The organism is Variovorax paradoxus (assembly GCF_902712855.1).
Lineage (GTDB): Bacteria > Pseudomonadota > Gammaproteobacteria > Burkholderiales > Burkholderiaceae_C > Variovorax > Variovorax paradoxus_Q.
In genome coordinates this window covers 4660903-4710950 of sequence record NZ_LR743507.1, presented here as the reverse complement: position 1 = coordinate 4710950, position 50048 = coordinate 4660903, and the positions used below count along the sequence as shown (strand labels likewise).

General features: G+C 63.9%; 79 protein-coding genes and 4 tRNA genes (2 of these 83 only partly in view). 47 read left to right on the top strand and 36 right to left on the bottom strand.

Annotated elements, in window-relative coordinates:
• The 3 genes in view from AACL56_RS22160 to AACL56_RS22150 are tightly spaced (at most 53 nt apart) and all read left to right on the top strand, a layout consistent with a single transcriptional unit that may run on beyond the window.
• Positions 1-634: the 3' portion of a methionine ABC transporter permease gene (locus AACL56_RS22160; protein ID WP_339091958.1), read on the top strand. Its footprint begins 29 nt before the window's first position; the window shows 634 of its 663 coding nt (coding positions 30-663); its start codon lies off the left edge, out of view; the stop codon is at positions 632-634.
• Positions 635-665: 31 nt separating this feature from the next.
• Positions 666-1493, top strand: coding sequence for a MetQ/NlpA family ABC transporter substrate-binding protein (locus AACL56_RS22155; RefSeq protein ID WP_339091957.1), 828 nt, complete (start codon positions 666-668; stop codon positions 1491-1493).
• 53 nt (positions 1494-1546) lie between these two features.
• Positions 1547-1897 carry a hypothetical protein gene (locus tag AACL56_RS22150; RefSeq protein ID WP_339091956.1) on the top strand — a complete coding sequence of 117 codons (351 nt, stop codon included), beginning with the start codon at positions 1547-1549 and terminating at the stop codon, positions 1895-1897.
• 129 nt (positions 1898-2026) lie between these two features.
• Here AACL56_RS22150 and AACL56_RS22145 read toward each other — a convergent pair whose 3' ends face one another.
• From AACL56_RS22145 to AACL56_RS22135, 3 genes are all read right to left on the bottom strand, one after another.
• Positions 2027-3382, bottom strand: a complete 1356-nt coding sequence (locus AACL56_RS22145) for an LLM class flavin-dependent oxidoreductase (RefSeq protein WP_339091955.1) — start codon at positions 3380-3382, stop codon at positions 2027-2029.
• Complete coding sequence (locus AACL56_RS22140; RefSeq protein WP_339091954.1) at positions 3379-4212, bottom strand: MetQ/NlpA family ABC transporter substrate-binding protein; 834 nt, start codon at positions 4210-4212, stop codon at positions 3379-3381. Before AACL56_RS22140 ends, AACL56_RS22145 begins: the two co-directional genes overlap by 4 nt.
• A gap of 108 nt (positions 4213-4320) precedes the next feature.
• Positions 4321-5214: a LysR family transcriptional regulator gene (locus AACL56_RS22135; protein ID WP_339091953.1), complete on the bottom strand. Its 894-nt coding sequence runs from the start codon at positions 5212-5214 to the stop codon at positions 4321-4323.
• 162 nt (positions 5215-5376) lie between these two features.
• Between AACL56_RS22135 and AACL56_RS22130 the strand changes: the two genes are divergently transcribed.
• Complete coding sequence (locus AACL56_RS22130; RefSeq protein WP_339091952.1) at positions 5377-6396, top strand: aldo/keto reductase; 1020 nt, start codon at positions 5377-5379, stop codon at positions 6394-6396.
• A gap of 10 nt (positions 6397-6406) precedes the next feature.
• Here AACL56_RS22130 and AACL56_RS22125 read toward each other — a convergent pair whose 3' ends face one another.
• A complete protein-coding gene (locus tag AACL56_RS22125) occupies positions 6407-7336 on the bottom strand; it encodes an alpha/beta fold hydrolase (RefSeq protein ID WP_339091951.1) in 930 nt (309 codons plus the stop codon).
• Between the two features lie 124 nt (positions 7337-7460).
• On the opposite strand from AACL56_RS22125, the gene AACL56_RS22120 reads away from it, so the two are divergent.
• Genes AACL56_RS22120 through AACL56_RS22100 form a run of 5 tightly spaced genes read left to right on the top strand, consistent with a single transcriptional unit; the run spans position 7461 to position 10870 of the window.
• Positions 7461-8522: an aldo/keto reductase gene (locus tag AACL56_RS22120; protein WP_339091950.1), complete on the top strand. Its 1062-nt coding sequence runs from the start codon at positions 7461-7463 to the stop codon at positions 8520-8522.
• Positions 8519-9013, top strand: coding sequence for an aminoacyl-tRNA deacylase (locus AACL56_RS22115; protein ID WP_339091949.1), 495 nt, complete (start codon positions 8519-8521; stop codon positions 9011-9013). The genes AACL56_RS22120 and AACL56_RS22115 overlap by 4 nt, the downstream gene beginning before the upstream one ends.
• Before the next feature lie 8 nt (positions 9014-9021).
• Positions 9022-9870: a DUF6348 family protein gene (locus tag AACL56_RS22110; RefSeq protein WP_339091948.1), complete on the top strand. Its 849-nt coding sequence runs from the start codon at positions 9022-9024 to the stop codon at positions 9868-9870.
• Positions 9867-10505, top strand: a complete 639-nt coding sequence (gene plsY / locus AACL56_RS22105) for a glycerol-3-phosphate 1-O-acyltransferase PlsY (protein ID WP_339091947.1) — start codon at positions 9867-9869, stop codon at positions 10503-10505. Before AACL56_RS22110 ends, plsY begins: the two co-directional genes overlap by 4 nt.
• A gap of 11 nt (positions 10506-10516) precedes the next feature.
• Complete coding sequence (locus AACL56_RS22100; RefSeq protein WP_339091946.1) at positions 10517-10870, top strand: RidA family protein; 354 nt, start codon at positions 10517-10519, stop codon at positions 10868-10870.
• Positions 10871-10880: 10 nt separating this feature from the next.
• Here the strand turns inward: AACL56_RS22100 and AACL56_RS22095 are convergent, their stop codons facing one another.
• Positions 10881-11528, bottom strand: coding sequence for a retropepsin-like aspartic protease family protein (locus AACL56_RS22095; protein WP_339091945.1), 648 nt, complete (start codon positions 11526-11528; stop codon positions 10881-10883).
• Between the two features lie 10 nt (positions 11529-11538).
• Positions 11539-12024 (bottom strand): YajQ family cyclic di-GMP-binding protein, encoded by a 486-nt coding sequence (locus AACL56_RS22090; RefSeq protein ID WP_237675446.1) that lies wholly within the window; start codon positions 12022-12024, stop codon positions 11539-11541.
• Between the two features lie 45 nt (positions 12025-12069).
• On the opposite strand from AACL56_RS22090, the gene murB reads away from it, so the two are divergent.
• On the top strand, positions 12070-13122 hold the full coding sequence (gene murB / locus AACL56_RS22085) for a UDP-N-acetylmuramate dehydrogenase (RefSeq protein WP_339091944.1): 1053 nt from the start codon (positions 12070-12072) through the stop codon (positions 13120-13122).
• Positions 13123-13126: 4 nt separating this feature from the next.
• Complete coding sequence (locus AACL56_RS22080) at positions 13127-13972, top strand: glycine-rich domain-containing protein (RefSeq protein ID WP_339091943.1); 846 nt, start codon at positions 13127-13129, stop codon at positions 13970-13972.
• 102 nt (positions 13973-14074) lie between these two features.
• Here AACL56_RS22080 and argG read toward each other — a convergent pair whose 3' ends face one another.
• From argG to AACL56_RS22060, 4 genes are all read right to left on the bottom strand, one after another.
• A complete protein-coding gene (gene argG / locus AACL56_RS22075; protein ID WP_339091942.1) occupies positions 14075-15415 on the bottom strand; it encodes an argininosuccinate synthase in 1341 nt (446 codons plus the stop codon).
• Positions 15416-15574: 159 nt separating this feature from the next.
• Complete coding sequence (locus tag AACL56_RS22070; RefSeq protein ID WP_339091941.1) at positions 15575-15901, bottom strand: pyrimidine/purine nucleoside phosphorylase; 327 nt, start codon at positions 15899-15901, stop codon at positions 15575-15577.
• Between the two features lie 124 nt (positions 15902-16025).
• Positions 16026-16628 carry a hypothetical protein gene (locus tag AACL56_RS22065; protein WP_339091940.1) on the bottom strand — a complete coding sequence of 201 codons (603 nt, stop codon included), beginning with the start codon at positions 16626-16628 and terminating at the stop codon, positions 16026-16028.
• A 58-nt stretch (positions 16629-16686) separates the two neighbouring features.
• Positions 16687-17040, bottom strand: coding sequence for an ArsC family reductase (locus AACL56_RS22060; RefSeq protein ID WP_339091939.1), 354 nt, complete (start codon positions 17038-17040; stop codon positions 16687-16689).
• A gap of 36 nt (positions 17041-17076) precedes the next feature.
• Between AACL56_RS22060 and folC the strand changes: the two genes are divergently transcribed.
• The 9 genes from folC to AACL56_RS22015 all read left to right on the top strand — a co-directional run bounded on the left by folC (position 17077) and on the right by AACL56_RS22015 (position 24390).
• Positions 17077-18384 carry a bifunctional tetrahydrofolate synthase/dihydrofolate synthase gene (folC, locus tag AACL56_RS22055; RefSeq protein WP_339091938.1) on the top strand — a complete coding sequence of 436 codons (1308 nt, stop codon included), beginning with the start codon at positions 17077-17079 and terminating at the stop codon, positions 18382-18384.
• A 74-nt stretch (positions 18385-18458) separates the two neighbouring features.
• Positions 18459-19352: an SPOR domain-containing protein gene (locus tag AACL56_RS22050; RefSeq protein ID WP_339091937.1), complete on the top strand. Its 894-nt coding sequence runs from the start codon at positions 18459-18461 to the stop codon at positions 19350-19352.
• Positions 19353-19370: 18 nt separating this feature from the next.
• Positions 19371-19856 carry a CvpA family protein gene (locus AACL56_RS22045; RefSeq protein ID WP_339091936.1) on the top strand — a complete coding sequence of 162 codons (486 nt, stop codon included), beginning with the start codon at positions 19371-19373 and terminating at the stop codon, positions 19854-19856.
• Positions 19857-19868: 12 nt separating this feature from the next.
• Positions 19869-21374 carry an amidophosphoribosyltransferase gene (gene purF, locus AACL56_RS22040; RefSeq protein ID WP_339091935.1) on the top strand — a complete coding sequence of 502 codons (1506 nt, stop codon included), beginning with the start codon at positions 19869-19871 and terminating at the stop codon, positions 21372-21374.
• Between the two features lie 19 nt (positions 21375-21393).
• Positions 21394-22617, top strand: a complete 1224-nt coding sequence (locus tag AACL56_RS22035) for an O-succinylhomoserine sulfhydrylase (RefSeq protein WP_339091934.1) — start codon at positions 21394-21396, stop codon at positions 22615-22617.
• Positions 22618-22620: 3 nt separating this feature from the next.
• Positions 22621-24009, top strand: a complete 1389-nt coding sequence (gene gltX / locus AACL56_RS22030; protein ID WP_339091933.1) for a glutamate--tRNA ligase — start codon at positions 22621-22623, stop codon at positions 24007-24009.
• Between the two features lie 35 nt (positions 24010-24044).
• Positions 24045-24120 (top strand) — tRNA-Ala (locus AACL56_RS22025).
• 48 nt (positions 24121-24168) lie between these two features.
• Positions 24169-24244: transfer RNA gene (locus tag AACL56_RS22020), tRNA-Glu, on the top strand.
• 69 nt (positions 24245-24313) lie between these two features.
• Positions 24314-24390 (top strand) — tRNA-Asp (locus AACL56_RS22015).
• Between the two features lie 79 nt (positions 24391-24469).
• Here AACL56_RS22015 and AACL56_RS22010 read toward each other — a convergent pair.
• The 26 genes from AACL56_RS22010 to AACL56_RS21885 form a co-directional block, all read right to left on the bottom strand.
• Entirely contained in the window at positions 24470-25528 is a 1059-nt protein-coding gene (locus AACL56_RS22010) for a hypothetical protein (protein WP_339091932.1), read from the bottom strand.
• Between the two features lie 59 nt (positions 25529-25587).
• Positions 25588-25824 carry a hypothetical protein gene (locus AACL56_RS22005; RefSeq protein ID WP_339091931.1) on the bottom strand — a complete coding sequence of 79 codons (237 nt, stop codon included), beginning with the start codon at positions 25822-25824 and terminating at the stop codon, positions 25588-25590.
• Entirely contained in the window at positions 25821-26165 is a 345-nt protein-coding gene (locus tag AACL56_RS22000; RefSeq protein ID WP_339091930.1) for a hypothetical protein, read from the bottom strand. Before AACL56_RS22000 ends, AACL56_RS22005 begins: the two co-directional genes overlap by 4 nt.
• Positions 26165-26446: a hypothetical protein gene (locus AACL56_RS21995; protein WP_339091929.1), complete on the bottom strand. Its 282-nt coding sequence runs from the start codon at positions 26444-26446 to the stop codon at positions 26165-26167. The genes AACL56_RS22000 and AACL56_RS21995 overlap by 1 nt, the downstream gene beginning before the upstream one ends.
• Complete coding sequence (locus AACL56_RS21990; RefSeq protein WP_339091928.1) at positions 26443-26661, bottom strand: hypothetical protein; 219 nt, start codon at positions 26659-26661, stop codon at positions 26443-26445. Before AACL56_RS21990 ends, AACL56_RS21995 begins: the two co-directional genes overlap by 4 nt.
• Entirely contained in the window at positions 26658-27101 is a 444-nt protein-coding gene (locus AACL56_RS21985; protein ID WP_339091927.1) for a hypothetical protein, read from the bottom strand. The genes AACL56_RS21990 and AACL56_RS21985 overlap by 4 nt, the downstream gene beginning before the upstream one ends.
• Positions 27098-27817 carry a hypothetical protein gene (locus AACL56_RS21980; RefSeq protein ID WP_339091926.1) on the bottom strand — a complete coding sequence of 240 codons (720 nt, stop codon included), beginning with the start codon at positions 27815-27817 and terminating at the stop codon, positions 27098-27100. The genes AACL56_RS21985 and AACL56_RS21980 overlap by 4 nt, the downstream gene beginning before the upstream one ends.
• Positions 27814-28311, bottom strand: a complete 498-nt coding sequence (locus AACL56_RS21975; protein ID WP_339091925.1) for a DUF1643 domain-containing protein — start codon at positions 28309-28311, stop codon at positions 27814-27816. Before AACL56_RS21975 ends, AACL56_RS21980 begins: the two co-directional genes overlap by 4 nt.
• The gene (locus tag AACL56_RS21970; RefSeq protein WP_339091924.1) at positions 28308-28817 is read right to left on the bottom strand and encodes a hypothetical protein; all 510 of its coding nucleotides are present in this window, start codon (positions 28815-28817) and stop codon (positions 28308-28310) included. Before AACL56_RS21970 ends, AACL56_RS21975 begins: the two co-directional genes overlap by 4 nt.
• Positions 28814-29197 carry a hypothetical protein gene (locus AACL56_RS21965; protein ID WP_339091923.1) on the bottom strand — a complete coding sequence of 128 codons (384 nt, stop codon included), beginning with the start codon at positions 29195-29197 and terminating at the stop codon, positions 28814-28816. The genes AACL56_RS21970 and AACL56_RS21965 overlap by 4 nt, the downstream gene beginning before the upstream one ends.
• Positions 29197-29706 carry a siphovirus Gp157 family protein gene (locus AACL56_RS21960; protein WP_339091922.1) on the bottom strand — a complete coding sequence of 170 codons (510 nt, stop codon included), beginning with the start codon at positions 29704-29706 and terminating at the stop codon, positions 29197-29199. Before AACL56_RS21960 ends, AACL56_RS21965 begins: the two co-directional genes overlap by 1 nt.
• Positions 29707-29809: 103 nt before the next feature.
• Positions 29810-30463 (bottom strand): phage replication initiation protein, NGO0469 family, encoded by a 654-nt coding sequence (locus tag AACL56_RS21955; RefSeq protein ID WP_339091921.1) that lies wholly within the window; start codon positions 30461-30463, stop codon positions 29810-29812.
• The gene (locus tag AACL56_RS21950) at positions 30451-30627 is read right to left on the bottom strand and encodes a hypothetical protein (RefSeq protein ID WP_339091920.1); all 177 of its coding nucleotides are present in this window, start codon (positions 30625-30627) and stop codon (positions 30451-30453) included. The genes AACL56_RS21955 and AACL56_RS21950 overlap by 13 nt, the downstream gene beginning before the upstream one ends.
• Positions 30624-30806, bottom strand: a complete 183-nt coding sequence (locus AACL56_RS21945) for a hypothetical protein (RefSeq protein WP_339091919.1) — start codon at positions 30804-30806, stop codon at positions 30624-30626. The genes AACL56_RS21950 and AACL56_RS21945 overlap by 4 nt, the downstream gene beginning before the upstream one ends.
• The gene (locus tag AACL56_RS21940) at positions 30803-31060 is read right to left on the bottom strand and encodes a hypothetical protein (protein ID WP_339091918.1); all 258 of its coding nucleotides are present in this window, start codon (positions 31058-31060) and stop codon (positions 30803-30805) included. The genes AACL56_RS21945 and AACL56_RS21940 overlap by 4 nt, the downstream gene beginning before the upstream one ends.
• Positions 31061-31063: 3 nt before the next feature.
• Positions 31064-31243, bottom strand: coding sequence for a hypothetical protein (locus AACL56_RS21935; protein WP_339091917.1), 180 nt, complete (start codon positions 31241-31243; stop codon positions 31064-31066).
• Complete coding sequence (locus tag AACL56_RS21930) at positions 31240-31407, bottom strand: hypothetical protein (RefSeq protein WP_339091916.1); 168 nt, start codon at positions 31405-31407, stop codon at positions 31240-31242. Before AACL56_RS21930 ends, AACL56_RS21935 begins: the two co-directional genes overlap by 4 nt.
• 33 nt (positions 31408-31440) lie before the next feature.
• A complete protein-coding gene (locus tag AACL56_RS21925) occupies positions 31441-32010 on the bottom strand; it encodes a hypothetical protein (protein ID WP_339091915.1) in 570 nt (189 codons plus the stop codon).
• Positions 32007-32327 (bottom strand): hypothetical protein, encoded by a 321-nt coding sequence (locus AACL56_RS21920; protein ID WP_339091914.1) that lies wholly within the window; start codon positions 32325-32327, stop codon positions 32007-32009. Before AACL56_RS21920 ends, AACL56_RS21925 begins: the two co-directional genes overlap by 4 nt.
• Entirely contained in the window at positions 32324-32524 is a 201-nt protein-coding gene (locus AACL56_RS21915) for a hypothetical protein (RefSeq protein WP_339091913.1), read from the bottom strand. The genes AACL56_RS21920 and AACL56_RS21915 overlap by 4 nt, the downstream gene beginning before the upstream one ends.
• The gene (locus AACL56_RS21910) at positions 32521-32790 is read right to left on the bottom strand and encodes a hypothetical protein (RefSeq protein WP_339091912.1); all 270 of its coding nucleotides are present in this window, start codon (positions 32788-32790) and stop codon (positions 32521-32523) included. The genes AACL56_RS21915 and AACL56_RS21910 overlap by 4 nt, the downstream gene beginning before the upstream one ends.
• A 414-nt stretch (positions 32791-33204) precedes the next feature.
• The gene (locus tag AACL56_RS21905) at positions 33205-33978 is read right to left on the bottom strand and encodes a DUF1828 domain-containing protein (protein WP_339091910.1); all 774 of its coding nucleotides are present in this window, start codon (positions 33976-33978) and stop codon (positions 33205-33207) included.
• On the bottom strand, positions 33975-34451 hold the full coding sequence (locus AACL56_RS21900) for a DUF6978 family protein (protein WP_339091909.1): 477 nt from the start codon (positions 34449-34451) through the stop codon (positions 33975-33977). Before AACL56_RS21900 ends, AACL56_RS21905 begins: the two co-directional genes overlap by 4 nt.
• Positions 34452-34508: 57 nt before the next feature.
• On the bottom strand, positions 34509-34949 hold the full coding sequence (locus tag AACL56_RS21895) for a hypothetical protein (RefSeq protein WP_339091908.1): 441 nt from the start codon (positions 34947-34949) through the stop codon (positions 34509-34511).
• Positions 34950-35000: 51 nt separating this feature from the next.
• Positions 35001-35441, bottom strand: a complete 441-nt coding sequence (locus AACL56_RS21890) for a hypothetical protein (protein ID WP_339091907.1) — start codon at positions 35439-35441, stop codon at positions 35001-35003.
• Positions 35442-35451: 10 nt separating this feature from the next.
• Positions 35452-36129 (bottom strand): LexA family transcriptional regulator, encoded by a 678-nt coding sequence (locus AACL56_RS21885; protein WP_339091906.1) that lies wholly within the window; start codon positions 36127-36129, stop codon positions 35452-35454.
• A gap of 73 nt (positions 36130-36202) precedes the next feature.
• Here AACL56_RS21885 and AACL56_RS21880 point away from each other — a divergent pair, with 73 nt between their 5' ends.
• The 27 genes from AACL56_RS21880 to AACL56_RS21750 form a co-directional block, all read left to right on the top strand.
• A complete protein-coding gene (locus AACL56_RS21880; protein ID WP_339091905.1) occupies positions 36203-36436 on the top strand; it encodes a carph-isopro domain-containing protein in 234 nt (77 codons plus the stop codon).
• A 3-nt stretch (positions 36437-36439) separates the two neighbouring features.
• Positions 36440-36595: a hypothetical protein gene (locus AACL56_RS21875; protein WP_339091904.1), complete on the top strand. Its 156-nt coding sequence runs from the start codon at positions 36440-36442 to the stop codon at positions 36593-36595.
• A gap of 98 nt (positions 36596-36693) precedes the next feature.
• Positions 36694-37185, top strand: coding sequence for a phage regulatory CII family protein (locus tag AACL56_RS21870; protein WP_339091903.1), 492 nt, complete (start codon positions 36694-36696; stop codon positions 37183-37185).
• Positions 37185-37427: a hypothetical protein gene (locus tag AACL56_RS21865; protein ID WP_339091902.1), complete on the top strand. Its 243-nt coding sequence runs from the start codon at positions 37185-37187 to the stop codon at positions 37425-37427. Before AACL56_RS21870 ends, AACL56_RS21865 begins: the two co-directional genes overlap by 1 nt.
• A gap of 137 nt (positions 37428-37564) precedes the next feature.
• The gene (locus AACL56_RS21860) at positions 37565-38254 is read left to right on the top strand and encodes a hypothetical protein (RefSeq protein WP_339091901.1); all 690 of its coding nucleotides are present in this window, start codon (positions 37565-37567) and stop codon (positions 38252-38254) included.
• On the top strand, positions 38238-39077 hold the full coding sequence (locus tag AACL56_RS21855; RefSeq protein ID WP_339091900.1) for an ATP-binding protein: 840 nt from the start codon (positions 38238-38240) through the stop codon (positions 39075-39077). Before AACL56_RS21860 ends, AACL56_RS21855 begins: the two co-directional genes overlap by 17 nt.
• Positions 39074-39289, top strand: coding sequence for a hypothetical protein (locus AACL56_RS21850; protein WP_339091899.1), 216 nt, complete (start codon positions 39074-39076; stop codon positions 39287-39289). Before AACL56_RS21855 ends, AACL56_RS21850 begins: the two co-directional genes overlap by 4 nt.
• A gap of 14 nt (positions 39290-39303) precedes the next feature.
• On the top strand, positions 39304-39777 hold the full coding sequence (locus tag AACL56_RS21845) for a hypothetical protein (protein ID WP_339091898.1): 474 nt from the start codon (positions 39304-39306) through the stop codon (positions 39775-39777).
• Positions 39778-39866: 89 nt separating this feature from the next.
• A complete protein-coding gene (locus tag AACL56_RS21840; protein ID WP_339091897.1) occupies positions 39867-40013 on the top strand; it encodes a hypothetical protein in 147 nt (48 codons plus the stop codon).
• The gene (locus tag AACL56_RS21835; protein WP_339091896.1) at positions 40010-40480 is read left to right on the top strand and encodes a recombination protein NinB; all 471 of its coding nucleotides are present in this window, start codon (positions 40010-40012) and stop codon (positions 40478-40480) included. Before AACL56_RS21840 ends, AACL56_RS21835 begins: the two co-directional genes overlap by 4 nt.
• Positions 40477-40827: an HNH endonuclease signature motif containing protein gene (locus tag AACL56_RS21830; RefSeq protein WP_339091895.1), complete on the top strand. Its 351-nt coding sequence runs from the start codon at positions 40477-40479 to the stop codon at positions 40825-40827. The genes AACL56_RS21835 and AACL56_RS21830 overlap by 4 nt, the downstream gene beginning before the upstream one ends.
• Positions 40824-41114, top strand: coding sequence for a hypothetical protein (locus AACL56_RS21825; protein ID WP_339091894.1), 291 nt, complete (start codon positions 40824-40826; stop codon positions 41112-41114). The genes AACL56_RS21830 and AACL56_RS21825 overlap by 4 nt, the downstream gene beginning before the upstream one ends.
• Positions 41111-41548: a Ref family recombination enhancement nuclease gene (locus AACL56_RS21820; protein ID WP_339091893.1), complete on the top strand. Its 438-nt coding sequence runs from the start codon at positions 41111-41113 to the stop codon at positions 41546-41548. Before AACL56_RS21825 ends, AACL56_RS21820 begins: the two co-directional genes overlap by 4 nt.
• The gene (locus tag AACL56_RS21815) at positions 41545-41961 is read left to right on the top strand and encodes a hypothetical protein (protein ID WP_339091892.1); all 417 of its coding nucleotides are present in this window, start codon (positions 41545-41547) and stop codon (positions 41959-41961) included. Before AACL56_RS21820 ends, AACL56_RS21815 begins: the two co-directional genes overlap by 4 nt.
• Positions 41962-41976: 15 nt before the next feature.
• Positions 41977-42228, top strand: coding sequence for a hypothetical protein (locus tag AACL56_RS21810; RefSeq protein WP_339091891.1), 252 nt, complete (start codon positions 41977-41979; stop codon positions 42226-42228).
• Positions 42225-42437, top strand: coding sequence for a hypothetical protein (locus tag AACL56_RS21805; protein ID WP_339091890.1), 213 nt, complete (start codon positions 42225-42227; stop codon positions 42435-42437). Before AACL56_RS21810 ends, AACL56_RS21805 begins: the two co-directional genes overlap by 4 nt.
• Positions 42406-42810 carry a hypothetical protein gene (locus tag AACL56_RS21800; protein WP_339091889.1) on the top strand — a complete coding sequence of 135 codons (405 nt, stop codon included), beginning with the start codon at positions 42406-42408 and terminating at the stop codon, positions 42808-42810. Before AACL56_RS21805 ends, AACL56_RS21800 begins: the two co-directional genes overlap by 32 nt.
• Before the next feature lie 113 nt (positions 42811-42923).
• Positions 42924-43013: transfer RNA gene (locus tag AACL56_RS21795), tRNA-Ser, on the top strand.
• Positions 42978-43439 carry a hypothetical protein gene (locus AACL56_RS21790; RefSeq protein ID WP_339091888.1) on the top strand — a complete coding sequence of 154 codons (462 nt, stop codon included), beginning with the start codon at positions 42978-42980 and terminating at the stop codon, positions 43437-43439. The genes AACL56_RS21795 and AACL56_RS21790 overlap by 36 nt, the downstream gene beginning before the upstream one ends.
• Positions 43439-43630 carry a hypothetical protein gene (locus AACL56_RS21785; protein WP_339091887.1) on the top strand — a complete coding sequence of 64 codons (192 nt, stop codon included), beginning with the start codon at positions 43439-43441 and terminating at the stop codon, positions 43628-43630. Before AACL56_RS21790 ends, AACL56_RS21785 begins: the two co-directional genes overlap by 1 nt.
• On the top strand, positions 43627-43977 hold the full coding sequence (locus AACL56_RS21780; protein ID WP_339091886.1) for an HNH endonuclease: 351 nt from the start codon (positions 43627-43629) through the stop codon (positions 43975-43977). The genes AACL56_RS21785 and AACL56_RS21780 overlap by 4 nt, the downstream gene beginning before the upstream one ends.
• Before the next feature lie 174 nt (positions 43978-44151).
• A complete protein-coding gene (locus tag AACL56_RS21775; protein WP_339091885.1) occupies positions 44152-44541 on the top strand; it encodes a hypothetical protein in 390 nt (129 codons plus the stop codon).
• Complete coding sequence (locus tag AACL56_RS21770) at positions 44483-46324, top strand: terminase large subunit (RefSeq protein ID WP_339091884.1); 1842 nt, start codon at positions 44483-44485, stop codon at positions 46322-46324. Before AACL56_RS21775 ends, AACL56_RS21770 begins: the two co-directional genes overlap by 59 nt.
• Positions 46325-46446: 122 nt before the next feature.
• The gene (locus AACL56_RS21765; RefSeq protein ID WP_339091883.1) at positions 46447-47007 is read left to right on the top strand and encodes an HK97 family phage prohead protease; all 561 of its coding nucleotides are present in this window, start codon (positions 46447-46449) and stop codon (positions 47005-47007) included.
• A gap of 92 nt (positions 47008-47099) precedes the next feature.
• Complete coding sequence (locus tag AACL56_RS21760) at positions 47100-48548, top strand: phage major capsid protein (RefSeq protein WP_339091882.1); 1449 nt, start codon at positions 47100-47102, stop codon at positions 48546-48548.
• A 60-nt stretch (positions 48549-48608) separates the two neighbouring features.
• Complete coding sequence (locus tag AACL56_RS21755; RefSeq protein WP_339091881.1) at positions 48609-48920, top strand: hypothetical protein; 312 nt, start codon at positions 48609-48611, stop codon at positions 48918-48920.
• A protein-coding gene (locus tag AACL56_RS21750; RefSeq protein WP_339091880.1) for a phage portal protein crosses the window boundary here: on the top strand, positions 48917-50048 show its 5' portion. It continues 305 nt past the right edge of the window; the window shows 1132 of its 1437 coding nt (coding positions 1-1132); it begins with the start codon at positions 48917-48919; the stop codon falls past the right edge of the window. Before AACL56_RS21755 ends, AACL56_RS21750 begins: the two co-directional genes overlap by 4 nt.

Genomic DNA, 50048 nt, shown 5'->3' with positions numbered 1-50048 from the left:
CGAGCTGTGGATTGCCACGGGCCAGACCTTCATGATGCTGGCCATCGGCCTCACCGCGGCGGTGCTCGTCGGCGGGCCGCTGGGCATCCTGCTGTTCCTGCTGGGCCCCGGCCAGTCGCTGGAAAACAAGCCGGCATTCCTGGTGCTGAACTGGATCGTGAACACCGTGCGGTCCTTCCCTTTCATCATCCTGCTGGTGGCGCTGGTGCCGTTCACGCGGGTGATCGCGGGCACGTCGATCGGCCCGCTGGCCGCGGCGGTGCCGCTGTCGTTCGCTGCCATTCCGTACCTGGCGCGCCTGGTCGACCAGTGCCTGCGCGAAGTGCCGCGCGGCGTGATCGAGGCGGCGCATGCCATGGGCGCCTCGGAGCTGCAGATCGTCTGGCGCGTGCTGCTGGTCGAGGCCCGCTCCGGCCTGGTGCTGGCGCTGACCGTGCTGGCCGTGAGCTTCCTCTCGTACTCGGCCGTGGCCGGCGTGGTGGGCGGCGGCGGCATCGGCGACCTGGCCATCCGCTACGGCTACTACCGTTTCCAGACCGACGTGATGGTGCTCACCGTGGCGCTGCTCGTGGTGCTGGTACAGATCCTGCAGTTCGTGGGCAACACCACGGCAAGCAGGCTCGACAAGCGTTGATCCTTTCTTTCTCCCTAGCTTTCTCAATCTCATGAAGACCGTTTTCCTGCGCCGTTCCGTTCTTGCCCTCTCGCTCGCCGCGCTGTCGCTCGGCGGCCTCTCGCTGCAGGCCCACGCGCAAGACCCCGCCAAGAAGAACCTCGTGATCGGCGGCACCGCCGGCTCCAACGCCGACCAGCTCAAGCTGGGCATCGTGCCCTTGCTGGAAAAGAAGGGCTACAAGGTCAAGTTGGTCGAATTCAACGACTACGTGCAGCCCAACCTCGCGCTGGCCCAGGGTTCGCTCGACGCCAACTTCTTCCAGCACCAGGTCTATCTGAAGAAGTTCGCCGCCGACCAGAAGCTGGACATCACCGAGCTGGTGCAAGGCCCGATCGCGCCGATGGGCGTGTACTCGACCAAGCGCAAGACCCTGGCCGAAGCCAAGGAAGGTGACCGCGTGACGCTGCCGAACGACCCGAGCAACCTGGCGCGCGCGCTGGTGCTGTTGGAGCAGAACAAGCTGATCACGCTGAAGCCCGGCATCGACGCCCTGCGCTCGACCGAGAAGGACGTGGCCGAGAACCCGAAGAAGCTGAAGTTCATCCCGCTGGAAGCCGCGCAGCTGCCGCGCTCGCTGGGCGACACCGAATACGCGATCGTCAACGGCAACTTCGCGATCTCGTCGGGCCTGAAGCTCACCGAGGCCGTGGTGCTCGAGAAGACGCCCGACTACTACCTGAATGTGGTCGCCGTGAAGACGGCCGACAAGAACACGCAGTGGGCCAAGGACCTGGCCGACGTCTACCGTTCGAAGGAATTCAAGGCGGTGGTCGACAGCAAGTTCCAGGGCTACGCCAAGCCCAGCTTCCTGCAGTAAGCGGGCAACTTCCTCTTCTTCTATTTTTCGACACTTCGACAAGGACGCTCCCCATGCCCGTTCTGGCCGTATTCGATGCACAAGGCAGCTGGCGCGACACGCACGTGTGCGACGGCTGGATCACCGAACACCTGGCCGGCCAGGGCGTGAGCTGGGGGCGCGGCAAGAAGAAGGGGCAGCAGGTGCTCGACAGCGCAGGGCTCTTCTATGTGCCGACCGCCGACGGCTACCTCGGCCTGCTGCTGGAAGCGGGCGAGTGGGCCGCCATGCCGGCCGGCAAGCCGCATTTCTTCGATGCAGGCGAGGCCGAGTCCCTCGAAGGACTGCCGGCCGCGCTGCCGCTGTTCGAAGCCTTCGTCGAAGAAGTGCTCTCGCTGACGGGCAACGACGCGGACGACGAGTAGTTGCCGTGTTGCTCCTTCCCCCGCTGGGGGAAGGCCGGGATGGGGGCACGCGGCGTTTGCAAAAGCCGTGCGTGCGTGAAGGCTGCCATGCCCCCACCCCAACCCTCCCCCAGCGGCGGAGGGAGCCGTTCAGGCAGCCAGCCGGTCGGCCGTGCGGCCCGCAGGCCGCGCCAACCCGAGGTGATCGCGCAATGTGCGCCCCTCGTACTCCGTGCGGAAGATCCCCCGCTTCTGCAGGATCGGCACCACCCCATCGACAAAATCCTGCAGCCCATGCGGCAGCGCGTCGGGCATCAGGTTGAAGCCGTCCGCCGCACCGGCCTTGAACCAGCGTTCGATGTCGTCCGCGATCTGCTCCGGCGTGCCGACGATCACGCGATGGCCGCCGCCGCCCGCGAGTTCGCGGATCAGCTGGCGCACCGTGTAGCCGTGCGTGCGGCCCGCCGCCACCACCGCGTTGAAGAAGGTGTGGTTGCCGTTGCCATTGCCGGGCAGCGGCAGGTCGTCGGGCAGGCGCTCGTCGAGCCTGAGCCGGTCGGGCGCTATGCCCAGCGTGCCGGCGATGCGCGTCAGGCTGTAGTCCCACGGAATCAGGTCGACCAGCTCGTCGCGCCGGCGCAGCGCCTGCGCTTCCGTGCCGCCGACGATGGTGGTCAGGCCCGCGAGCACCTTCACCGCGTCCGGGCCGCGGCCCAGTTCGGCGGCGCGGGTCTTCAGCGCGCGCGCATAGGCGAGCGATTCCTCGAACGACTGCGAGGCCGAGAACACCGCTTCCGCATGGCGCGACGCCAGCTCGCGCCCGTCGGCCGACGCGCCGGCCTGCACCAGCACCGGATGCCCTTGCGGTGGGCGCGGCAGGTTGAGCGGCCCCTGCACCGCGAAGTGCTCGCCGCGGTGCGCGATCGCATGCACCCTGGCCGGGTCGATGAAGCGACCGCCGGCCTTGTCGCCGATGAAGGCCTCGTCTTCCCAGCTGTCCCACAGCGCCTTCACGATGTCGGTGAACTCCGAGGCGCGCGCGTAGCGCTTCGCATGGTCGGGCGTGGCGTCGAGGCCGAAGTTGCGCGCCGAGGGCAGGTCGGCGGTGGTCACCACGTTCCAGCCCGCGCGGCCGTTGCTGACGTGGTCGAGCGTGGCGAAGCGCCGCGCGATGTTGTACGGCTCGTTGTAGCTGGTCGACGCCGTCGCGATCAGGCCGATGTGCGTGGTGGCCGCGGCCACGCAGGCCAGCAGGATGGTGGGCTCCAGCGCCGTGATCGGGCGGAAGTGGATCTGGTCGACGATGGCCGCGTTGTCCGCGAGGAACACTGCGTCGAGCTTGCCCGCTTCCGCAATCTGCGCGGTGCGGATGTAGTGCTGGATGTCGGCGAAGGCCCGGGGGTCGCTCTCGGGCAGGCGCCAGGCCGAGGGGACGAAGCCCGAATGCAGGATGTTGACGTTCAGGTGCAGCTGGCGGGGCCTGGAGGTCGTGGTCGGCTGGCTCATTGCGAGAAGTAGTCGGGCAGGCGGTAGCCGGCCCAGGTCGGGTTGGCCTTGAAGAAGCGCTGGAACTCGGGCGACTGGTAGGCCGCGGCGATGTCCTTCGCGAACTTCGCGTTCTCGTTGCTGTGCTTGACCGCCACCACGTTCACGTAGGGCAGCGTCATGTCCTCGAGCTTCAGCGCCTGCGTGAGCTTCAGGCCCGAGGCCACCGCGAAGTTGCCCTGCACCGCGGCGATGTCGGCGTCGGCCAGCGAGCGCGGCGCCTGCGCGGCTTCGAGCGGCACCAGCTTCAGGCGCTTGGGGTTGCTCGCGATGTCGCGCTCCGACACGCTCAGCGGGCTCACGCCCGGTTTCAGCGCGACCCAGCCGATCGCCGCGAGGATGTTCAGTGCGCGCGCCGCGTTCACCGGGTCGGCCGGCAGCGTCACGGTCGCGCCGTCGGGCACGCTCTCGAGCGACCTGTGGCGCTGCGAGTAGAGGCCCATCGGCGGCGTCGGCACGTGCACCACCGGCACCAGGTCGAAACCCTGCTGCTTGTTGGTCGCGTTGAGGTACAGCGAATGCTGGAAGATGTTCGCGTCGATCTGCCCGCGCTCCACCGCGTCGTTGGGCTGCACCCCCTGGCTGAACTCGACGTACTTCACCGTGTAGCCGAGCTTCTTCAGCTGGGGCTCGATGCCGCCCGTGAATGCATCGCGGTACGGACCGGGCATGAAACCCACGCGCAGGTCGGCGGCGTGGGCGGACACCTGCAGCATCAGGCCGAGGGCAAGGCCGCCGAGCAGCGGGGCGGACCAGCGCGCCAGCGAGGGCGCGCGCAAGGGGAAACGCATGACGGACAACTCCGGGAGGCAAGGGAGCTGCGCACTCTAGGACGCGGTGCCTGCGGCGCGAACGAAGATTCGTGCGCTTGGTTATCCGCTGGGCGAATATCGCGGCGCTCAGCCTTCGCGCTTGAGGAAGTCGACGAACGCCCGCAGCGGCGCCGGCATGTGCGTGCGGCTCGGGTAGTACAGGAACGGCCCCGAGAAGCTCTGCCACCAGTCTTCGAGCACCGGCACCAGCGCGCCGCTGTCGAGGGAGGGGCGCACGTACTCGTCGAAGGTGTAGATCAGGCCCAAGCCGGATTCCGCGGCATGCAGTTCGAGGTTGATCATCGACGCGACCAACGGTCCGGTGGGCGTGATCTTCACCACCTTGCCCTTGCGCACGAAGCCCCACGCCGCCAGCACGCCGCTGGGAAAGCGGTGGCCGATGCAGGCGTGCCGCAGCAGGTCGGTCGGGTGCCTGGGCGTGCCGTGCTTCGCGAGGTAGGCGGGCGATGCCGCGGCCACGAAGCGCTGCGTGCGAGGGCCGAGCGGCACGGCGATCATGTCGCGCGCGATGCTTTCGTCGTAGCGGATGCCGGCATCGAAGCCCGCCGCGAGCACGTCGATGAAGGTGTCGTTGTTGGTGATCTCCAGCGTGATGCCCGGGTGCTCGGCCAGGAAGCCGCTGGCCAGCGGCGGCAGCACGCGCTGGGCGACGATGGTCGGCACGTTCAGCCGTAGCGTGCCGGTCGGGCTGTCGCGGAAGCTGTTGAGCGTGTCGAGCGCGCCGGCGATGTCGTCCATGGCGGGCGCGATGCGTTCGAGCAGCCGCTGGCCGGCCTCGGTGGGCGTCACGCTGCGGGTGGTGCGGTTGAGCAGCCGCACGCCGAGCTGCGATTCGAGCCGGCGCATGGCCTCGCTCAGCGACGAGGGCGACACGCCGCGCAGCGCCGCCGCACCGCGGAAGCCGCGCGCGCGTGTGACGTCGACGAATGCGCCGAGGTCGGAAAGGTCGGGATCGGTCATGGAGGTTGCGCGTTCGTTGCGTACTTCGCGTATTGTGCGATTTGCCGCACAACCTGTGCAGGCCTGGACGGATTATCGAACGGTCCGCTTCCTTGCAGACTGGCGCCATGCCGCTTGCAGACCGCAGGCGGCGACCACCGAACTTCGTGAAGGACTCCAGTGATGAACACACTCCAACTCGGCACCAAGGGCATGAACGGCCCGAAGGTTTCCGCCATCGGCCTCGGCTGCATGGGCATGTCGGGCATGTACGGCCCCTCGGACCGTGTGGAAAGCATCGCCACCATCCACGCCGCGATGGACGCCGGGATCACGCTGCTCGACACGGGCGATTTCTACGGCAACGGGCACAACGAGATGCTGATCGGAGAGGCGCTCAAGGGCCTGAAGGGCTCGCGGCGCGACGCGGCGCTGCTGAGCGTGAAGTTCGGCGCCATGCGCGACCCGGCCGGCGGCTGGGTCGGCTACGACGCGCGGCCTGCGGCGGTGAAGAACTTCGCCACCTACTCGCTGCAGCGGCTGGGCGTGGACCACATCGACATCTACCGGCCGGCGCGGCTCGACCCTGACGTGCCGATCGAGGACACCGTGGGGGCCATTGCCGACCTGGTGAAGGCGGGCTACGTGCGCCACATCGGGTTGTCGGAAGTGGGCTCGCAGACCATTCGCAAGGCCGCTGCCGTGCACCCGATCAGCGACCTGCAGATCGAGTATTCGCTGATCTCGCGCGGCATCGAGGACGACATCCTCGCGACCTGCCGCGAGCTGGGCGTCGGCATCACCGCGTACGGTGTGCTGTCGCGGGGGCTGATCAGCGGGCACTGGAAGAAGGACGGCGCGCACGCGAGCGATTTCCGCTCGCACAGCCCGCGCTTCCAGGGCGAGAACGTGGATCGCAACCTCGCGCTGGTCGACGCGCTGCGCCGCATCGCCGATGCCAAGGGCGTGACGGTGGCGCAGATTGCCATCGCATGGGTCGCGGCGCAGGGCGACGACATCGTGCCGCTGGTGGGCGCGCGCCAGCGTTCGCGGCTCGACGAGGCACTGGGCGCACTCGGCGTGAAGCTCGGCGCCGAAGACTTCGCGGCCATCGAGCGCGCGGTGCCGAAGGGCGCTGCCGCCGGCGAGCGCTATGCGGCGGCGCAGATGGCGAGCCTGGACAGCGAGCCGGGCCGCGCCTGAGCAGGCCGGCTCAGCCGGCGATGAAGTCCTCGATCATCCGCGCCACGCGCTGCGGCTGGTCGTGGTGCAGCATGTGGCCCGCGTCGTCGAGACGCTCGATGCGCGCGCGCGGCACCGATTTCAGCCGCTCGTGGAATTCGTCGAGCGTGTAGCGGTTCTTCCACCAGCCATGCAGGCTGTCGTCGGAGGCCTCGACCATCAGCAGCGGCGCGGTGATGCGGGCGTAGAGCGCGAGCGTTTCGTCGACCCGGAAGATGTGCGCGTTGACGATTTTGTGCGCCGCATCGCCGAGGATCTGCCAGCGCTCGGCGCCGTCGGGCTGGGCGTGGTTCACCGACCAGTGGCTGGCGAGCCAGTTGGCCTTGTCCGGCGTGAGGCGCGGGTTGGTCTTCATGAGGCGGCGCGCCACGCCGTCCACGGCCGAGTAGCCGGCCAGTGCCATCTCGCCGCGGTGCAGGCGCTTGAGTTCGTCGATCCACTGGCCGTAGCGTGCAGGCGCTTCCTCGGGCTTGCGCGCAGGCATGCCGAAGCCTTCGAGGTTGACGAGGCGGCGGATGCGTTCGGGACGCACACCGGCGTAGTGCATGGCGACGTTGCCGCCCATGCTGTGGCCGACGAGGTCGACCTGCCGTGCGGCATCGCCTTCACCTGCGTAATGGTCGAGCAGCCATTCGAGGTCGGCCAGGTAGTCGGCGAGCCAGTAGTTGTCGACGCCACCGCCGTCGGTGAGGCCGAAGCCGCGCCAGTCGGGGGCGATGATGAAACGGTCTTCCTCCATGGCGTCGACCACGAACTGCCAGGAGGCCGCCACGTCCATCCAGCCGTGCACCAGCACCAGGGGAGGGCGCGCAGCGCAGGGCTGCCCCCACAGGCGCACGTGATAGCTGAGGTTGCGCACGGGCACGAATTGGCTGCGGGAAGGGCGGAGGGCTTGGTACATGCGTCCGATGATAAGGAGGCCTTTGTTCTGACGCAGTCCGGCACACGACAGCCGGCGCGCGCGCCCGCTCGGGTTTTGCACCTGCCGCCAGCAGCCTGCCGGGGAGGGCTGTAGCATCCCGCGCATGAAAAAAGTCCAACTCGGTCAAAGCGACCTGCACGTCACCCCGATCTGCCTCGGCACGATGACCTTCGGCGAACAGGTCGACGAGCCCACCTCCCATGCCATCCTGAGCCGCTCGCTCGAGCGCGGTGTCGATTTCATCGACACCGCCGAGATGTACTCGGTGCCCACGCGCAAGGAAACCTACAGCGTCACCGAGACCATCATCGGCAACTGGTTCGCCGCCAACCCCGGCGCGCGCGAGAAGCTCGTGGTGGCCACCAAGGTGGCCGGCCCCTCGCGCAACATGCCGTGGGTGCGCGAAGGCTCGGGCATGACGCCCGCGGACATCGAGGCCTCGTGCAATGCCAGCCTGAAGCGCCTGAAGACCGACGTGATCGACCTCTACCAGATCCACTGGCCCGAGCGCCACGTGCCGGTGTTCGGCAACCTGTACTACGACCCGGCCAAGGAAAGCTCGAAGACTCCGATCCGCGACCAGCTCGAGGCGCTGGGCAAGCTGGTGAAGGCGGGCAAGGTGCGCGCCATCGGCCTGTCCAACGAAACGCCCTACGGCGTGCACGAGTTCGTGCGCCTGGCCGAACAGCACGGCCTGCCGCGCGTCGCCACGGTGCAGAACGTGTACAGCCTGATCAGCCGCGCGCATGAAAACGGCCTCGACGAGACCATGCATCGGTTGAACGTGTCCCTGCTGGCGTATTCGCCCCTGGCCTTCGGCCTGCTGACCGGCAAGTACGACCAGAGCGGCATCGACGGCCCCGACGCACCGAAGGGCGCGCGCATTTCAAGCTACGAGTCGGTGCGCAAGCAGCGCTGGGGCAAGCCTGATTCGCTGCGCGCCGCCAAGCGCTACAACCAGCTCGCGCGCGACAACGGCCTGACGCCCACGCAGCTCGCGCTGGCCTTCTGCTACACCAAGTGGCAGGTGGCGAGCACGATCATCGGCGTGACCTCGGTGGCGCAGCTCGACGAAGACCTGGACGTGTACGGCACCACGCTGTCGCCGGAAGTGCTGGCGGAAATCGACAGGATCCGCCTGGAAATCCGCGACCCGGCCGCGTGAGCAAGAAGACGCAGCACGTCTCGGAAACGCCCGCAACGCAGCTGTTGCGGGCGAACAAGGTCGCGTTCACCGAGCATCCCTACGAGTACATGGAGCACGGCGGCGCGCAGCGCGGCGCCGAGATGCTGGGGCTCGACCCGTTCACCGTCATCAAGACACTGGTGATGCAGGACCAGGACGCCAAACCGCTGATCGTGCTGATGCACGGCAACCGCACGGTGTCGACCAAGAACCTGGCGCGGCAGATCGGCGCCAAGTCGGTCGAGCCGTGCAAGCCGGAGGTGGCGCAGCGCCACAGCGGCTACATGGTGGGCGGCACCTCGCCGTTCGGCACGCGGCGCGAGATGCCGGTGTACGTGGAGTCGACCATCCTCGAGCTGCCGCGGATCGTGCTCAATGGCGGGCGCCGCGGCTACCTGATCGGCATCGACCCGCAGGTGTGCGTGGCGGTGCTGGGCGCCAAGCCCGTTCAATGTGCGCTGGCAGAATAGCCGGCGCCATGACATCCAAGCCCTCCGACTTCTTTCCTTCGCGGCTGGCCGGCAACCCGGGCCAGGGCGCGTCGTTCGAGATGTCGTACCGCAACAGCGAGCGCAGCTGGAGCGAGACGGTCGACCTGTCGGCCCTGCTGCGCGAGACGCTCGCGGCGCGCGGCCACCAGGGCCGGCTGGCGCGTGACGGCTGGATCGTGCTGTCCGATGGGCTCTGGCTGCTGCCGCAGATACTGAGTCTCTCGGTCGAGTCCGCCGACAGGGCGAACAGCTCGACCACCATCGAGGTGGCGCACGCCCGGTTGCTGCCGGGCGGCACTTTCGAGTTCCAGCATTCCGCAGGCGACGATGCGACCGACACCCTGGCGCGCGGTTTCGACCTGTGGGCGCAGGTCGACCTCGTCGTGTACCAGGACGCGCTGCATAAGGAGCCCGCCCACTGCACGTCGATGGAAATGAACTGGCAGGAAGGTCGCGCGCGACGCGTGCTGTTCGGCCCTGTGGCGCACCGGGTGGCCCGCCCCGATGCCGAGGTGGGCGAGGCTGAGGAAGCGCATGCCTTCTGTCCCTGCTGCTTGTTCACCAACACCTGGGACGCCTTCAAGCCGCAGATCGAGTCGGACGCGGTGCACGGCGTGCGCCTGTATGCCGCACGCGATGCGCAGGGCGTGGTGCAGGCCGATTGCCGGGTCGACGGCGAGGACTGGCCGGCCGGTGCCGAGGCGCTGCGCGCCTATGCGGCGCGCTGGCCCGATCGCGGCCTCGAGTTTCGCAAGCAGTATGTTGTGATCCAATCGCCGCCCCAGGCGGTCCTCGCCCAACAAGAACAGATTTTCCCCCGCGGAGTGCCGTCTTGAGTTTCACCTTGCCTTCCCTCATCGCCATCGTGGTGTCGTACCTGATCGGCTCGCTGTCCTTCGCGGTCATCGTGAGCAAGACACTCGGCATGGCCGACCCGCGCAGCTACGGCAGCAAGAACCCCGGTGCCACCAACGTGCTGCGCTCCGGCAACAAGGGCGCGGCGCTGGCCACGCTGCTGCTCGACGCGCTCAAGGGCTGGGTGCCGGTGTTCGTGATCCGGCATTTCGGCGCGCAGTGGGGACTCGGGGAGGGCGTGGCCGCGCTGGCCGGCCTGGCGGCGTTTCTGGGCCACCTGTACCCGGTGTTCTTCGGCTTCCAGGGCGGCAAGGGCGTGGCCACGGCGGCCGGCGTGCTGGTGGGCATCGCGCCCTGGCTCGGGTTGGCGACTGGCGCCACCTGGCTGATCATCGCGGTCTTCTTCCGCTATTCGTCGCTGTCGTCGCTGGTGGCGGCGTTCTTCGCGCCGGCCTACTATCTGATCGGCGGCGGCATTGCCTGGCCGCTCGACCGCACGGTGCTCATCGCGATCATCGTCATGAGCCTGCTGCTGATCTGGCGGCACCGCGAAAACATCCGCCGGCTCGCGGCCGGCACCGAGTCGAAGCTCGGCTCGAAGAAGAAAACGAACTGAAGGACATCACCATGGGCAACATCACCCGCTTCCACGTCGGCGCGCGCCTTTCCGAGACCGCGGTGCACAACGGCACCGTCTACCTCGCCGGGCAGGTGCCCGACGACACCACGCAGGACATCCGCGGCCAGACGCAGCAGGTGCTGGGCATGGTCGATCGCCTGCTGGCCGAGGCCGGCAGCGACAAGTCGCGCATCCTCATGACGCAGATCTTCCTGGCCGACATCGGCGACATCACCGCCATGAACGAGGTGTGGGACGCGTGGATCCCGGCCGGCAACACGCCGCCGCGCGCGACGGTGCAGGCCAAGATGGCCAACGCAGCCTACAAGATCGAGATCGTGGTGACGGCCGCGCAGGCTTGACACCGGGGCTTCAGAAGCGCTTTTCCAGGATCATCTGGTCCGCGTCGCGGCGCATCGAGAAGCGGTTGATGAAGCTGTTGCCCAGCAGCACGAAGGGCATGGACTGCGACGAGACGACGGCGTCGATGTCGTAGACCTCGACGTCGCCCACGCGCACCGATTGCAGGCGCAGCCGGTAGCCCTGCGTCACACCGTTGGCAGTGTTCATCATGACGCGCTGGCCCTTGCTGTAGTCGAGCCCGATGCGCTGGGCGTCGTCGGCCGACAGCGCGATGGACGTCGCGCCCGTGTCGAGCATGAAGGTGACCGGGCGGCCGTTGATGGCGCCTTGCGTCATGAAATGGCCGCGGCTGTCGGCCGAAAGCACCACGCGGTTGCCTCCGCCGCCCAGGCCGACGCCTGCGCCGCCGATGCTCACCGGCGTGTCCATGCGCAGGTTGACGCGCTTGCCCTCGAGTTCGACCACCGCCTGCTCGGCCTGCAGCGACACCAGCTTCACGCCCTGGTAGCTCTCGCCGATGGCCACCGTCTTGGGCGCGCTGCCGTCGACGATCAGGATCGCGCGGCTGCCGATGCTGCCGGTCAGGGTGACGGAGCTTGCGGCGTGCGCCAGGGCAGCGGCAGCCAGCAGCATTGCCGCGGCGACGGGCGCTTTCATGCGGCCGGGCTCAGTCGCGGAAGTTGTTGAACGTGAGCGGCATGTCCGGCACGTCCTTCTTGATGAGGGCCATCGCGGCCTGCAGGTCGTCGCGCTTGGCACCGGTGATGCGCACCGCATCGCCCTGGATCGCTGCCTGCACCTTGAGCTTGCTGTCCTTGACGATGCGGGTGATCTTCTTGGCCTGTTCGCTCTCGATGCCGCTCTTGACCTTGATGACCTGCTTGACCTTGTCGCCGCCCATCTTCTGGACGTCGCCCTTGTCGAGGAAGCGCACGTCGACGCTGCGCTTGGTGAGCTTGCTGCGCAGGATGTCTTCGACCTGCACGAGCTGGAACTCGGCATCACCGATCATGGTGATTTCCTTGTCCTTGAGCTCGACGGCGGCGGCGGTGCCCTTGAAATCGAAGCGCGTCGCGATTTCCTTGGCAGTGTTCTCGACCGCGTTCTTCACTTCGGGCAGGTTGGGCTCGCAGACGGTATCGAAGGACGGCATGGACTCTCTCCTGAATTCACTGGTGCTGGATGCGACAATTCTCCCATGATCGTGGAGTCCAACGTCCCGCTGCAGCCCTACAACAGCTTCGGCATCGTCGCGCGTGCGCAGCATCTGGCGCGCATTGCCAGCGAGGCCGACCTGGTCGCGCTGCACGCCGATGCGGCGTGGCGCGATGCACCGCGTTTCGTGCTGGGCGGCGGCAGCAATATCGTGATCACGGGCGACGTCAAGCAACTGGTGCTGAAGGTCGAGATCAAGGGCCTGCGGCTGGTGGAAGAAACACCGCGCGCATGGATCGTCGAGGCCGGCGCCGGCGAGGTCTGGCATGACGCCGTCGAATGGATGGTGCGCAACGGCTATCCCGGCCTCGAGAACCTGGCCCTGATCCCGGGCACCGTGGGCGGCTCGCCAGTGCAGAACATCGGCGCCTACGGCGTCGAACTCCAGGACCGCTTCGAATCGCTCGACGCCTACGACCTCGAGACCGGCCGCAGCTTCACGCTCGATGCGGCGCAGTGCGCCTTCGGCTACCGGGACTCGGTCTTCAAGCACGTGCGCAGCGGCCCGAACGACTTCGGTCTGGCCGGCCGGGCGGTGATCACCCGGGTGCGTTTCCGCCTGCCCAAGCCGTGGAAGGCCGTGGTCGGCTACCTCGACCTCGAGCGGAAGATGGAGGAAACAGGCAACTTCACGCCCGATGCGCAGGACATCTTCGACTGGATCTGCGCAATCCGCCGCGCCAAGCTGCCCGACTGGCGCGTGCTCGGCAACGCCGGCAGCTTCTTCAAGAACCCGACGGTCACGCCGGAGCAATGCGCCGACATCATCGCGCGAGACCCCAAGATCGTTCACTACCCGATGGACGACGGCAGCATCAAGCTGGCCGCCGGCTGGCTCATCGATGCCTGCGGCTGGAAGGGCAAGTCGGTCGGCAACGCCGGCGTCTACGAGCGGCAGGCGCTGGTGCTGGTGAACCGCGGCGGCCATGAGAACCCGGTGACGGGCGGCGAGGTGATGACGCTGGCCAAGGCGATCCAGACGAGCGTGTACGAGCGCTTCGGCATCCGGCTGGAGCCGGAACCGGTGGTCGTCTGAGCGCATGGACCTCGACTTCCTGCACCTGAACTTTCGCGGTCGCATCGGCGCCCTGGTGTGGGCCCGGCGCGCGGTGCCGCTCGTTGCGCTGCTGGCGCTGTTCCTGGGCTCGCGCCGCTGGGGCTCGGTGGTGGCGGTGGTCGTCGTGGCGCTGCTGTTCTCGGCCGTTCTCAAGTTTCTCGAAACCAGCCTGCGGCGCCAGTTCATCCGTGAGGCGCGGCTGCCGCCCTTCCTCATCGGCAAGCTGCGCGAGGCGCACCCGCAACTGAGCCGGCGCGACGCCGAGCTGGTGCTGCGCGGCCTGCGGCAGTTCTTCATGGCCCACCTGCGCAGCGACCGCAAGTTCGTGGCCATGCCCTCGAAGGTGGTCGATACGGCTTGGCATGAGTTCATCCTGCATACGCAGGGCTATCAGAACTGGTGCAAGGCGGCCTTCGGCGGCACGCTGCACCACAGCCCCGCAGAGGTGCTGGGCCGCGATGCCAGGCGCAACGACGGCCTGCGCCGCAGCTGGTACTGGGCGTGCAAGGAAGAGAGCATCGATCCACGCAAGCCGGCGCGCTTGCCGCTGCTGTTTGCGCTGGACATCAAGTTCGCCATTGCAGGCGGCTTTCAGTATGTGCCCGACTGCAACGCCGTCGAGCGGCACATCGGCTCCGATACCCACTGCGGCACGAGCTTCGGCGATTCGTCATCGTCCGATGGCGGCGGTGCCGGCGATGCAAGCGGATTCGGTGGCAGCGAATCGAGCAGTTCCAGCGGCGACGGGGGCTCCAGCGACGGGGGCGGGGCGTCGGACGGCGGCGGGGGCTGCGGTGGCGGTTGCGGCGGAGGTGGAGGCGGAGACTGATCCGGCGCGTGATCCGCCCGCCGTGCAGCGACGCCAAATGACAACGGGCCCCGAGGGCCCGTTGTCATTGGCGCCTGCCCTTGAAGGGCGGGCCGGGAGCGATCAATTTGCCTTGTCGTCGTTCGCGAGCTTGGGCAGCGAGGCGCCTTCGTTGGGCGACAGCAGGCCGACCTGCGTGTAGATGCCCAGCTTTTCGCGCGTGTCGACGATGTCGAGGTTGCGCATGGTGAGCTGGCCGATGCGGTCCAGTGGCGTGAACGCGCCTTCGACCTTTTCCATGCTCAGGCGCTCGGGCTTGTACGTGAGGTTGGCCGACTCGGTGTTCATGATCGAGTAGTCGTTGCCGCGGCGCAGCTCGATGGTCACCTCGCCGGTGATGGCGCGTGCCACCCAGCGTTGCGCCGTCTCGCGCAGCATGATGGCCTGCGGGTCGAACCAGCGGCCCTGGTACAGCAGGCGGCCGAGCTTGCGGCCGTTGTCGCGGTACTGCTCGATGGTGTCTTCGTTGTGGATACCGGTGACCAGGCGCTCGTAGGCGATGAACAGCAGCGCGAGGCCGGGGGCTTCGTAGATGCCGCGGCTCTTGGCCTCGATGATGCGGTTCTCGATCTGGTCGCTCATGCCGAGGCCGTGGCGGCCGCCGATGCGGTTGGCCTCGAGGATCAGGTCGACCAGGTTCGAATGGCGGACGCCGTTCAGCGCCACGGGCACGCCCTGCTCGAAGCGAACCGACACGGTCTCGCGCTTGACCTCGACCTCGTCCTTCCAGAACGCGACGCCCATGATGGGCTGCACGATGGTGATGCCGCTGTTCAGGTGCTCGAGGTCCTTGGCCTCGTGCGTGGCGCCGAGCATGTTGGAGTCGGTCGAGTAGGCCTTCTCGGCCGACATCTTGTAGGCGAAGCCGGCCTTCTGCATGAATGCCGACATCTCGGCGCGGCCGCCCAGCTCGTCGATGAAGACCTGGTCGAGCCAGGGCTTGTAGATCTTGAGGTTGGGGTTGGTCAGCAGGCCGTAGCGGTAGAAGCGCTCGATGTCGTTGCCCTTGTAGGTGCTGCCGTCGCCCCAGATGTGGACGTCGTCTTCCTTCATGGCCGACACCAGCATGGTGCCGGTGACCGCGCGGCCCAGCGGCGTGGTGTTGAAGTAGGTGACGCCGGCGGTGGTCACGTGGAAGGCGCCGGCCTGCAGGGCGGCGATGCCTTCGTTGGCGAGCTGCACGCGGCAGTCGATCAGGCGGGCGTTCTCGGCGCCGTAGAGCATCGCCTTGCGCGGGATCTCGTCGTAGTCGGGCTCGTCGGGCTGGCCGAGGTTGGCCGTGTATGCATAGGGAATCGCGCCCTTGTTGCGCATCCAGTGCAGCGCCGCGCTGGTGTCCAGGCCGCCCGAGAAGGCGATGCCGACCTTCTGGCCGGCGGGAACGTTTTGGAGGATGGTCGACATGATGGGAGTTCCGTTGGTGGTGGCGCGGTTCAATGGTTCATGACATTCGCGGCACGACTCTGCGCCGTGGACACCGTGAACCGGCTTTGCCGGGTCACTGGTGTCGCCCCCTGCAAGGGGGTTGGAGAAGCGACACGAAGTGCGCGAAGCCTGGGGGGTTTACCCAAAATGGCAGATGTAGCTGTAGGGCTCGCCAGTCACCCGGATCTGGAAGCTCGAGTTGCCGGGAATGCTGAACTTCTGGCCCGGGCCCGAAGCAATCCACTCGGTGGTGCCCGCGAGCTGGTATTCGCAGCTGCCGCCGGCGCCTTCCATGATCTCGGGCGCGCCGGTGTTGAAGGTGAGGGTGGAGGGCAGGATCACGCCGACCGACTTCTTGGTGCCGTCCGCGAGCGTGAGGTTGTGGCTCACGCACTTGCCGTCGAAATACACATTGGCCTTGGTGGCCACTGCGGCGCTGTTGATTGTGTCGGTAGTCGTCGTCATTGGGTGGCGCCGGCGCGCTGGCGGTCGGCAAATCGAGGACGCACCGCACCAGCGGCGCACCCGTCAGGGGTTGGAAAAGTCCTCGATTTTAGGGGCTTGGCCGACGCATGCCGCCAGCCGGTGCTCAGCGGTGCCAGCCGCGGTAGCCGCCGCCCCATCCGCGATAGCCGCCGTGGTAGCCGCCCCATCCCCGCGAATAGCCGAGGTTCAGCGAAACGCCGACCGGCGGGTAGACGTACGGGTAGGCATAAGGGTAGCTGTAGGCCGGCTGCACGTAGACCGGTGCCGGATAGACAGGCGCCGTCTGGTAGACGGGGGCCGGCGCGCTGGAAACCACCACGCCCGGTTCGGGCACCACGTTGTCCCAGGGGTTGCCGGCCGATTGCTGCGGATACGCGCCGTTGTTGGCCTCCACCGGATAGGCCTGCATCTGCGGCTGGGGCGCCACGGGCGAGGTGGTTGCGCCGGCGGTCACGCCATAGGCGCTCGCCTGGATCGGGATCGTCGCGCCGGGCCGGCTGTTCATCCGGGTGGTGTACTGGCGTCCGTTGTATTCGTAGGTGACGTTCCAGTTGACGTCGCTGCCGGTCGTCTCGCGGATCGGGGTGGCGGACACCACGCGGGCCTGGACCACCTGGTTCTGCTGGGCATGGACGAGTCCGGTGCCGGACGCCAGCGCGCCGACCACGGAAAGGCCGGCCAGGGTGCGAAAAACGTGTTTGTTCATGGTGTGTCTCTCCTGCGGATGGCGGTTTGACGCGGGGCGGCGAGGCGGGTTCCGGGGTTTACACGGCGTTGACAGCCCACGCAGCCGCATCGAATCCCGTGGTCACGGGCTTTTTCGGACCCCAGTCCACCACCGGGCGCTTGATCAGGCTGGGGTTGGCCAGCAGCACCGGGCGGGCGGAGTCGGCATCGACCACCGCTTCGCGGGTGGCGTCGTCGAGCTTGCGCCAGGTCGTGCCCTTGCGGTTGAGCAGGGCCTCCCAGCCGGGCTTCGTCAGCCATTGGTCGAGTTCGGCCTCGGGCACGCCCTGTTTCTTGAAATCGTGGAAGGTGTAAGCGACGCCGTGCTCGTCGAGCCAGGTGCGCGCGCGCTTGACGGTGTCGCAGTTCGGAATGCCGTATAGGGTTGTCATGGCCGCGATGATGCCCCGTCCGGCATGTCGGCGACAATGCCCGCCTCCATGGAAACCCTTAACGACTGGCTCGCACGCGCCGAGCAACTCCATCCCAAGAACATCGAGCTGGGACTCGAGCGTGCCAGGGAAATGGCGCAGCGCCTCGGCCTGCGCTTCGGCTGTCCCGTGATCACGGTGGCGGGCACCAACGGCAAGGGCTCGACCTGCGCCATGCTCGAGTCGATCCTGACGCATGCGGGCTATCGCACAGCGGTGTTCACCTCGCCTCACCTGGTGCGCTTCGAGGAGCGGCTCAGGTTGCAGGGAGAGGCCGTCGATGCTTCCAAACTGATAGCAAGCTTCGAAGTGGTGGAGAAGGCGCGCGGCGACATGAGCCTGACGTACTTCGAATTCACGACGCTCGGCATCCTGCACTGCATGATCGAGCAGAAGCCGGACGTGGCGATCCTCGAGGTGGGCCTCGGCGGCCGGCTCGACGCGGTCAACATCATCGACACCGATTGCGCGGTCATCACCAGCATCGACCTCGACCACATGGAATACCTCGGGCCCGACCGCGAAAGCATCGGCTTCGAGAAGGCCGGCATCATGCGCGCCGGCAAGCCAGCCATCGTGAGCGACCCGATGCCGCCGCAGAGCGTCATCGACCATGCCAGCGCCATCGGCGCCGACCTCTGGCGCTTCGGCACCGACTTCAACGTATCGGGGGACAAGCAGCAGTGGGGCTGGTCGGGCCGCGGTCGGCGCTACAGCGGTCTGGCGTACCCGGCATTGCGCGGCGCCAACCAGCTCATCAACGCGGCAGGCGTGCTTGCGGCGCTCGAGGCCGTGCGACCGCAGTTGCCGATCACCGCGCAGGCCGTGCGCAACGGCCTGGCGATGGTCGAATTGCCCGGCCGGTTCCAGATCGTGCCGGGCGAGCCCGCGCTGGTGCTCGACGTGGCGCACAACGCGCATGCCATCGCCGCGCTGGCCGAGAACCTCGACGCTATGGGCTTCTACCCCACGACGCATGGCGTGTTCGGCGTCATGGCCGACAAGGACCTCGCGCCCATCCTGGCGCGCATCGGCCCGCTGATCGACCGCTGGTATTTCACCGACCTGCCCACGCCGCGGGCCGCCAAGGGGGCCGATCTGCTGGCCGCCTGGCAAGCGCAGAACACGCGCACGGATGCCTCTGGCAGCGTGCACGCGAACCCCATGGAGGCGTTGCGCGCAGCCATCGATCGCGCAGACCCCACTGATAGAATCGTCGTCTTCGGATCGTTCTTCACCGTGGGTGGCGTGCTCGAAAACGGCACTCCCCGGCTGCAAGCCAAACACCTGCTGCCAGGCGGCTGATCGTCGGGCTGTACACACACCCATCCGGCACCATCGGGCATCACCTCGCTGCACTCCTTCAGGGATCGAACTTCATGGCGTTTTTCAAGTTCCGCACGCGCGGCCCACAAGGCAACGAAGGACGCAGCGCACCGGCTGCCGTGCCGGCGGAAAGTGTCGAAACCATGCGTCGCCGGGCGCGTCATCGGCTGCTCGGCGCGGCCGTGCTGGTGCTGCTCGGCGTGATCGGATTTCCGTTGCTGTTCGATACACAACCGCGGCCGGTGTCGGTCGACATCCCGATCGAGATTCCCGACCGCAACAAGGTCAAGCCACTGCCGGTGCCTGCCACGCCGGCACCCGCGGTCAGCACTGCCCCTGCCGCTCCCGACAGCGGTTCGCGCGTGGCCTCGGCATCGTCCGGCAACGGCGGCATGATCACCGAGACCGCAGACGGCACCGAGATCGATTCCGGCAAGCCGGCCACGCCGCCGCCCGCCGAGCGCAAGCCTGAGCCCAAGCCCGAAGCCAAACCCGACCCCAAGCCGCAGGCCAAGCCCGAGCCGAAGCCGGAAGCCAAGGTCGAACAGAAGCCGGAAGCCAAGCCCGAGGCCAAGCCGAAGCCCGAGCCCAAGGAAGCCAAGCCCGAGCCGAAACCCAGGACGGCTTCCGCGGACGACGGCGCGCGTGCCCGCGCACTGCTCGAAGGCAAGCCCGTCAACGCAGCGGCTGCGGCCCCCAAGGCTTCGGACGAAGCAGCCGGCCGTTTCGTGGTGCAGGTCGGCGCGTTCGCCGATGCGGACAAGGCGCGCGAAGTGCGCCAGAAGCTCGAACGCGCCGGTCTCAAGACCTATGTGCACGTCGCCAAGACGGCCGACGGCGAACGCACGCGTGTGCGTGTCGGCCCGTTCGGCTCGCGTGCCGAGGCCGACCGCGCGGCGGAAAAGGTCAAGGGCTTGTCTTTGTCGGCGGCGATCCTCACGTTGTAAGCACCGCAGCCTGTCGCCGTGGCCTTGCTCGACTGGATTGCCGTCGCGCTCATCGGGGTGTCGATGCTGTTCGGCCTGATGCGCGGGCTCGTGTTCGAAGTGATTTCGCTGATCGGCTGGGTGGCCGCCTTCATCGCGGCTCAGTGGCTGGCTTCCGGCGTGGCGGCATGGCTGCCGTTCGGCGACCCGCAGGCAGCATGGCGCTATCCGCTGGCCTTCGTGCTGGTGTTCGTGGCGGTGGTGTTCGGCGTGGGACTGCTGGCTGCGCTGACGCGCAAATTGATCACGGTCGTGGGACTGCGGCCGGTGGACCGGATTTTGGGAGCAGCGTTCGGAGCGGCGCGGGGTGCGGTGGCCCTGCTCGTGCTGGCCGTCGTTGTTCATTTGCTGGCGTTGAGCGACAGTGCCTGGTGGCATGAATCGCACAGCGCCGTTGTTCTCGATGCGGCATTGCAGGGCCTCAAGCCCGCGTTGCCTGAAAAGTTGGCAAGCTACCTGCCCTGAGAGGAATCGTTCATGTGTGGAATCGTCGGCGTTGTCAGCAACGCACCCGTCAACCAGTTGCTCTATGACGCGCTGCTGCTCCTGCAGCATCGCGGCCAGGATGCGGCCGGCATCGTGACCTTGCAAGAACGCAAGTTCTTCATGCACAAGGCCAAGGGCATGGTGCGCGACGTGTTCCGCACGCGCAACATGCGCGCGTTGCCGGGCAGCGTGGGCCTGGGCCAGGTCCGTTACCCGACCGCAGGCAACGCGTACAGCGAAGAAGAGGCGCAGCCCTTCTACGTGAACGCACCGTTCGGCATCGTGCTCGTGCACAACGGCAACCTCACCAACGCGCACGCGCTGCGCAATGAACTGTCATCCACCGACCACCGCCACACCAACACCGAGAGCGACTCCGAAGTGCTGCTCAACGTGCTGGCGCACGAACTCGAGCGCTCGTCACGTGGCGTGCCGTTGCATCCGGCGGAGATCTTCGAGTCGGTGAAGAGCGTGCACAAGCGCCTGCGCGGCTCTTACGCGGTGGTGTCGCTCATCGCGGGCCACGGCCTGCTGGCATTTCGCGATCCCTACGGCATCCGTCCGCTGTGCATGGGCCGCAACCCGGCCGATGGCACCGTGATGATCGCGAGCGAATCTGTCGCGCTCGAAGGCTCGGGCCATGTGTTCGAGCGCAACATCGAGCCGGGCGAAGCCGTGTTCGTCGACCTGCAAGGCAAGGTGCATTCGATGCAGTGTGCCGAGTCGCCGAGCCTCAACCCCTGCATCTTCGAGTTCGTGTACCTCGCCCGTCCGGACTCGGTGCTCGACGGCATCTCGGTCTACCAGGCGCGCCTGAACCTCGGCGAAACGCTGGCCAAGCGCGTGGTCTCGACCGTGCCGCCGAACCAGATCGACGTGATCATCCCGATCCCCGAGTCCAGCCGCCCGAGCGCCACGCAACTCGCGCACCTGCTGGGCGTGCCTTACCGCGAGGGCTTCGTGAAGAACCGCTACGTGGGCCGCACCTTCATCATGCCGGGGCAGGGCGTGCGCAAGAAGTCGGTGCGCCAGAAGCTCAACGCCATCGCGAGCGAATTCAAGGGCCGCAATGTGCTCCTGGTCGACGACTCGATCGTGCGTGGCACCACGAGCCAGGAAATCGTGCAGATGGCACGCGACGCCGGAGCCCGCAAGGTGTACCTGGCCAGTGCCGCGCCGCCGGTGCGCTACCCCAACGTCTACGGCATCGACATGCCGACCAAGGGCGAACTGGTGGCACACGACCGTACCGTGGAAGAGATTCGCGAGCTCATCGGCTGTGATGCGCTGATCTACCAGGACGTCGACGCCATGAAGCGCGCCATCGGCTCGCTGAACCCCAAGCTCGCCGGCTTCGACGCTTCGTGCTTCGACGGCGTCTACGTGACGGGCGACATCGACACCGAAGCCATTTCGCGCATGAACGGCAACCGTCCGCGCATCGAAGAGACCGAGGAAGATTCCTCGCGGCTCGCGCTTCCCAACCTGAGCGAATAAGCAAGAGAAGAGAGCCCACGTGAGCGACGAACGCCCCCTGCCGCCCGGCCTCCATCCCGACACGCTCGCGCTGCGCACCGGTCTCGCGCCGAGCCAGTACGGCGAGCACTCCGACGCGCTGTTCCTGACCAGCGGCTTCGTGCAGCCCGATGCAGAAACCTCGATGCGCCGTTTCGCGGGCACCGAGCCGGGGTTCACGTATTCGCGCACCTCGAACCCGACGGTGACCAGCTTCGAGCAACGCATCGCGGCGCTCGAGGGCACCGAGGCGGCGATCGGCGCGTCGACCGGCATGGGCGCGATCCTCATGATGTGCATGGGCTTGCTGAAGGCCGGCGACCACGTCATCTGTTCGCGTTCGGTGTTCGGCTCCACGCTGAACCTGTTCGGCAAGGAGTTCGCCAAGTTTGGCGTCGAGACCACCTTCGTGTCGCAGACCGACGTCGCCGAATGGCGCGCGGCCGTCAAGCCCAACACGAAGCTGCTCTTTGCCGAGACGCCGACCAATCCGCTGACCGAGGTTTGCGACATCCGCGCGCTGGCCGACTTGGCGCATGCCGCCGGGGCATTGCTGGCCGTTGACAACTGCTTCTGCACGCCGATCCTGCAGCGACCGGCTTCGCTGGGCGCCGACCTCGTCATCCATTCGGGCACCAAGCACCTCGACGGCCAGGGCCGCGTGATGGCGGGTGCGATCTGCGGGCCGTCGAAGCTCATCGTCGACGTGTTCGGCCCCATCGTGCGCACCGCTGGCATGGCGCTGGCGCCGTTCAATGCGTGGGTCGTGCTCAAGGGCATCGAGACGCTCGGCGTGCGCATGAAGGCCCATGGCGCCAATGCGCTCGACGTGGCGCAGTGGCTCGAGAAGCAACCCGGCATCGCACGCGTGTACTACCCAGGGCTGCCGTCGCATGCGCAGCATGAACTGGCCATGCAGCAGCAGTCGGGGCAGGGCGGCGCGGTGGTGTCGTTCGACGTGGTCGGCGACACGCCCGAGACCGCGCGCGCCAATGCCTTCCATGTCATGAACAGCACGCGCGTGGTGAGCCTTGCCACCAACCTGGGCGATGTGAAGACGATCATCACGCATCCCGGCACCACTTCGCACGGGCGCCTGACCGAAGCGCAGCGGCAGGCGGCCGGCATCGGTCAGGGGCTGATCCGCCTCGCGGTCGGTCTCGAGCACGTTGAAGACATCAAGGCCGACCTTGCGCGCGGCCTGAGCACCCTGAACTCAATATAAGAAATGACCGGCAAAGTACGTACCCGCATCGCACCGTCCCCCACGGGTTTTCTTCATCTCGGCACTGCGCGCACGGCGTTGTATTCGTGGGCCTATGCACGCCACTATGGCGGCGAATTCGTGCTGCGCATCGAGGACACAGACGTGGCCCGTTCCACGCAGGACTCCACCGACCAGATCCTTGCGTCGATGCACTGGCTCGGCCTCGAGTACGACGAAGGTCCGATCTATCAGATGCAGCGCCTGGAGCGCTATCGCGAAGTCATCGCGCAGATGCTGAAGGCCGGCACGGCCTATCACTGCTATTGCACGCCGGCCGAGCTCGACGAGATGCGCGAGGCGCAGCGCGCGCGCGGCGAAAAGACGCTGTACGACCGCCGCTGGCGTCCCGAGCCGGGCAAGGTACTGCCGCCCGTTCCCGAGGGCGTGCCGCCTGTGGTGCGCTTCTGCAATCCGCCCGAGGGCGACGTGACATGGAACGACCTCGTGAAGGGCGAGATCACCATCAACAACCGCGAGATCGATGACCTGATCATCCTGCGGCCCGACGGCGTGCCGACGTACAACTTCGCGGTGGTGGTCGACGACTGGGACATGAACATCACGCACGTGTTCCGCGGTGACGAGCACATCAACAACACGCCGTGGCAGATCAACATCTTCCGCGCGCTTGGAGCGTCGCTGCCCGAGTACGGCCATGTGCCCGTGATTCTTGGCGACGACGGACAGAAGCTGTCGAAGCGCCGCGGCGCAGTGAGCGTCACTGCTTACGAGGACAACGGCTATCTGCCTGAAGCCATGCTGAACTATCTCGCACGCCTGGGCTGGAGTCACGGCGACGACGAGCTTTTCACCCGCGAGCAGATGGTGAACTGGTTCGACGGCTCGCACTTGTCGAAGAGCCCTGCACAGTGGGATGCAGCCAAGCTCGCGTGGGTCAATGCGCAGTACATCAAGGCGAAGAGCGGCGAAGAGCTTGCGCCGCTTGTTGCAGCACGGTTGCAAAAGCGGGGCATCGTGGCCGATGGCCGTCTGCCCGCGATCTGTGCGTTGTTCAAGGATCGTTGCGATACCACGGTCGCGCTCGCCGACTGGGCTGCTGCGTTCTACGCGGACATCAACGTGAGCGATGCGGATCGTGCTCAGCACATCACCGATGCAGTGAAGCCCGCGATCGCAACACTCGTTGAAAAATTGATGACGGTGACATGGGATAGGCCCTCAATCGCAGTTATCATCAAGGAAGTCCTCGCGACACACGCATTGAAAATGCCAGTGTTAGCGATGCCAGTACGAGTGCTTGTGATGGGAACGTCGCAGACACCGTCCCTCGATTCGGTCCTCGAGATTTTTTCCCGCGAAAAAGTTATCGAACGATTGAAAAAGGCCTGAAATTCGGGCTATAATTTGAGGCTCGACGCCCACACGGGGGTATAGCTCAGCTGGGAGAGCGCTTGCATGGCATGCAAGAGGTCAGCGGTTCGATCCCGCTTACCTCCACCAAAGTGTCGAGAAGGTATGAGATGCTGATCGCAGCACGTCCAAGGTTTTGACCCTATCGTCTAGAGGCCTAGGACACCACCCTTTCACGGTGGCTACCGGGGTTCGAATCCCCGTAGGGTCGCCAGTTTCACGCAAGTGAAGCAGGCACGAGTTGTCAACACTCGGTTCCGCAAGGAGCGAACGTTGTCTACCAGGAGTGGTAGTTCAGTTGGTTAGAATACCGGCCTGTCACGCCGGGGGTCGCGGGTTCGAGTCCCGTCCACTCCGCCATATAAGTCAACGGGTTACGTGAGAAATCACGTAGCCCGTTTTCCTTTTTGGAATCTGAATCAGAGACTTTGGAATATGGCTACGCCGCCGGCGTCGCTTTCTTCGTTTGCCTCCGGTCATACACGCGCGAAATCATTGCGCCATCTGTGTGCAGCGTGGCGTCTTGGGTGTCGGTGTGGCCGGCCTCCAATTTGTCGCTAACACCCTTCGGCCGACAATCCTGCAGGCTGAACTTCTGGAACGCGATCTTGCGCTCCGCCGCGGCCTTCACGCACTCGCGCATCAGGTCGTCGAGCATCGCCTTCCATCCGCCCTTTGTGTAGCGCTGGCCGCGCATGTTGCCGAACACGAACATCGTGCCGGCCACCGAGTCGCGCTTGATGGCCAGGGCCTCATCGATCGTCGCGCGCAGCTCGGGGCTCCACTCGATCAACACCGGCGGCTTCTTAGTCTTGGCCTTGCCGTCCTGCCACAGGATGCCGGTCTCCTTGATCGCATCGCGCGTCAGGCCACGCACCTCCACGGACCGGCGCACGCACAGCCAGGCAGTGCGCAGCGCGAGCGCCACGATGAGGCGGGCACCGCCGAACTTCCGACCCATCTCCACGGCCAGCGCCATCTCTTCGTCGGTGACGTAGCGGCGCTCCTTGTGCGTCTGTAGCTTCTCAAGTTCGGCCAGGGGGTTGGAATCGAGCAAGCCCTTCCGGATACCGAACTCTAGGATCAGACGCGCGAGCGCCATCTCCTTGTTCCCCTTCTCGGGGCGCGGCCGGGGCTTGCCGTCTTTGTCGACAGAGGTCAAGCACGTCTCGAGGTAGTCGTACCCCATCGTGCGAGTGATCTCCTGCACGCCGAAGTGGCCCCAGACACTCTTCAGCATCTCGGCCTCGCGCTTGTTCTCGGCGATGGTCGACGATGCACGCTTGCGCTTGTCGTTCGCGGGTAGCGCCTCCTGCCAGGTGAACCATGCTTCGACCAACGCTTTGAAGCCGCCTGCTGGACGATCTTCGATGCCTCGTGCCGACTCCTCGATCGCGCGCCGGCGCAGCGCCTTGATCTCGTGCGCATCGGTGACTGGGCAGGCGAACTTGAACGCCCAGACTCCGGACTTCATCTTGTAGCCGATGCTGTAGATCATCTTCCCGTATCGCTCGTACACGCGGAAGGGCAGACCGTCAGGCTTGTTGCGCGCTCGGATCATGCGACTCCAGTCCGGAGGAACGACAGGTTGGCTGTCTTGGCCTTCGACGGGGCTTGGACCTCGCCGCGGGATACGGCCTCGTAGTGAGTGCGTTCCAGCACCACCAGGCCCTTGCGGTTGATGAAGGCGCGATGGAAGCCGCGGCGCCGCAGTACGTCGAGCTGCTTGGTGCTGACCTGGTAGCCGGTCAGCGCCTCGATCTCATCCTTGTCGAGAACAACGCTGTCGCTCATCTTCCTCCCTCCCCCTGCTCCCTAGAGATCTCGGCAGCAGCGCGGACAATGGCGCGGCGGGTAGCGACGTAACGGTCATGACCGCAGTCCTCGACGTTGACCTGATGCTCCTTGCCGAGGATTTCCCAGACCAGTGCTTGGCCGAGCACAGCGTGGTACTTCACCTTGAGCTCCAGCCTCACCGCCAGCCGGAACGCCTGTGCATCGTCGGTCAAAGGAGTCCATGGATCGATCTGAAGACCTTGGCCAGGCTCAATCCAGAAGCACCCATGAACCGGCTCCCACTTCACGCGGATACCGGCTGCCCTTGCGGCAGCCTCTTGAAGTTCACGATCCGTCATCACGCTTCCCCCTTCCCGCTGCTCGCCCTAATGGCAGCAGCACATTGCTCAGCAGCGAGTGACGCGCCCATGTTGTTGACGAAGGATGCGCAGCCCGCCTCTTCTTCGCACAGCACAGCCGCTCGCTCAGTGGCTGCGCGGTAGTAGCGCCACAGGTCAGCAGTCATCGGGCTGAGGTAGATGTGCCGGCTGCGCTCGGTGTCGTAGGTGTAGGCAACGTCGTGGCCCTCGCTCTTAGCCAGCGCCTCAAACGCTTCGGTGATGGGGGTTGCGGAGGTCATGAATATGCTCCTACATGACGTTGCGGGCCGATGATGTCGGGTTCGTGGTACTTGACCTTGACGACGACCGCATCCAGCCCGTGCACACGGCAATCGCGCGCATGCTTCAGGGCCTGAGAATGCAAGAACCAAACAGGGGTTGCGAAGCCTTCTATTGCAGAGGCGAAGAACAGCGAGCCGTCATCGCGGCGAATGGCGACTGCGAATCCGATCATGTCGAGTCCTTTCCATGGGCGGCGATTGCCGCGTCGATCTGGCTTTCGATGGCGTCTGCTGCACTGGTCCAATGCGCCGTTTTGATCGTCAGCACGATGGACTTGAGGCTATTGGTCGCGTCGTTGTTCCAGCGCATCTGAGCGTGCGACCAGTGATGACGCACGAAGTCCCAGCGCCGAGCATCAGCCTCCGCCTCGCGCAGCCTTGCCTCGAGCTGGGCGATGGTTGCGGCTTGGGCGGTAAGGGCGGATTGAGCTTCGGACTTCAGGACAAGCTCATCGACTGCTCGGCCCATTTCGATAGCGAGTTTGGCGCGGTCTTCCTTGTCGGTGAGAACAACGTCACTCCAGATGCGGGACGGGATATAGCGCCAAGCAACCACCTTCAACTGCTCAGGCGCTGCTTCCAGGGTGAGGGGGGCGGTGGGGGTTGTGGTCACTTTGCATCCTCCCCGCCCATCGTCAAGCCCTTGGCGCTCTGCTCGGGGGCGGCGATGATGACCTGTTCGCCCCACTGGTCCGCTCTGTTGTCGTAGACATGCACTTCTGAGCCGCAGCACGCGCTCACGATCTGGGGTTGATACTTGCTGCCGAGGTGTTCGCCCTCAAGCGTCTCGGTGCGCTCGTACTCGAAGGGCGCAACCTTGACGGCGCAGACGCCGCAGCCTGCATTGCAGACGAACGAATATTGCGCTGCATCCGCGCTCGCTGCCGGCGCTTCCTCGCGCGATGCGAGGGCGGCGCCCAGTTCCTTGATGCGTAGTCCGCGAAACTCAATCGCGTTCGTTGCAATGGCGAGGGCGTCTTGCAGTCGGCTGATTTTGTAGAGCGCAGCCTCCAGTGTGGCCGGTGGCTCTTCTTGCTCGCGCGCAGCGACAGCGGCACCGGGAGCGGCGCAAGTGCAGCCAACAGCATCACGCAGCGCAGGGCATCCGAAACGATGCACAGTTAGGTCTCGGGCGGTCCCCAAGTCAGCCACCGCCCCGGCCTGCTCCCGGCTGGAGAGGGCGGCATCCCAGATGTGCCGTGCGTTCGTGCTGCTGACCGGGTGGCCGCCGACAGTGAAGCCGGCGTCTCGGAATGAGCCGTAGAAGAACGCCTCGAATCGCTCGTCGTCGCTCAGCGCCTGCGCGCCCGTGGTGTTGGTTGGGGTCATGGCTGGGGGTCCTTGGTGAATGACAGGAGCGGCGTGGCATAGGCCAGCATTTGCGGGTGCCCTGGGTCGCCGCCTTTCGTGAGCCCGAAGTGGCGCACAGGCTTTCCGGACGACAGCAAGGCGTCGAGCAGCACGTCGAACGCAAAGCGCAGCTTTGGCGGAACCTTCTCGGTGTTGCCCCAGCACGGCACGAGGATGTCGGCCTCGTTGATGATGTCCGTGGTGTGGTCGCCGATGTCGTCGCCGAACGGGTCCTCCACTTCAGCGAGCACCTTCACGTCCTTCGTGCGGTAGGCGAACACGTTGCCGGCGATGAAGCGAGAACCGCCCCACAATTTCGTGAAGCCGATCCACTTCTTCACAGTCTGGTCATCGATCGTTGCGTCGGCCGTGCTCGGGTTGATGCCGAAGAAGGCATAGACAGGACCCTCCATGCCGACAGTTCGCTCGAGGCGATAGCGGTAGTTGCCACACGGGCTGATGATGGCGCTCACGATGCACCCCCATCCGCCCCGCCCGGTTGCGCTGCGCTTGGGGCGGCCTTGAGCATGGAGCGGTAGGCGGACTTCCAGTCCGGAAACGTGACCCCGGTGCTCTCGTAGTCGTTCTCGGCCGCGACTTCCATGTCGTCGGTCGGCTCCACCGGCACCCACTGCCACCCGCTTTCGGCTGGAGCGCTGGGGTGGGCGTAAAGCGAATACGTGCCGTCCGGAAGAGAACCCGTGTAGTCGAATGCGGTGTTCTCGAGGTGCCCGCGAAACTTCGACACCGTGAGCGTTCCCACCGGCTGCACCACCGTTGCGGGCTGGGATGGGAGGGCGGCGACACGGCGATTCCATGCAACACGTGCGAACGTCACCAGAGACACGTCGGCCAATGGCGCGGCGGTCAACTTCTCCTGCACCGTGAAGTAGCAATCGTCGCTGTGTTCTGTGTCAGCGTCACATCCGCAGAACGGGCAAGGGAGCAGCGCCGCGCGCTCAGTCTTGTCGGTGCTCATGGACGATCCTTTTTGCGATTGATGAAGTTCGCGATCTTTTTGACCGTCTCACGGGAGATCGCAAACTCATTGCCGGTCAAGTGAACTGCGTCGATGTGGGCAGCCATAAGAATTTCATGCATCTCGGCGAAAACGTCGGCGCGTGCGTACTTGATGCCAACGCCCGTCGCGTTGTCCTCGCTCCACGTCACCTCGCTGAGGTTGCGGAAGGTGGCGTCATCCGTAAGCGCTTTCAGGTTCTCGCCAAGATCAAGCCAGATTTGCTCTGGTGCGCTCTCGATCAGCTTGCGGATGTCGGATGCAACGCTCTCCACATCGGAGCAGTCCTCTCCTCGGCCGTGGGCGGAGATCGTCTCTCCTTGGGGGGTGGGGTGGGGCATTACTTCACCTCCAGCCGTTGACCTTGGGTCAGGCGCGCGCCCGGCACTTCTGCGCCTGCCTTGATCGCTGCCTTGATCGCCGCTTTGTCCGGCGCGGGGGGAGGCGGTGCAGGCTGCGTCATGAACTCGCTGGGCAAGAGGCTCGCATCGAAAATGTCAACGGCAGGCGGGTTGTCGCGCAGCGCGATTTTGAACAACGGGCTTTCCAGCTTCGAGATCCCGGCCGCAATCAGGTTTCGCTTCAAGTAGTCGCGCAGGCCTGCCGCTGCAGTCTGGCGTTGCTTCTTCAGCTTTGCCAGGCGCTCGATTTCGGCGTCGATAGCGGGCACATGCATTTCGATGCTGCGCGCGACCATTTCAACGCCGCATGCCTTCTCTGCAATGGCTTCGGTGAGGCCGGAGCCTTCGATGGTGTCGGCGATGGTCTGTGCATCGAAGTCGCCATCGGACAGCGTGTTCATGAGGGCGAGGTATTCGCCGGTCAAGTTGTACAGGGCAACGGAAGTCATGACAGTTCTTTCTTGATGAAATTCGGGAGGGGTTAGGGTTCGACTACTCGCGCTCGGCGACTCAGGCCTTACGGTGTTCGCGTACTGACGCCCCTCCCGTGAATCAGAAGGGTTCGTCTGCGAACTGAGCGGCTTCGTCTTCGCTCAGCGATTCGTCGGCATCGCCGTTGTGGCGCTGGTGGCGGGCCCACTCCGGGCTCTTCTTGATCGTTTCCTGAAGCTGCGCATGGAAGGTGTTGAACACCACCATGTCAGGCGCATCCAGATCGAACTTCACGATGGCATGCACGCCTTCCGGCTTGGCGTTCTTGAGGGCGGCGGGAATCGGCGTCAGGCCAGCAACGTTGCTGTACGTCTTGCCGTTTGTTTCGCTCGTGGTCACATTGACCATGCAGTACGCGCCGACCAGCTTGGAGATGTCGAACGCCTTGGCTTCTTCTTCCGTGAAGTCACGCCCTCGCCACTGCGCCAATTCTTTGCGAAGGTTCGCCTTCTCGTGCAGGCTGACGGTGTAGTTCTTGCTGATGACCATTGGCATTTCGCGGCCTTCGTGGTCGATGGTCAGCGGCTTGCCTTCTTCGTCCTCGCCGAACAATTCCCAGCCGATGCGGATCTTGTGCTGCAACTTCTCGCCGAACTGTCCGCTGGTGAGTTGCGTGCCCAAGTCGATCAGCGAATAGCAGCGACCAATGTGGACGCCTGCGGGGACGCGCTTGAAATTGCCGCCGCCACCCGAATCCGATGCTACGAAGCCCATGATGTTTCCTTTTGACGTTGAACTGCAGGCGTTACAGGTGCCCGCATACCTTTGAAAAACTTGAGCGCCTGACGCTCCGCCTCGAGCGCTTGTGGCGATTGCTCGCCGTGTTTAGCAACTGCTTGGTCGTATTCCTGCTGAAGGGACGCGGCGGTATCGTTCATGCCAGACACCAGATCAGAACCGCCACCAGAAACGGCACGCCGATGGCGATGAAGGCACCAACGGGAATGGTTGCGTTGCCAGTGCGCTGCAGCTCGTGAAACTCGTCTGCTTCATCACGCTCGGTGGCGGTGGGGATGGAGCCCCACTGGCCGGGGTAGGAGTGCTTGATGGTGGTCATAGGAGCCTCAGCTTCACGTCTTGTCCCCATGGCTCAACTTCTTCATCCTTGAGGATGATGTTTGTGCAGCCGAGGCCTGTGTGCTTCATGTACTTTCCCGTTTCGTCGCTCTTGGTGAGAACGTCGCGCGTGGACAAATGGATTGTTCGATCTTGTTCAAGAGGAAAGGCTTTGGCGCAGGGAGGCCATGGGTAGTCGCCGTCTTGCTTGACGCGCCAAGCGTTCTCTTTTTTGATGGTGAAGTCGTAGCCCATTACTCACTCCTTCAGGTTGTTGATTGCCACCCAGTCGGCGGCGGCGTCGTTGACAACTTGAGCGGTCACCCTTGCTGCATCGACCTCATCAGGGCCAAGCAGGGGAGACACGGCAGGCGCTACGCCGAAGAGGGCGAACACCAGCAGGTAGATGAACCAGTTAGGGAGGGCGGCGAAGTTCATGCCGCCATCTCCGCGCCGCGCGCTGCGACGTGCTGCTGGTAGCGCAGCTCGTAGGCGTCGAAGTACTTGGCGAAGGCTTCGCGCAAGATGGCCTTGTTCGTCGAGTCGGCCGAGTAGTAGCAGGCCGCCAGCGACTTCACGAAGCTGCCGCCTTGCACTTCCATGTGTGCAGGGCGTTGTCGAATTGCTGGGTCATATCAGTCCTCTCCTTCGACATCGCCATCAACGATGCGTTGTCCAGCCGGAGCGCTCTCGGGTGCAAGCGGCACCTCCGACGCAAGGCCCGACATGACGCGATGCAAGATGCCGCACCACGCGCGCCAGTCCCTGTTCTCGAAGTCGGCCTGCGTCGTCATGCGCGGGTCCTCCAGCGCCTGCAGTTCCCAGATCAGCGCCTTTATGCTCTGTGCGGTGTAGTGGTACGAAGTGCCGACCAAGCGACGTCCTTCGCTGTCGAGCAACCAGCCGTCGCCCGAAATCGCTTGATCTCGTGCCGCATGCTTCTCCGCCTCTCCAGAAGCTTCCACTTCGTCTGCAAAGTGGTCGAGGGCGGTCTTGGGGGGCACTGCCTCAAGCACAGCGCGCACGAGTTGAAAGTCACTGCCACTCAGCGTAGGGATGGTGTAGCGGCCGTCCTCATCCTTTTCAAAGCCAATCCATAAAAGGCGGCCTTCGGCATGTGCCTTGGTTGCAATGGCGACGATCTGCTCATCGCTCAAGCCTTGCCCCTCCATCATGTGGAGGGCGCTGTTGGTGGGGGTGGTCACGATGCTTCTCCCGTGGCTGTTGCGATGACTTCGGCCGCATAGCCGCCGACAGTCTTCAACTCAAGCGATGCCGCATTTGGATCCATGTCCGTGTAAGGAGCGGCCTTGATGGCGCCGGAGCGCACGCCTTGCAGGATGAACCGGGCGAATGCCAAAAGCTCGGGCGCGGAAGCGATAAGGCGACCATTAGCTCTGAATTCATCGCAACTGACGTTTGGCAGCGCGATACCCTCCACCTTCAGGGTTTCGCCATTCGCGGTCAGGATGCGGTTGTATTCGCCGATCGTCCACGGCCCGGGCGTGTACTGCGCGCTCATCCCGCCCTCCCTTCGCGCCGCTGCTGCTCAGCCAACACAAACAGTCGCGATGCCTCTTCCAGCTCTTCCCTCGTCACTGCAGGGAGGCGGGGAGCGAAGCCTCGGTAGTTGATCGAGCCGAAGTTAGCCGGCAGGTCGACGTGCACGATCGGCACGCTGCCGCGCTTCACCGTGTTCATGTTCACGGCGGTATTCACGAGACCACCTCGAGCGAGAGTTCGTCACCGGCGAGAAGCTTTGCCTCGCCTTCAGCAATCGCAGCGCGAACCTCTTGGGACTGCCAGGCGTGGCCGTCAACGTCGACCAGCGGCAGAACCATGCGCAGCGCAGCAATCAAGCGCCCAGTGGTCTTGTCGACATTGCGCTGCAGCTTTTCGGCCGGCGTGCGCATGGATATGGAGCGGGCCGCATGCAGCGCGTCGAGCTCGCGGCTGATGCGTTCCGTGATTCCGATGTTTGCCATCTCATCTCCTTCTGCAGCGGTGTGCTGCGTTGGGATGAATATTAGGACTAGCTAATCATGACGTCAATAGCTTCTCCTAACTTTTTCTCGAAAGAATGGTCGGATGCTCGAACCACCTGGAAGAACTGGGGAGCGCGCGGCGGCGCTCGCGCTTCAGCTCGGATGTGAAGCTAAGGAGGCGCCGCCGCGTGGCCTTGGCCACGGGTCCCCAGCGATAGTCGGCGCGAGAGATGGCGTAGCTACGGCGTTGAAGGCCTACGGCGGCCGATGGAGTGCGCAGCACAAGGCGCTGCTGTTCCCGTCGTGGTCAGCGCTGGAAGGTGTGCTGCTGGCGGTGCTGAAGGAGCCAGGCGAGCGCCCATGAAAAAGCCACCCTTAAGTGGCTTGAACTGAAATAGTGAGCGGTCTGTGCGCTTACACCGCCATTCTGTGGCCTATTTTCGCGATTATGGTATCGCGTTCCTCGATGCTGGGCACGGAATCGTTTGCCGCCAGCATTAACCGCTTCTGATCTGGGCCGGCTATTTCGTCAATGTCGGCGTATACGATCATAGAATTAAACCGAGCCCGCTGACTTGCCAAATGCTGAAGAATGATTGTCGCCAGCCTAGCTTTGTCTCGGTTCTGGACGCCGAATACATACAGAGGTTCGCGAGGAGTTTTCACGTAGAAGTCGACAGGGTAGTTCTCCGCGCTGGGCAGCCCAGGCACTTCATAGTTCTCAATGACGCTGTCCGCCCCCGCCGCTTCAATAACAACACCGCGTAGATCATCTTGAAAGGTGTTCTCGACACGGCCGCGGGTCCAAAGTCCAAGGTCTTCGATCCGCGTGACGCCCTGTCCCAGTGCGAATAGGCCTCGGGTCAACTCGGCGGCGGGAACCTCTATGTAGATCTCCCCGTCGTCCTCGTCCAACCCGGATTCCTTCAGCACCGTCTTGTACAGCCGATCTCTTGCGCCAGTCAGCAGCTTCGCCAGATCGTTCTCGTAGCTGAGCCGCATGAGCGTAGCGCCCATGTCCGACACCCGCCAGCCACCCGTTGCCTCGTTGACATACGCCGTCAAGTGATCACCGTCGCGACCTACGATTGGCAGCGAAACCGCGATTCCTGCGGCGCGCTGCTGCACGGCCACGTCTTTGCAAAAGGTGGCACAGAGGCTGTCTCGAATGGCGTCGGCAGTGGTCAAAGTAGTTGGCCTTGAGGCGAAGCCTCATTGTCGCTCAAACCCTGAATATTGCAGTCCTGGATGCACGCTTTGGTTGCGCCTGCCAGGTCAACGTACCTGTCGGTGGTCTCGGCGAAGTGCTCGGCCTTTCTTCCCGCCTCTATGTATCGCTCCGTTGCTCGGTGAATGTGACACTGAAATGGGATTGGGATGCCGCGCTCAAGCGGGTTGGAATGTTCGTGGTCGCTGCCGTTGTACCGCGCCAGCGTCACTTTCTCTCCCGAAGGGTGCAGGAACAAGAGCCCGCAAGAATATGCTTCGGGAATACGCAAATTCTGGCGAACATACATTTGAAAGCGCTCGCTTTCCGGGCCCTCCAGATCGAATGTCTTTCGCCTCGATCCACGTTGTTCGGTATTGCGTGCTTTTGGATTGATGACGGTCTTCCGCAAGGAGATCAGTCGTTCGATCTCAACGTCGTTCACGATTGCCATTCAGTCTCCAGTCGCTCTTTTTTTCAGCCGCCTCTTCCGCCAGACCAGCACGCTGATCTACATTACCGCTCTGACGTGGGTGTAGTCGATGCCGGACTTGCCCGCGCAAAGCTTGTTCCAGTCCTTGGCCTTTGAGCTGCTCACGTTGTCGCTGATGACATAGCGCTCGGTACGCCGGTCATTGAACGAGTTCCTGGCGCGGTACTCGTAGCAGATCACCTTGCCATCAATCATGGTTGCGTTGACAAGCTCAAAGGACTCCGGCTTCTTCATCGATTCCTTGAGCCATCGGGCACCGGCGAGGACGATGTTGATTTCCTTGTCGGCCCTCAGCTGAGCGGGCGTGCGCTCCGGAGTGACAGACTTCGCCATGACAGGGGTTGAAGCGATGGGCGAAGTGCCGGTCGCGCGGCCGGCCCAGAACATCGCTAAGACGCCCAGTCCGACGATGAAACCAACCACTCCCAAGCTGGCACCAATGCGGGATGCCGTAGACATCCTACCGAATTGGCTACCTGCCTTATATGAGATCGGTTTGTCGTTCACGCGTCACCGCACCGGCATGTTGTTCTGATTGAGCTCAGAGCCAGGCGGCCGGGGCTCGGACCGAGATCCATAGGGGCAATTCGTGGCGTCGCCTTCGATCCATTGAGGCAGAACCGCGTCAAGTCGACTGTTGCGCCAACTTCTGACTTGAGTCACGACTGCCCCAGTCGCAGCGGGCTTGACCGCCCAAGTGCCAACCGGAATGTTTCCAAACTCGTTTCCACCGAAGATCTCGATCTCACCTTCTTTCGCCTCAGGAAAATAGTTCGATCGGATCGTCAGGTAGTCTGGATAGCACTCCTTCATGACGCGAAGGAGGTTGCGGTATGTCTGTTCTGATGTGTGGCGCGAGGAGGCCGTGGTGGTGACCGAGTTGTCGGGGTTCAGCGGCTGGACGCAGCCTACAACTGCAAAGCATACGGCTAGAACAAAAAATTGGCGCATTGTCTCCTCCTCAAATTCGCTCACTTTGCCTATGAACTATGCGACCGATGACAAGGCAGGAGTCACCGGTGCATTCCTTCTTGGCGAACCGCCGTTGGTCCTGATTGTCAGACGAGAGCCACCAACTCCCTCCCTCGCGTGACATCCGCTTGATGACGGGTTCGCCTTCGTAGTTGACTGCGAAGACTTCGCCATCTTTCGGCTCCTTGTCCGCAGTATTGGCCACAACGACGTCATCCGCAAAGAGAGTCGGCTCCATGCTCTGGCCTGCAACGCGGATCGCAACTAGGTTGTAAGACTTCAAGCCCCGACGGCGCAACCAGTCGGACCGGAAAAAGATCGGTGCCGCCTCTGATTCGTCAAGGTCCACGAGAAAGCCGCTGACGCCTGCCTGCAGCCGAAGCTTGACCACTCGTACAGGCTCCAAATCAGGGTGTTGATCCAGGTCGACTTCTTCTGAGCGTTGCTCGTCAGATGATGCGTGCATCGGGCCTATCCCGTTCGCAAGCCACTGCTGCGAGACATTCAGTGCTTTCGCCGCTGAGAGCAGGTTTTCTCCCCTGAGGAACTTCGCTTTGCCGCTGAGCCAACCGTTCACGCTAGGCGGCTTCACTCCGCAGGCGCGGGCCAGTTCTGCCTGAGAGATGCCAGCGGCATCCATGGCCTTCTTGAGTCGGTCGGAGAGCATTAGGAAATCCTAATTGGAAGAATGTTAGGACTGGCTATTGACTTCGGCATTAGCGAGTCCTAATATTGCCTCCATGGACCACATCGCACTCATCGAAGCTCTCGGCGGTACGTTTGCTACAGCCGAGCTCGCCAACGTCAAGGCGCCGTCAGTTTCTGGCTGGAAAGAGTCCGGCCGAATCCCCGACGACAAGTTGATCCGCTTGGCTCCGATCGCTGAGGCCCGTGGCATCACCACGCGTAAGAAGCTCTTTCCTAAGGACTGGGCTGCGATCTGGCCTGAACTGGCGCGAGCGAAGGTGGCCTGACTCATGCGCACCCTTCTCGCCCTCGGCTTCATCGGAGCCTGCACCGCCGCTCTGCCGGCGTTCATCCAGCACAAGAGCCTTGCTGGCGGCCTGTTCTGCATGGCCGTTGCCCTGGCCTTCCTCGTGCCCTCTTTGCGCCACAGCCTGAAGGCTGAGTGATTTTTCCGCGACCTGTTGTTGTTTCATGCCCCGATTTTGGATGCGGCACTGCAGCAAAGAAACATCAACTTACGCCTCGATTTGACAGGAGACACCCAGTGAACATCAAAGCTCTTCTCCAGACCGCCGTCGGCAAATACCAAAGCACCAAGCCCAATGGGTCCAACGGCGCATTGGGGCTGGCGAAAGAGGTGCTGCACATCTCGAATGGCAGCTTGAGCCGCAAGGTCAACCCCAACGATGACGGTTCGCACTGCAGCCCGGAGGAGGTCATCACGATTTGCCGGGAATCGGGCGATCACGCGCCGCTGCAAGCGATGGCCATCGAGCTCGGCTACGTGCTCATGCCGCTGCAGGTCGGTGCCGTGTCGGAGATGGCACCTAGCCTGGCCGGCAACTTCAAGGAACTGGGCGAGTGGCTGCAAGCTGCATCGGCCGCGGCTTCTTCTCCCAACGGAGCATTGACGGACAACGTCATCAACAACCTGCAGCGTGAACTGTTTGAAGGCATCTTCACCAGCATGCAGACCTTCAACGAGATCCGTGCCAAGCACGAGGCCTCGAAGCCTGGACTGCGGGCGGTCGCGTGATGAACCACTCGCTCACCGACGCCATGGTCGCCGACATGGACGAGACCGCGGACTTCATGCATCAGAAGCCGCAATTCCCGACGGTTGCCAGTGCGCGCGGCATCTCGCCTTCCCGCGTGCCTACGCAGACCCGCATCAAGGGGCTTCAGTCGATCCAGCGCCACGGCATCAGCATCGCTGGCCGTGAGCAAGGGCAAGCCGATGCGGACAAGCGCTCTGCGCTCGTGTGGGGCGGCATCTGAGCTTCGATGCCATAAGGTGGGCCCTCGAGGCCCCCATTGACAAGTCGTCCACCAAGTTCGTCTTGGTCGCCATGGCTCATTGCGTCAACGGGAAGGGCGTGGAGAGCATGACCTGCTGGCCTTCTACGCAGCACCTGGTGAACCTCACGGCTCAGGACCGCAAGACAGTGCTCGATGGCATGCGCCGGCTCCGCGAAGCCGGTTTCATTGTCGACACCGGCGAGCGCCGCGGTAACACCGGACAGGTCGCCGTCTACCGATTGAACAGTCCCAAAAACGGTACTGCTTCGGGAGATGGAAAAACGTTAGATGCGGCTGCACCGACTGGGCCGAACAGTGCCGAAAACGGGATGGTTAACGAAACAGTACCGGAAACGGGACCGGTACCAAAAACGGATTCAAACAGTACCGAATTTCCCTACGAACAGTCCCAAATTTCCCTAGTAACGGTCCCAAAAACGGGACACGGAATAACTAAGGAACAAGTAAAGAACAACGAAGGAGCAAGTAAGAAGCCGCGCGGCTTCGACGCGTCCCTCATTGAGTTGCCGGACTGGCTCGATCGAGATGTGTGGCAACGCTGGGCTCGCGACCGCAAGCAGCGTGGCAAGCCGATCACTGAAGACGCGGCCCGGCTGCAGGTCAAGAAACTTGCCGAGCACTTGGCCGCTGGCTACGCGCCCGAGACGGTCATCGACAACGCAATCGAAAACAGCTGGCAGGGCCTCTATGAGCCGAAGAACAAGCCCCGGATGGCGTCGAAGCACGCCGGATTCCAAACCATGAATTACCGCGAAGGAGTGACCGCTGATGGAACGCTCATCTGAAGAGTTTGGCCGATCGGTCGACAAGGCCATCACGGCCACCACGCCTGTGACCATGCGCGAGCAGCTCGGCGACCGGGAAATGGAATGTTCCACCCATGGCGCTTACCAGTCAGCCGGCGCCCGTTACATGGGCCGGCGCGAGATCTGGACACCTTGTCCTGCCTGCGAGGAAAAGCGCCTTGCCAATGAGCGCCAAGCCGAAGCGCAGAAGAAGGCCGATGCAGCACGACGTGAACTCGAGTACCAGATAGGCGAAGCGGCCATTCCGCCGCGCTTTATCGGCCGCACGCTCGACAACTTCAACGCCATCACGCCCGAGCAACAGTCCGCGCTGCGCATCGCCCGCGACTTCGTTCAGGACTTCGAGGCTAATGCCAAGCGAGGAAACAGCTTGATTTTTTCGGGTCTTCCAGGCACCGGTAAGAGCCACCTTGCGACCGCCATGTTGCAAGCCCTCATGCCGAAGCATTGCGGTCTCTACACAACCTGCATGGGCGTGATCCGCACCGTGCGCGGCACTTGGCGCAAGGACTCTGAACGTAGCGAGCAGCAGGTGCTCAACCTGTTCGCAGAGGTGCCGCTGCTGGTGCTGGATGAGATCGGCGTGCAGTACGGCACGGATGGCGAACAGACGATTTTGTTCGATGTGCTGGACCGTCGCTACCGCGACATGAAGCCGTCGATCTTCCTGACGAACCAGGACAAAAAGGGTTTTAAGGAGTTCATCGGCGAACGCACGTTTGACCGCCTGACCGAAACTTCGCGCTGGGTGCCATTCGATTGGGCCAGCTATCGGCCGCAGGCCCGAAAGGAAGCCGCATGATCCGCGCCCGCGAATCACTCGACCGTTGGGCGCACGCTGCCCACGACGTACTTGACCAAGCCCAGCGTGACCCCATGGTGCCCGGCCATCACATCAACTGGGCACTGGCGTATCTCGGCGACCGCGCCGGCAATGCCAAAGTGCCGCGCGATATCCGGGCCGGCTACGACTGTTCCGGCACTCGGACCTTTTCACTGGCGGGGTCGGCATGAGTGGCGTCTATCTCATGGAAAAGATCCGCGCGCGTTGCGAAGAGAACGGCGACTGCCTGCTGTGGCCCGGCGCGATCACGACTCGTGGCCCTGTGGTCACGCTGAATCAGAAGCAGATCCAGCTGCGCCGCGTTGTCTGGGAAGACGCCCACCAGAAGCCATTTCCGCCCGACCGGGTGGCGTCTGTCGACTGCGGCCATATCAACTGCCTAGCGGGCGCTCACATCATCGCTCGCACCCGAGCGCAGCTTGTGGCGCGCACGAACCGTATGCATGCGTCGGCTGGGCGGAACGCCAAGATCGCCAATGGCAAGCGGCGTGCCAGCAAGCTAAGTGAAGAGGCTGCCGAAGAGATCCGAACGTCAGGTCTGTCTGCGCAGGAGATGTCCGAAAAGCATTCGATCACCAAGGCCTACGTCTACATGATCCGCGCGGGGCACTTCCGGCGTAACTACTCCAGCCCTTTTGCTGGTCTGGGGGCGCGATGAATGTCCGACCTTCAGCGCGAACTCGAGCACCTGGCGCGGAACTCCAGGCCGCACCCGAACTGCGCCCTGTACTGCCGGGAGAAAGCGGAATGGCTGGCGCTGGAGTTGAAGTTTTCCGCTTCGGCGGAGTCTGGCACGCCCGGCGCCAAGTCCTCAACGGCCGGCTCGTGATGGGCATCGGGTACACGCAGGCGCTGGCCGTGGCCGACCTCGAGTCGCAGTGGAGCATGGCATGACCGCCGTCGCCCTCATCAACCCCCAGCAGGCCCATAGCGCCATGAGCGCCATGTTCCGGGACACCATCAAGCCTGGGACGATGGCGGGCCACCGCTACCGGCTGGTGCTCAAGGAAGAGACGCGCCGGGACGGGCAGAACGCCCACTTCCACGCGATCATTGCCGACATCGCGAAGCAGGACCAGCTGCACGGCAAGAAGCTCGACGCCGAAAGCTGGAAGCGCCTGCTGATCGACGCCTTCAAGCACGAGACGCGCGATGATCCGGCGCTGTCGTCCGAGTGGGAAAAGTTCGGCGAGCTGAAGTTGCTACCCGCCCTGAACCATGCTGGCTTCGTGGCCGTGGGCGAGCAGTCGCGCACCTTCACGGTCCGGCTGGCTGCTGCCTTCATCGAGTGGCTGAACGCCTATGCGGTCGAGCGCGGCATCACGCTGCATACGCCGAAGTCGTGGGGAGAGGCACCGTGAAGCTCGCCAAGAAACTCCAACGCACACGAGTGCTGGATCGTGACGAATGGACGTGCCAGTATTGCGGCGCGCGCCTCTTCACGAATGACGAAGCTACGGTAGACCACATCATCCCCGTTTCCCTTGGTGGGGCCAATGAAGACGCGAACATGCGCGCTGCATGCAAGCCGTGCAATACAACCAAGGGACAGCGCAGTGAGCAATGGCTAAGGCTCTTTCTCGCGCTTGGGCAATCCAAGTACGCCGATGTAATCACACTGGAGCAATACCATCGACTTCAGCACATCGGGTCAAAGTTGGAGCCTTTGCCCGAGATCACGTTCTTCTACGAGCGGGAGTCAGCATGAGGCGCGCCGCTAAAGTCGACTCCAACCAGACGCAGGTCGTCTCGGCCCTGCGCGCCGCCGGCGTGTCGGTGCAAAGCCTAGCGGCAGTCGGCAACGGTGTGCCGGATCTGCTGTGCGGCTTCCGCGGCAAGCTGTCGCTGCTGGAGGTCAAAGATGGCAGTAAGGTGAAGAGCGCGCGGAAGCTGACCGCAGCGCAGACAGACTGGCACGCCGTCTGGAAAGACATGCCGCTCTTCGTGGTGGAGACGCCGGAACAGGCGCTCAAGGCACTGGGGGCGATCGCATGACATTCGCCCGCAAGCCCTACATCCGCAGGCCGCAGCCGCTGTATGCGCCAGTCGAGCGCCGCGGCACCTATGACGCGCCCGTGACGGGAAGCCCCGTTTCGGTCCCGAAGACCGAGCGCGCTGCAGGCGGCGTCCTCGAGCAACTGCACAAGTCCCGGCTCGTCGAGCTCGGCTGCATGTGCTGCGACATGGCGCTGGACATGTTCACGCCCGACGTGGAGCTGCACCACCGCCGCGCCGGCCAAGGCTGGGGAAAGGGCGACTGGATGACCCTGATCCCTCTATGCCCTGAGCACCACCGCGGCGCCACCGGAGTGCACGGCCTGGGAACCAAGGGCTTCCCGAAGCACTACGGCTTCACCGAGCAGGACATGCTCGACAAGGCCCTGCAGCTTTTGAACATCACGCCTAAGGGGCAAGGAGAGAAGGCATGAAAGAAGAACTGCAATCGAAGCTGGTCGAAATCCTCGGCAGCATCCAGACGGCGGCTGGTAAGGCCGGCGACTTCGCTATGACCCAGCTGCCGGACATCGCGCAAAGCTACGTGGTCTATGGCCGCATCAGTTCGTTTGTGTTGTTGGTGCTCTGTGCTATGGCCGCGGCGGCATTCAGCTATATCGCATTGCGATACGGTTGGGGCAATCAAGAGGCGGTCGTCAAGAGAGAGATCTGGAGTATTTTCAATGGTGACTGGCTCGGCCATCGCATTGCTGCGGCATGGCTTGGATCCATCGGAGCAGTCCTTTTTTGGGTCGCGACCTTTGCAAATCTATCGACGGCAATGCTTGTGTGGTTTGCTCCGAAGGTCTGGCTGCTCAAAGAAATCGCGTCATTAGTTGGTCGATAGCGGGAGGCTGACGTCATGATCAGTTATCGATTTGCTGCTGGTGTCATCGCGGCGTTTAGCGCTGCCGGTTTCCTTGGTCTCTGGTTCGGAGACTTTCCCCAAGGCGGTCCCGAAGCGGGCATGTTCCATGTGTTCTCGCTGGCTGTGCTGTTTGCCGGCGCTGTTGGCTACGGATGTCTGGCGCTGTTTGGCTCTTCCGAGCAACCCGTAGAGCTGCAGTTCCCGACCATCGATCCTTCCCTAATTCCGGAGAAGGAACACCCATGACCGTCGACGGGTACGTCGCAGTACGCCAATTATTCGACCACGGATGGGGCAAGCGTCCGTCGGGCACTGGCGTGTACGTGCCGGTGCTCGCTGCCGCGATCGTCGCCAACCGCGACCACACCTCCGCCACCGTGCAGCCTATTGCGGTGGTGGACTTTTACGCACAGGAAGGAAGCCATGATGCACAACGACTCCGCCGCGATTCTTGACGACCTCCTCAGCCGCTGGCATCACTGGATGAAGGGAAAACCGGTGAACGGCGTCGACCGCCTGGAAGACCCGACCTTCCGTGACGCCCAATGCCGCAGCGGGTGGGATTCGGCCGGCGATGTGCTCGATCGCCAGATGGAGGGAATTGCGATGGCCGCAGTCGACTTCCATGTGAGCGGAGACAGCCGTGGGCAAGGAGGCATGCCCGAGCCATACCGTGCGGCGATCTACTGCATTGCTCGCAACTGCTACACCGGGCACAAGGTATGGATGAGCCCGCGCCTGCCTCGTGACCCCGAGGAGCGCGGCATTGTGCTGATGGAGGCTCGCAACATGCTCACCAAACGATTGCTAGCGGCTGGCGTGATGTGAAATAGTAGTTGACACAGCTATTGCGTTTTGCGATAGTCCTGCGCGTGGGGCAGTGGTGCCTCCAGAATTTCCCAAGCCGTCTAGGTGCAAGCCTCGGCGGCTTTTCTGTTTCTGGATGGTTGCCGGAGTGGCAACGGGTCGGCTTGCTAAGCCGTAGCCGGCCAGCAATGGCCGCCGAGGTTCGAACCCTCGACCATCCGCCATCAAATGGAAGCTGCCGTGCAGGGCACAAAGCGGTCTTGAAAACCGTGGGCGTCAGGGATGGCGCATGGTTCGATTCCTTCAGCTTCCGCCAGTTGTCTCCTCGATCAGGTTCGCGCTTGATCCTTGCCCGCCTCGTGCGGGCTTTCTTATTTCTGAGGTGCCAAATGCCACACATCCCCGTCTATGTGGTCGATTCGGTGACCGTTGATTCCAGCGGGAATAAGACAGCCAATGTCCTGAGAATTGTCAGATCTGACCTTCCCACCGGCCTTGTCCCTGTTGGCGCGTTAACGCTGGCAGCACCGGACGAAGATACCGCTGCACTGCTGGTGCCTGGCGCGAAGCTATGCATCGAATTCACAGTGTTCGAGACAGTGCCGCAGCGGGTCGATCACTACGAAGTGTTTGGTGAGCAGGTGCGCTGATGCTTATTGCCCTGATCGTCCTGTCCGTCCTGAACGTGGTGCTGACCTTCGTGGTGTTCTGCGGCCAGCGCGCGCTGTGGGCTCGCCTGCCCGAGCCTGTGGTGCAGAACTTCACGGTGGGAGACGTGGCTACGGCCGAGCAGGTTCGCAAGGCGATGCATCAGGCAAAGCCACCTACCGGGTCAGCGTGACTACCCAGCCTCGCCAACCCAGCTGGCGCGCAGACAAGCGCAAGACAGCAGAGCGCGGTTACGGCGGCAGATGGCAGAGGGAGCGCAAAGCCTTCCTCTCCAAGCCGGAGAACGTGCTGTGTGTCATGTGCACAGCCGAAGGAAAGGTGACCCAGGCCACTGTGGTCGACCACAAGGTGAAGCACGAAGGCGATCAGACGCTGATGTGGGACCAGACCAACTGGCAACCCCTGTGCAAGCGGCACCATGACTCGGACAAGCAGATGCGGGAGAAGTCTGGCCGCGCCCGGGTGCGAGTCGGCGAAGACGGATGGCCGGCCATTGATTCAAGGGCTCAATGCGAATGAACCGCATCTGCATGCACCACTGTGACGCAAAAGAGACATGTTGTGTGTTTGCAACGTCGCATCGTCGCAACGCACCAAAATGGGGCGGGGGAGGTCGCCCATCGGGAACCCCTCCGGCTTCCTGACCGGGCGCCAACCTTTCTTTTCACATCCACAATTCAGGATATAGGTCACATGCCACGACAGAGAACACCAAAGGCAAAGGCTGAGGTGTCCGGGGCAGCTTCGAAGAATGCTGCTCGATTCAAGGGGCGCAGCGCTCCGAAGCAGACCCGCCCGCTGGGTGAGCCCTACGCAACCATGACGTCGGAGCAAAAAGCGGCGTGGGCTGAAATTCAATTTGAGATGCCGTGGCTGACAAGCTCGGATCGAGTGCTGGTGCGCCTAGCGTGCTCATGGGTTGCACGCATGGAAAAGGACGATTTAGGGGTGGCTGCATCTAGCGCCTTGGCCTCGATCATGTCCAAGCTTGGCGCGACGCCAGTGGACGTCAGCAAGGTGAATCATGGCGGCGACGAAGACGACGAAGACCCGTCAAACGAGTTCTTCGGTCGACCGCACTAGGTCATATGCGCTGGCCGTTGTGGCTGGCGATGTAGCTGCCGGCCCGCACGTTCGCAACGCCTGCAAGCGGCATCTGCAGGATCTTGAGAAGGGCAAAGACCGCGGGCTGTACTTTGACGAAGAGGCCGCGGCCAAGGCATTCCGATTCTTCGAGGGAGTGCTGAAGCTGTCGGAAGGGCAGTTCGAAGGCAAGGCTTTCCAGCTGCACCAGAGTCAGGCATTCATCGTCGGTTCTCTGTTCGGATGGAAGCGCGCCGACGGCACCAGGCGATTCCGCCGGGCTTTCATCGAGCAGGGCAAAGGCAACGGCAAGAGCCCGCTTGCTGGTGGCATCGGCCTCTACGGTCTTACAGCAGACAGCGAGGCTGGCGCCCAGGTCTACGCGGCAGCGGCCAAGAAGGAGCAGGCCGGCATTCTGTTCGCCGACGCGGTCAAGATGGTGAAGGCATCCGCCGGCCTGAAGAAGCGGCTCGAGTTCTCGGGCGGCGAGGGTCGAGAGTACAACATCGCGTACCACCGAGCTACGAGCTTCTTCCGGCCGGTGTCGCGTGACACGGGCAAGACTGGATCTGGCCCGCGCCCGCATTTCGTTCTGGCCGACGAAGTGCACGAGCTGCCGGACCGAAAAAGCATCGAAATGCTGGAACGGGGCTTCAAGTTCCGCCGGCAGCCGCTGCTGTTCATGATCACGAACAGCGGCAGCGATCGGAACTCGGTTGCCTGGGAGGAGCATGAACACGCGGTGAAGGTGGCCGCAGGGCATACGGAGGCGGTGAATGATCCCTGCTTTGTCGGCGAAGTCATTGACGACACGACATTCAGCTACGTCTGCTCGCTGGACGACGGCGACGACCCGCTGAGGGACCCGACATGCTGGGCGAAGGCAAATCCGCTGCTGGGCGTGACGATCACGGAGAGCTATCTGCGCGATGTTGTGGCGCAGGCAAAGGCGATCCCCGGCCAGTTGAACGGCATCCTTCGGCTGCACTTCTGTGTGTGGACGGACGCGGAGACGGCTTGGATGACCCGGGCCACGCTGGAACCGGCCCTTGTGGATTTCGATCTGGCCGAACACGCGAAGGCCAAGGTCTTCGTCGGTCTGGACCTTTCGCAGAATCGAGACATCACCGCCAAAGCTTCGGTGGTGCAGACCGGTTTTACGGCAGACAAGAAGCCGACCTTTGACGCATGGATCGAGGCCTGGACGCCGGGCGACACCATCCAGGCGCGCGAGCTCAGGGACAAGATCCCGTACACGGTCTGGAAGGCGCAGGGATTCATCCATGCGCCGGCCGGCGAGAACATCAACTATCGGCACGTTGCGCAGTCGTTGGCAGAGGACGCAGCGCGCTACAACGTGCAGATGGTGGCCTATGACCGATTCGCCTTCAAGCGATTTGAAGAGGACGTCACCGAATTGGGTTTGAGCCTCGAGTTCATCGAGCACCCGCAGGGCGGCACGAAGAAGGGCTTCCCGACCGAGGCGATGAAGAAGGCGGCGGAAGCGAAGAAGGAGAAACCTGAGGGTCTGTGGATGCCTGGGTCGCTCCGCCTTTTGGAAGACGCATTGCTCGAGGGCCGCGTCCGGCTGAAGAAAAACCCGGTGTTGATCTCCGCAATGATGTCCGCGGTGATCGAAGAGGACAAATGGGGCAACCACTGGCTGGCGAAGACCCGGTCTATCAACAAGATCGACGCCGCGGTGGCGCTGGCTATGGCCTTCGGGGCAGCCAACGCGATCGCCACGGCGCCACGAAAACTCGTGCTGGCGACGGCGCGCTGAAACATGGCCTGCAAATGCATTGACCGACAGCGCAAGCTGACCGAATGGCTGTGCCGCAAAGGCATGACCAGCATGTGCAGACGGGCGCAGGCCCGACTAGCTCGAATGGAGGCGCAAGCCAAATGAAAATCGATCGCGCATACAGCCTTCTGGAAGTGAAGGCGCTGGACGAAGACAGCCGGACGATTTCCGGTATGGCGACGACGCCCGAGACGGACCGTGTCGGCGACGTCGTTGACCCCATGGGTGCGACCTTTGCGAAGGAAATCCCTTTGCTCTGGCAGCACCAGCACGACAAGCCCGTCGGCATGGCGACCTTCGGCAAGGCCACGAAGAACGGCATCCCCTTCACGGCCAGCCTGCCGGTGATCGCTGAGCCTGGCGCTCTCAAGGATTTGGTCGACATGGCCTGGCAGTCGGTGAAAGCCAAGCTTGTGCGCGGGGTGTCGATTGGCTTCCGCGCGCTCGAGTACTCGTTCATGGACGAGGGTGGCATCCGCTTCATGAAGACCGAGATCTACGAGCTGTCGCTGGTGACGATCCCGGCGAATGCCTCGGCCACCATCCAGACCATCAAAGCAATGGCCAGCCACCGGGAAGCAACCCGTGGCGTCCAACTGATCACCCGCGCCGCAGAAGTGCCGCGCGACCTGAAAGGCGCGATCCCTCTGATCCGCCGCTGACCGTCCGGCCCGCTGTTGCACGCGGGCTCGCTGAGTCACTTCCTCCAACGTGGGCCGCTAGTGAGCGGCCTTTTGCATTTCAAGGAGCCATCATGGCAAAAACTTTCGCTGAACAGATCGTCGATCTGAAGGCAACCCGCGACGCGAAGTTCGAAGAGGTCAAGACAATCGGCCAGCGTTCCGTCGACGAGAACCGTTCGATGGACACGGCTGAGGCCGAACAGTTCGACACAGCCGAAGCCGAGGTCAAGCGCCTCGACGCGGACATCGCCCGTCTCTCTCGTCTGGCTGAACTGGACAAAGCCAGCGCCAAGGCGCTGATCGTGCCCGGCCAGGCCAACGAGCCCGCCCGCGGCGGAGCTGAGCTGGTGCCCCTGCAACTGAAGACCGTCGAGAAGCTCGACCCTGGCATCGCTTTCGCGCGCTACGCCATGTGCCTGACCAAGGCCAAGGGCAATCACGAGCTCGCTGCTCGTCTGGCCGAGAAGCACTTCCCCCACACCGAGAGCGTCGTCAAGACCCTTAAGGCACAAGCCGAAGGTGCCGACCTGGCAAGCCTGCTGCACGCGAAGGCGACCGTCGCCGCCGGTGACACGACGAATGCCACCTGGGCCGCTCCGCTGGTCTACGCGCAGACGTTCATGGGCGACTTCATCGAGTACCTGCGCCCCCGCACGCTGATCGGTCAGGCGAACTTCCGACCGACGCCGTTCAACGTGCGAATCGGCGGCCAGACGAGCGGCGGCTCTGCTGCATGGGTAGGTCAAGGCAAAGCCAAGCCGGTGACGAAGTTCGACTTCAACGCCACGGTGATCCCGTTCACCAAGATCGCTGCGATCGCGGTGATCACGCAGGAACTGGCTCGCTTTTCTGACCCGTCGGCCGCCGCACTGGTGCGCGACTCGCTGGCCGACACGGTGATCGCGCGTATCGACGCCGACCTGTTCGACCCGGATCTTGCCGCGGTGGCCAACGTCTCGCCGGCCGGTCTGCTGAACGGCGTCACTCCGGTGGCTGTCGCCAGCAACACGATCGACTACAGCGATCCGGCATCGGTCCGCTGCGCCATCGCGCTGCTGTGGGCTCCGTGGGACTCGACCTACCTCGGTGCACGCCCGGCGTACTACACGACGCCTGCGGTCGCGCGTCAGCTGTCGCTCTCGCGTGAAGCGCTGGGCACCGTCGCCTTCCCCGGCATGACGCCGATGGGCGGCACGCTCGACGGCGTGCCGGTGCGCGTGTCGCAGTACCTGGCCAACAACGGCGGCTCCGGCGGTGCTCCGTTCATCCTCGTCGATGAATCGGAAATCTTCCTGGCCGACGACGGCGCGGTGACACTGGATGCCACCGACCAGGCTTCGATCGAGATGTCCGACACTCCGGCCGGCTCGTCGAACCCGGCCGTGGCCGCTTCGAGCGTCAACCTTGTGTCGATGTGGCAGACCAACAGCGTCGCATTCCGAGCCGAGCGCTTCGTCTGGTGGGGTCCGCGTCGCGCTGGCGCTGTCCAGTGGATCGACGGAATGCCCACCAGCTGCTGATCGATCGCTGCTGATTGAAAGGGGCCCCGATGTGGGCCCCTTTCTGTTCAAGGAGACGAAATGGACAGAGTGGATTTCACTTTCAAGAACGGGCACACCCGGATCATGGCGAAGCGCCAGGCGGAATTGCTCGGCAAGGCAGGCTTTGGCACCTACCAGACCCGCGACATGTCCGCACAGCCGATGGTGACGCGCCCGATGGTGGCTCAGGCGGCCACGCCTCCCGAAGTCGAGGCAGAGACGACGGATGGTGACGGCCTCGATGCCATGGACCGCGAGCAGTTGCACGCCCTGGCGAAAGATCGCGGCGTGAAGGTTCACCACATGGCCGGCGCCGACAAGGTGCGTGCGGCCCTGCGCGAGTCAGCATGAAGATCCTCGGGTTCAGCATCACGCGCGAAGGCGCTCAGAAGGCGCTGCACAACGTCGGCAGCGGTTTCCGGGACGGCTGGCGCCGGATTCTTGAGCCCTTCAGCGGTGCATGGCAGCGCAACATTGAAGAGAAGCGCGGCGACCTGCTGACCTATCCGACGCTGTACGCCTGCATTTCCCGCATCGCCTCCGACATCGGGAAGCTCCCTTTCACACTGCAGAGGCGGCTTGAGTCAGGCGTCTATGCGCCGACCACAAATTCGTCTTATGACCCCGTCCTTCGGAAGCCGAACGCGTTCCAGACGCAGGGGCAGTTCCGCGAGTACTGGATGATTTCCAAGCTGACGCATGGCAACACCTATGCGCTCAAGCGCCGTGACGACCGAAATGTCGTGGTCGACCTCTACATCCTCGATTCCTGCCGCGTGCAGCCCATGGTTTCCGACCGTGGTGAAGTGTTCTACCAGCTCTACACGGACCCGCTGAACACGCTCCCCGAAGACTATCCGGCGGCCGGCCTGATCGTGCCGGCGAGCGAGATCATCCACGATCGGTGCATGACGCTGCACCATCCCCTGATCGGCATTCCGCCCCTGGCGGCGGCGCACTGGCCAGCGCTGAAGAACATGAAGATCATGCGCAGTGCGACCGAGTTCTTCGCGAACAACGCGCAGCCGGGCGGCATCTTGACTGCGCCAGCCGGCATGACTGAGGAAGACGCGGCCGACGTCAAGAAGTACTGGGAAACCGAGTTCACAGGCTCGAATGCTGGCCGTGTGGCCATCATCGGTGCGGACATGAAGTTCACGCCGTTCGCCATGAAGAGCATCGATTCCCAGATGGTCGAGCAGATGCGCTATTCGGACGAGCAGATCTGCCAGCCTTTCGGCATCCCGCCGTTCAAGGTGGGCATCGGCACGATTCCATCAGGCCTGGGCGTCGACGGCGTGAACCAGATGTACTACCAGGACGCGCTGCAGACGCACATCGAGCACATGGAAGCGCTGCTGAACGAGGGCCTGAAGATCGCCACACCCCTGAGCGTCGAGCTCGACCTTGAGCCGCTGCTGCGCATGGACGAATCCAAGCGCGCCGAGGTTGAAAGCAAGCTGGTCGGCGGAAAGATCA

Excerpts from the sequence above, each read along its gene's own strand:
- AACL56_RS21865 (WP_339091902.1), top strand. The coding sequence starts at position 37,185 with ATGAACCACTCGCTCACCGACGCCATGGTCGCCGACATGGACGAGACC.
- AACL56_RS22095 (WP_339091945.1), bottom strand. The coding sequence starts at position 11,528 with ATGAAAGCGCCCGTCGCCGCGGCAATGCTGCTGGCTGCCGCTGCCCTG.
- AACL56_RS21875 (WP_339091904.1), top strand. The coding sequence starts at position 36,440 with ATGCGCACCCTTCTCGCCCTCGGCTTCATCGGAGCCTGCACCGCCGCT.
- AACL56_RS22010 (WP_339091932.1), bottom strand. The coding sequence starts at position 25,528 with ATGATCTACAGCATCGGCTACAAGATGAAGTCCGGAGTCTGGGCGTTC.
- gltX (WP_339091933.1), top strand. The coding sequence starts at position 22,621 with ATGACCGGCAAAGTACGTACCCGCATCGCACCGTCCCCCACGGGTTTT.
- AACL56_RS21775 (WP_339091885.1), top strand. The coding sequence starts at position 44,152 with ATGCCACGACAGAGAACACCAAAGGCAAAGGCTGAGGTGTCCGGGGCA.
- AACL56_RS22130 (WP_339091952.1), top strand. The coding sequence starts at position 5,377 with ATGAACACACTCCAACTCGGCACCAAGGGCATGAACGGCCCGAAGGTT.
- AACL56_RS21890 (WP_339091907.1), bottom strand. The coding sequence starts at position 35,441 with ATGCGCCAATTTTTTGTTCTAGCCGTATGCTTTGCAGTTGTAGGCTGC.
- AACL56_RS21855 (WP_339091900.1), top strand. The coding sequence starts at position 38,238 with ATGGAACGCTCATCTGAAGAGTTTGGCCGATCGGTCGACAAGGCCATC.
- AACL56_RS22090 (WP_237675446.1), bottom strand. The coding sequence starts at position 12,024 with ATGCCGTCCTTCGATACCGTCTGCGAGCCCAACCTGCCCGAAGTGAAG.
- AACL56_RS21810 (WP_339091891.1), top strand. The coding sequence starts at position 41,977 with ATGATCAGTTATCGATTTGCTGCTGGTGTCATCGCGGCGTTTAGCGCT.
- AACL56_RS21955 (WP_339091921.1), bottom strand. The coding sequence starts at position 30,463 with ATGGGCTTCGTAGCATCGGATTCGGGTGGCGGCGGCAATTTCAAGCGC.
- AACL56_RS21790 (WP_339091888.1), top strand. The coding sequence starts at position 42,978 with ATGGCCGCCGAGGTTCGAACCCTCGACCATCCGCCATCAAATGGAAGC.
- AACL56_RS21960 (WP_339091922.1), bottom strand. The coding sequence starts at position 29,706 with ATGACTTCCGTTGCCCTGTACAACTTGACCGGCGAATACCTCGCCCTC.
- AACL56_RS21990 (WP_339091928.1), bottom strand. The coding sequence starts at position 26,661 with ATGATCGGATTCGCAGTCGCCATTCGCCGCGATGACGGCTCGCTGTTC.
- AACL56_RS22065 (WP_339091940.1), bottom strand. The coding sequence starts at position 16,628 with ATGAACAAACACGTTTTTCGCACCCTGGCCGGCCTTTCCGTGGTCGGC.
- AACL56_RS21820 (WP_339091893.1), top strand. The coding sequence starts at position 41,111 with ATGACATTCGCCCGCAAGCCCTACATCCGCAGGCCGCAGCCGCTGTAT.
- AACL56_RS21760 (WP_339091882.1), top strand. The coding sequence starts at position 47,100 with ATGGCAAAAACTTTCGCTGAACAGATCGTCGATCTGAAGGCAACCCGC.
- AACL56_RS21840 (WP_339091897.1), top strand. The coding sequence starts at position 39,867 with ATGGCTGGCGCTGGAGTTGAAGTTTTCCGCTTCGGCGGAGTCTGGCAC.
- AACL56_RS22060 (WP_339091939.1), bottom strand. The coding sequence starts at position 17,040 with ATGACAACCCTATACGGCATTCCGAACTGCGACACCGTCAAGCGCGCG.
- AACL56_RS21755 (WP_339091881.1), top strand. The coding sequence starts at position 48,609 with ATGGACAGAGTGGATTTCACTTTCAAGAACGGGCACACCCGGATCATG.
- AACL56_RS21950 (WP_339091920.1), bottom strand. The coding sequence starts at position 30,627 with ATGAACGATACCGCCGCGTCCCTTCAGCAGGAATACGACCAAGCAGTT.
- AACL56_RS22080 (WP_339091943.1), top strand. The coding sequence starts at position 13,127 with ATGGACCTCGACTTCCTGCACCTGAACTTTCGCGGTCGCATCGGCGCC.
- AACL56_RS22155 (WP_339091957.1), top strand. The coding sequence starts at position 666 with ATGAAGACCGTTTTCCTGCGCCGTTCCGTTCTTGCCCTCTCGCTCGCC.
- AACL56_RS21995 (WP_339091929.1), bottom strand. The coding sequence starts at position 26,446 with ATGACCTCCGCAACCCCCATCACCGAAGCGTTTGAGGCGCTGGCTAAG.
- AACL56_RS21920 (WP_339091914.1), bottom strand. The coding sequence starts at position 32,327 with ATGAGCGCGCAGTACACGCCCGGGCCGTGGACGATCGGCGAATACAAC.
- AACL56_RS21850 (WP_339091899.1), top strand. The coding sequence starts at position 39,074 with ATGATCCGCGCCCGCGAATCACTCGACCGTTGGGCGCACGCTGCCCAC.
- AACL56_RS21800 (WP_339091889.1), top strand. The coding sequence starts at position 42,406 with ATGATGCACAACGACTCCGCCGCGATTCTTGACGACCTCCTCAGCCGC.
- AACL56_RS22140 (WP_339091954.1), bottom strand. The coding sequence starts at position 4,212 with ATGCGTTTCCCCTTGCGCGCGCCCTCGCTGGCGCGCTGGTCCGCCCCG.
- AACL56_RS21945 (WP_339091919.1), bottom strand. The coding sequence starts at position 30,806 with ATGACCACCATCAAGCACTCCTACCCCGGCCAGTGGGGCTCCATCCCC.
- purF (WP_339091935.1), top strand. The coding sequence starts at position 19,869 with ATGTGTGGAATCGTCGGCGTTGTCAGCAACGCACCCGTCAACCAGTTG.
- AACL56_RS22000 (WP_339091930.1), bottom strand. The coding sequence starts at position 26,165 with ATGACGGATCGTGAACTTCAAGAGGCTGCCGCAAGGGCAGCCGGTATC.
- AACL56_RS21845 (WP_339091898.1), top strand. The coding sequence starts at position 39,304 with ATGGAAAAGATCCGCGCGCGTTGCGAAGAGAACGGCGACTGCCTGCTG.
- AACL56_RS21835 (WP_339091896.1), top strand. The coding sequence starts at position 40,010 with ATGACCGCCGTCGCCCTCATCAACCCCCAGCAGGCCCATAGCGCCATG.
- AACL56_RS21895 (WP_339091908.1), bottom strand. The coding sequence starts at position 34,949 with ATGTCTACGGCATCCCGCATTGGTGCCAGCTTGGGAGTGGTTGGTTTC.
- AACL56_RS21930 (WP_339091916.1), bottom strand. The coding sequence starts at position 31,407 with ATGGAAGTGCAAGGCGGCAGCTTCGTGAAGTCGCTGGCGGCCTGCTAC.
- AACL56_RS22050 (WP_339091937.1), top strand. The coding sequence starts at position 18,459 with ATGGCGTTTTTCAAGTTCCGCACGCGCGGCCCACAAGGCAACGAAGGA.
- AACL56_RS22120 (WP_339091950.1), top strand. The coding sequence starts at position 7,461 with ATGAAAAAAGTCCAACTCGGTCAAAGCGACCTGCACGTCACCCCGATC.
- AACL56_RS21910 (WP_339091912.1), bottom strand. The coding sequence starts at position 32,790 with ATGGCAAACATCGGAATCACGGAACGCATCAGCCGCGAGCTCGACGCG.
- AACL56_RS22135 (WP_339091953.1), bottom strand. The coding sequence starts at position 5,214 with ATGACCGATCCCGACCTTTCCGACCTCGGCGCATTCGTCGACGTCACA.
- AACL56_RS22070 (WP_339091941.1), bottom strand. The coding sequence starts at position 15,901 with ATGACGACGACTACCGACACAATCAACAGCGCCGCAGTGGCCACCAAG.
- AACL56_RS22110 (WP_339091948.1), top strand. The coding sequence starts at position 9,022 with ATGACATCCAAGCCCTCCGACTTCTTTCCTTCGCGGCTGGCCGGCAAC.
- AACL56_RS21900 (WP_339091909.1), bottom strand. The coding sequence starts at position 34,451 with ATGGCAATCGTGAACGACGTTGAGATCGAACGACTGATCTCCTTGCGG.
- AACL56_RS22005 (WP_339091931.1), bottom strand. The coding sequence starts at position 25,824 with ATGAGCGACAGCGTTGTTCTCGACAAGGATGAGATCGAGGCGCTGACC.
- AACL56_RS21825 (WP_339091894.1), top strand. The coding sequence starts at position 40,824 with ATGAGGCGCGCCGCTAAAGTCGACTCCAACCAGACGCAGGTCGTCTCG.
- AACL56_RS21765 (WP_339091883.1), top strand. The coding sequence starts at position 46,447 with ATGAAAATCGATCGCGCATACAGCCTTCTGGAAGTGAAGGCGCTGGAC.
- AACL56_RS21885 (WP_339091906.1), bottom strand. The coding sequence starts at position 36,129 with ATGCTCTCCGACCGACTCAAGAAGGCCATGGATGCCGCTGGCATCTCT.
- AACL56_RS21965 (WP_339091923.1), bottom strand. The coding sequence starts at position 29,197 with ATGCCCCACCCCACCCCCCAAGGAGAGACGATCTCCGCCCACGGCCGA.
- AACL56_RS22150 (WP_339091956.1), top strand. The coding sequence starts at position 1,547 with ATGCCCGTTCTGGCCGTATTCGATGCACAAGGCAGCTGGCGCGACACG.
- folC (WP_339091938.1), top strand. The coding sequence starts at position 17,077 with ATGCCCGCCTCCATGGAAACCCTTAACGACTGGCTCGCACGCGCCGAG.
- AACL56_RS21815 (WP_339091892.1), top strand. The coding sequence starts at position 41,545 with ATGAAAGAAGAACTGCAATCGAAGCTGGTCGAAATCCTCGGCAGCATC.
- AACL56_RS21805 (WP_339091890.1), top strand. The coding sequence starts at position 42,225 with ATGACCGTCGACGGGTACGTCGCAGTACGCCAATTATTCGACCACGGA.
- AACL56_RS21980 (WP_339091926.1), bottom strand. The coding sequence starts at position 27,817 with ATGACCCCAACCAACACCACGGGCGCGCAGGCGCTGAGCGACGACGAG.
- AACL56_RS21970 (WP_339091924.1), bottom strand. The coding sequence starts at position 28,817 with ATGAGCACCGACAAGACTGAGCGCGCGGCGCTGCTCCCTTGCCCGTTC.
- AACL56_RS21880 (WP_339091905.1), top strand. The coding sequence starts at position 36,203 with ATGGACCACATCGCACTCATCGAAGCTCTCGGCGGTACGTTTGCTACA.
- AACL56_RS21935 (WP_339091917.1), bottom strand. The coding sequence starts at position 31,243 with ATGAACTTCGCCGCCCTCCCTAACTGGTTCATCTACCTGCTGGTGTTC.
- AACL56_RS21770 (WP_339091884.1), top strand. The coding sequence starts at position 44,483 with ATGGCGGCGACGAAGACGACGAAGACCCGTCAAACGAGTTCTTCGGTC.
- AACL56_RS21940 (WP_339091918.1), bottom strand. The coding sequence starts at position 31,060 with ATGGGCTACGACTTCACCATCAAAAAAGAGAACGCTTGGCGCGTCAAG.
- AACL56_RS22125 (WP_339091951.1), bottom strand. The coding sequence starts at position 7,336 with ATGTACCAAGCCCTCCGCCCTTCCCGCAGCCAATTCGTGCCCGTGCGC.
- AACL56_RS21785 (WP_339091887.1), top strand. The coding sequence starts at position 43,439 with ATGCTTATTGCCCTGATCGTCCTGTCCGTCCTGAACGTGGTGCTGACC.
- AACL56_RS22100 (WP_339091946.1), top strand. The coding sequence starts at position 10,517 with ATGGGCAACATCACCCGCTTCCACGTCGGCGCGCGCCTTTCCGAGACC.
- AACL56_RS22145 (WP_339091955.1), bottom strand. The coding sequence starts at position 3,382 with ATGAGCCAGCCGACCACGACCTCCAGGCCCCGCCAGCTGCACCTGAAC.
- murB (WP_339091944.1), top strand. The coding sequence starts at position 12,070 with ATGATCGTGGAGTCCAACGTCCCGCTGCAGCCCTACAACAGCTTCGGC.
- argG (WP_339091942.1), bottom strand. The coding sequence starts at position 15,415 with ATGTCGACCATCCTCCAAAACGTTCCCGCCGGCCAGAAGGTCGGCATC.